The following is a 53419-nucleotide window of genomic DNA, read 5'->3' on the forward strand; positions in this document are numbered from 1 at the left end:
CTGGATGGCTGGCCGCTGGCTTGGCGGGCGCCGGGGCGCTGTCCTTGGCGTTGTCCGCCGGCGCCCACGAGAACTGGCGGAAAGTACGCGATGCGCAGCCCGCCGTCGAAGCGGACATGTGGTCGCTGGGCATGCAACAGGATGGCGGCGGCGGGGCGGGCGTCGATGACCCCACCGCGTCGTTTGACAGCCACAACGTGACGCTGCTCTCGTGGATTCCGTTGAGCGCCTTTCCGGGCAGTCATGGCTCGGGCAACGACTGCTGGGGTTACACCAGCCCGAGCGGCCGCGAATACGCCATCATGGGCCTGCAGCGGGGTTACGGCTTCGTCGAGGTGACCGACCCGACCAACCCAGTCATCATCGACTGGGTCGAGGGCCCCGACAGCGGCTGGCACGACGTGAAGGTCATGGGCCATTATGCCTACGGCGTGAGCGAGGGCGGCTCGGGCATCCAAGTCATGGACCTGAGCGAGATCGACGACGGACGCGTGGCGCTGATTCGCAACAAGACCCAGCTGGGCCACCAGTCGACGCACAACATCATCTCGAACCCCGATTCGGGGTACATCTACCTCTGCGGGGCGAACATTGCCAACGGCGGGCTCATCGCCGTCAGCCTGACCGACCCGGAGAACCCGACCATCGTCGGCCAGTGGAGCACGCACTACGTGCACGACGCCCAGGTCGTCAGCTACACGTCGGGTCCGTACGCCGGCCGCGAGATCGCCTTCTGCCTCAATGGCTTCGACGGCCTGGAGATCGTCGATGTCACCGACAAGAGCAACATGTTCCTGGTCGGCCGGAGCGATTACGCCCAGCTGCGATACACGCACCAGGCCTGGTTGAGCGAAGACCGCCAGTACCTGTACCTGAACGATGAGCTGGACGAAGGCGACAGCGTCTCGGTGACGACCACCCGCGTGTTCGATGTCTCGGACATCTCGAACCCCCAGCTTGCGAGCACTTTCACCACTGGCCTGCCCGCCATCGACCACAACAACTACGTCAAGGGCGACATGCTCTACCAGGCCAACTACCGCAGCGGCCTGCGCGTGTGGGACCTGTCGGCCGATCCGCTCAACCCAACGGAAGTCGCCTGGTTCGACACCTTCCCGGGCAGCGACCAGGCGAACTTCAACGGCGCCTGGAGCACCTACCCCTACTTCGACAGCGGCATCGTGCTGATCAGCGATATCGAGCGCGGCCTGTTCATCGTCGACGTCACCGCCGACGGCGCGGGCAAGCTCGAGCTCTCGGTGCCCGGCGGCGCACCCACCGAAGTGGCGCCCTTTGGTCAGACCATCCAGCTTCAGATCAACGAACTCGAGGGCACGGTCGATAGCGCCCAGGTCAAGGTGCGGCTGGCGAGCGGCGAGGTGCTCGAAGCGCCACTGGCCTCCATCGGCAGCGGTCTATACGAGGGCACCATGCCCAACATGCCTTGCTTCGAGACGGTCGAGTACTGGTTCGAGGCCACCAGCAGCGACGGGCAATTCTTCCGCACGCCGCTCTCGGCTCCATTCATCAACTTCGAGGCCTTCGTCGTCACCGATGTCGAGCAACTCGTCGGCGACAGCTTCCAGACCGACACCGGCTGGTCCGTCGAGAACTTCTCGGTCGAGGATGGCCCCTGGGAACGTGGGGCGCCGCGCACCAGCGGCGGCCGCGGTGAGCCCGGCTCGGACTTCGACGGCACCGACTCCATGTACGCCACCGGCCTGGGTCGCGACGCCGACCTTGACGGTGGCCCAACCGTCCTGACCAGTCCGATCTACGACATTTCGGCGCTGGGCGACGACGCCCGAATCCGCTTTGCCGTGTGGTTCACCAACGACGACGGCGACGACGTGATGGAGATTGAGATGTCCTCCAACGGCGGCACGAGTTGGGTGCCGGTGGAGACCATCACCGCTCGCGCCCCCGTGTGGAGCATGCAGACCTACCGCATCGTCGACTACGTGCCGGCCACCGACCAGTTCCGCATCCGCTTCAGCACCGAGGACCAGCCCAACAACTCGGTGACCGAGGCCGCCATCGACGCGTTCGAGATCGTGCGGCTTACGTGCGACACGTGCCGCGCCGATCTGACCGGCGACGGTGAGCTCAACATCTTCGACTTCCTGGAGTTCCAGAACCTCTTTGCCGGCGGCGACCTGCGGGCCGACTTCGACGGCGACGGCGATCTCACCCTCTTCGACTTCCTCGCATTCCAGAACGAGTTCGATACCGGTTGCGGTTGATCGCAAGACCAATCGGGTGATCTCTCGAAATGCACGCGGCGATCGGATGGCATGCCACCCGATCGCCGCGTTCTTCTTCTCCGATGCTCGCTAGGGCGTCACGACGACGATCGAGCCGTTGCTGGTGTTCAGGAAGATCTCGCTGGCGCCCGAACCCAGCGCATAGTCGATGCTGCTGGATGCCGCCAGTTCGGTCTGCGCACCATTGAGATCCTTGCGGAACAGCCGGACCTTGCTGTTGGACGTCGAAGCGCGCACGCGGCCGGAGGGTGTCTCCAGGAGTTCGACGCGGATACTGCCGTTGCTGGTCGTCGCGCGCCAGTCGTAGGGCATGCCGTCCTGGCCCGGCCCAACGCCACGGATGGTGATTGAGCCGTTGGATGACGCCACGTCGAGCGGGCCCGAGCCATCCTTGATCTCGATCCTGCCGTTGCTGGTGCGGGCCGAGAGCAACCCCTCGCGTCCTTCCACGGTGATCGAACCGTTCGACGATCGGATGACCGCATCGCCGCTGCCGCCGGTCAGACGCACGGCGCCATTACTGGTGCGCGCGTCGACGTGCCGGATTCGCGGCGCGGTGATCTCGATGTTGCACGACTCGTTGTCCATGCGCTTCCCATCGGGCCAGAGCGGACGCACACGCAGCGTGTCGCCTTCCATGACCGCTTCCACACGGAACCGTTCGGCCCGTTCCTGGCTGGTTAGTCGGGCCTCGGCCGAAACCACCGCATCCCCGATGGCGGGATCCTGCACGATCACGATGCGCCCATTCGCGCTACTAACCTCAACGCCCACTGCCTCCACATCGGGCATCGAGATGGCCAGGGCCGTCGGAGCGATAGCGCGCGGCGAGGTGTAGGTGTTGCAGCCGGCGGCCAGCGAGGCCGAGAAGGCGGCCGCGACCAGGAGGCCGGTGGGGCGGGCATAGCGACGCACCGAGGGTCGACGATCAGTCATGAGAGTCCTCCACGATCGAACACGCAGCGAGGGCACCGCGTGCGTGTCCACGCAAGCACCCGTACACCGGGATGTTCCATGGTTGGGCATCCGGCGGTGATGATTTTGCCCGAAGGCCGAAGCTGCGTATTTCTGCTCAGAGAATCTCGAGGATCTCGAACCGTTTGGTGCCGCGCGGCGCATCGACGCGGACGGTTTCGCCCACGCGCGCCTTCATGAGCGAGGTGCCCATCGGGCTGTTAGCGGTCACCTCGTCGTAATCATCGGGCGGGTCTTCGCTGAATTCTCCCACGAGCTTGACCATCTCGGGCTCGCCCACGGGCCCGTTCTCGCCCACTTCGCGGATCTTGACCATCGAGCCCAGGAAGGCGACCTGGGCGTCCTTGGCCAGGTCATCGTTGACTACCTTGGCGTTCTCCAGGCGGTCCTCGAGGCGGCGGATCTCGGCCTCTTCCATGCCCTGCAATTCGCGCGCGCTGTGATACTCGGCGTTTTCCTTGAGGTCGCCCAGCGCCCGGGCCTCGGCGATGCGTTCGGTGATCTTGGGGCGGTTGGCGATCAGCTCGTTCAGCCGGGCCTTGATCTTCTCGCGCTCCTCGGCGGTCATGTAGTCCATCGGGCGCCCTTCCTGTGTGCGCACGTGCTTGTTGCTCGCCTGCTCGGGCACAGACACCGTGCCCGAATGACGATCCCCGCGGGCAGAGGGCGAAAAGCCCGGGCCACGCGGGGTACTGGGCGATGCTATGGGCCCGGCTCGTCCGGGGCCACTCATGTGCGTTCGGGACGTATTGGGGCCGGGCGGTACGAACGCGAGCACGAGCCACAGCACCGCGGCCGTGCCGGTCTGGGCCAGCAGCACCACCCATCGAGCGTGGTCCACGGAACTGGAACCGGGACCAACATCTCGGCTCTGGCTGAGATCGATCACCGCCGACACCGGGCTGAGCATCGTCGCCCAACCCGGCCCGGTGCGAAGCGCGATCAGCGGCAGCAGGGCAGTGAGCACGATCCCCGCCATTGCGAACGAACGCGCCACGCCTCCGGGGCCCAGCGCACCGACGAACACCGTGCCCGGGTCGTAGACCTGACCGGGGTATTGCCCGGGCCGGGGCCGGAGCAGCATCGCCATCCCGGCGCCGACGAGCATGGGCCACACGGCCAGGCTCAGGGCCATGGCGCCGATCAGGTCGACCGCCCAGCCGGCCCGGGCCGCGGCCTGGGCCCACACCACCGCCTGCGTGGGCGGCAGAAGTACGAGCAGGTCCTTGAAGATCGCCGAACCCGGCCGCTCTCGAAGCGACACGCTCTGGCTCAGGCGCACCATGGGCCAGAGGATCGCCAAGCCGATCGCAACGCAAAGCAGCATCGTGCGCGCGGCGTACTGGTAAACGCCCTTGTCAAGCAGCGCCCACGGCCCGCGAAACAGCAGCACGCCCACCGTCAGCAGGCCGGCGACGAGGATGTACATCGCCCACAGGAATGCGAGGGTTCGCGGCTCGGCCCTTCGGTGGGCCCAGCGGTCTTTTCGGGGCGTGCTGGATGGAGCATCGGCGGGCGCCTGCGGAGTTGGCTCCTGGTCGCTCACGGCCGATCTCCGGCGCCTCCCCGCGCCGCGTCTTCGCCGATGAGCACGGTACCGGGCCAGTGAATCTCGACGCGTTCCTGCCCGCCGTCGAGTTGGCCGGTGGCCTGGATGAGACTGCGGAGGTTGGCAAGCTTGCTCTCGTCGGGCACTTCGCCCCTGTATACGCCCTCTCCGCCGGGTGGCGCCCCCCACACGACTCGACCACCGGTGGTGGTCACGATCAGCAATCGACGGCCGTTGGTGTGTTCGGACAGGTCGACGCCGGTGATCTGCGGCGCGAAGTCTTCCTGCTGGAGCAGCGCCAGAAGCGAGATGGCGTCGCGGATGTCCTGGCCAGGCCAGCTTGGGTTCACGTCGCTGGCGTCCGTCGGTCGGGGGATGCGCGAGGGATTCAGGATGACCTTGAGCCCCGGGAAGCTCTCGGGCGGGCCGCTCAGCGGCAGCACCGTGGCGTCGGCGTCGACGGCCGTGTCGCGCAGGCCCGACGGGGTTCCGATCTGAAAAGCCGCCGAGCGGACCACCGCGACGGGCCGGCGCCAATCCATCTCGATCACGATGTCGTATCGACCGGGCCCGTCGCCTTCTTCGTCGACGCGCGTCGGCCTCCGGCGGGTGACGATCGGCGTGCTCGCGGCCCACCCGGTGCTTGCCATGGCTTCCTGAACGGCTTGCAGGGGCTCGGGCCGCAGCGCGGCCTCGGCGCCCAAGGCGCCGGCCGAGGCGCGATATGCGGCTTCGGCCCGATCCATGATGCCGTCGTAGGTCTGCTGGGGCATCCATCCCGGCGGGGTCAGTTGGATGAAAATCGAATCGGAGCGCTCGTTGATTCGCATAGAGGCCTGGCGGCCCAACGCTGGAATACCCAGGCCCGCGCCGATCACCACGCCTGCCGCCAGGGCCAGGCCGATGCCCGCCAGCACCAGCTTGCGCGTCGAGCCCTCGGGCAAGCGCGGGCCGGCGTTGCTCCGGGTCCGGGGCTTTGCCTTGCCCTTGCGAGCGGTCTTCTTCGGTGCGGCTTTTCGTGGCATGGTCTTACGAGCGTACGGCGGTTTGCGAGGCTGGTTCGGGCGTGCGGCGGGAAAGGGCGTCGTCGACGAGTCGCGCGCACAAGGCCGGCATGGCGAGCCCCGTGCGGGCGGCGGCCATCGGCAGCAGCGAATGGCTGGTGAACCCCGGCATGGTGTTGGCCTCCAGCAGCACCGGACCGTGGCGCTCGTCGAGCATGAAGTCGACCCGGGCCAGCATGGCGCAGCCGAGGGCCTGGACAAGCCTGAGCGCATCGCGCTGCATGCGGTGGGCCACGCCCTCGGGGAGCGGCGGGTCGACGACGTACCGGGTGTCGTTGCGCGCGTACTTGGCGGCGTAGTCGTACACGCCATCGGCCGGGGCGATCTCCACGATCGGGAGCGCTTCGCCTGCCACCAGGCCCACCGTCAGCTCTCGCCCGCGCGTCATGGGTTCGACCATGAACGCCGTCGTTTGACCCGAGGCGATCGCCGCGCGAGCCGCCTGCACGCCGGCGAGCCACTGGTCGGGCGTCGTGCAGATCGCCAGGCCGACGCTCGAGCCTTCGTGCACCGGCTTGAGCACCAGCGGCAGGTCGATTGGTGGCGCGTCATCGAGCGGGTGCAGGATCGATGCCGGACCGGTCCGTATGTCCAGGGCCAGCGCGACCTGCTTGGTGTGCATCTTGTCGATCGCCGCGCGCGCCGCCGTCGCGCCGCACCCGACGAATGGGCGACCGTCGGCCTCGAGCAGCCGCTGCATGGGTCCGCCCTCGCCCCACGGGCCGTGCAACACCGGAAACACGACGTCGCCCGGCAGCGCCCGAAGCTCGTCGAGCGAGAGCGTGTCGAAAACGCGCAGCTCGGCGGCGTAAAGCCCGCTCTCGTTCAGTGCGCGCGCCACGGCGGCGCTGCTCTCCAGGCTCACGGCATGCTCTGCATCGGGTCCTCCGCCAAGGACGAGAACCACCGCGCTGCTCATCGCTCGCTCCACACGACCACCTCGGTCGCAAGTTCCACCCCGAACGCGCCATGCACACGCTGGCGCACCGCCTCAATCAGTTCGATGACGTCCGCGGCGCGGGCCGTGGCCTTGTCGACCACGACAAAATTCGCATGCCGCTCGCTCACGCGGGCGCCGCCCGCGGCCAGGCCCTTGCAGCCGGCGCGGTCGATCAGCATGCCCGCGCTCACGCGCTGGCCGGCCTTGCCCACGCCTTCGATGTCTTCTGCCAGCGAGGGATTCTTGAAGACGCAACCGGCGCTATCGGCGGCCATGGGCTGGCTGGCCTTCTTCTGGGCCATGATGTCCTTCACGCGCTCACGCAGCACCATCGGCTCTTCGGGCTCGAGCTCGAAGACGGCCTCGATCACGATCCGCCCGCCAAGGCCGCCGTCACGATACGTCGCCTCGAAGGCCGATGCCGGTTCGGTCCGCACGACGCCCGCGCGATCCATGGTGGTGATCTCGCGGAGATGGTCGAACGTGTTGCCAAAAGCGCCGCCCGCGTTCATCGCGATGGCGCCGCCGATGCTGGCCGGCACGCCCGTCAGCGTGTGCAGCCCCGCGAGACCGGCGCGGACCGTGCCGTTGATGAGCCGCATGAGGTCGGCGCCGGCCTGCGCCCGCACGAAGCCGTCCGCACCGATGGAGACGGCATTCATCTTCGCCAGGCTCACGACCAGCGCTCGTACGCCACCATCGGCGACGAGCAGGTTGGCGCCCTCGCCGAATACCTTCAGGTTCGCATCGAGCGCGATGCACTGGCCAAGCTCTTCGATACTCGATGGCCGCGCGAGCCGGTCGGCCCGTCCGCCGATGCCGAACCATGTGTCGATCGGCGCATCGTGCTCGATGTCCAGTGCAACGGTCTCAGGCATGGGCCACCGCCCGATCGCCGAAGGCAAATCCGTGCGCCACCTGCCACACCGGGCCCGCCCCCATGACGACCACCACGTCTCCCGGCCTGCAATCCTGCTCGAGTTGCTCGACGATGGTCGTAAATGGATGCACGTGGTCGGACCGCACGCCACGATCGCGCAGCCGCTGCACCAGGTCGCCCGCGCTCACGCGCTGCTTCTCGGCTTCGCTGTCGCGTACGAAGTAGATCTCCGGCACGATAACCTGGTCGGCGCTCGAGAACGCCGTGGCGAATTCGTCCAGCAGGAAACGCGTCCGCGAATGCTGGTGCGGCTGGAACACCACGATCAACCGACCCCCGTTGGCCTGGGGGCGCTCGGCGTGCCGGATGGCCCGCAGCGTCGCGTCGACCTCCGTCGGGTGGTGGCCGTAGTCGTCGTACACGCGCACCGTCCCGCCCTGGATAGGACGATCGGCCAGCACCTGGCAGCGCCGTTCCAGGCCTCCGAAGGCGCCGAGCGAACGCGCGACCACCGTTGGATCTCCACCGGACGCACACGCCAGCGCGAAGGCCATACCCGCGTTTGCGGCGTTGTGCGCGCCGGGCATCCGCTGCTGCCAGCGTCCCCATGCGCCGTCGCGATGGGCCACCTCGGTCTGGTGGGCGTCCTGCTGGTAGCGGATGACCCAGTCGGCCTCGGGGCTGAAGCCGATCGTCTGCACCCGTGCCGAGACGCCTGCGGCGACCTCGCGCCGGTGTGCGCCGTCGTGGCCGATGATCAGCACGCCGCCCTCTTCGGCGGACGGCAGCGACCGCGCGAAGTGCCCGAACGCCTCCACGACCGCGTCCAGGCTGCCATAGATGTCCAGGTGGTCGGCCTCGACGTTCCCGATGCCAGCGATCGTCGGGTGCAGGTTGTGGAACGAGCGATTGAACTCGCACGCCTCGGCCACCAGCAACCCGGGCCGGCCGAATCTCGGCCCGCTGGGAATGGTCGAAGCGCCCAGGCGCGATCCGGCCCAGGGCCCGCTCGGTCCCAACGCGCCATGCGACAGCTGCGCGCACGCGGCGCCGGCGATGACCGAAGGATCGAGCCCGGCGTCGACCATCGCCACGCCCAGCATGGCCACCGTCGTGCTCTTGCCGTGCGTGCCCGCGACGGCCACGCCGGTGCGACCTTCCATTACCAGTCCCAGTGCTTCGGGATACCGCAAGACCGGAACGCCGAGCGTCCGGGCGCGTGCAAGGGCCGGGTGGCTTTCGGGCACGGCGGCGGTCGCCACCAGCACCTCGGCCGCGTCGGCCGCGTCGTGCCCGTTGCCGATACTGACGCTAAGCCCCTCGGCGATCAATCGGTCGGTGATGGGGGAGGCCACCGCGTCGAAGCCGCGGACCGCCGCGCCCATGGAGGCCAGCAGGCGGGCCAGCGCGCTCATGCCCGCGCCGCCCACGCCCAGCATGGCGATGGACCGTGCCGCGAGATCGCTGGCCTGCTTGAGTCGTATGGTGCGTTGCTCGCCGGGCACGAACAAGCGTATCGGAAGGATGGCCGCCCAATCGTGAGCGTATTGGCCGCCGCGAGATTTCCCGCTTGGCCAGGGCGAAAGGGCGGTTAGGATACGGGCAGTGCTGCGTTTTCCCTCCGAGCTTATCGCCAGCGTGCGCCCCGCCTACGAGCACCGCCGAGTGGTGGTGACCGGTGGCGCCGGATTCATCGGCAGCCACCTGGTCGACGCCCTGGTCTCACTGGGCGCACACGTCCGGGTCATCGACGACCTTTCCAACTCCACGGCCAGCTACGTCGCCGATCTGGTCGAACTCGAGCCCGATCGGGTCGCGTTCGTGCATGGCTCGATCCTCGACCGCACGGCCATGACGGACGCCTTCAGCCTCCAGCACAGGGCCGGCAAGCAGTCCGACCGCGGTCCGGTGGTCTTTCACCTTGCGGCCGTTGGCTCGGTGCCCCTGTCCATCGAGCAACCGGGCCGAGCCTGGGACGTCAACGCCACCGGCACGCTCCGCGTCCTCGAGGCGCTGCGGGCCGCTGGTGGCGGTCGCGTGGTGCATTCCAGCTCCAGCTCGATCTACGGCGATCGCGGCGCGAGTTCGGGCGAGCCCTGCCAGGAAGACATGCCTCCCTGCCCGCTCTCGCCATACGCTGCCAGCAAGCTGGCGGGCGAGCACCTGCTGGCCACCTGGAGCCGCTGCTACGGCTTGGAGAGCATCGCGCTGCGGTACTTCAACGTCTTTGGCCCCCGGCAACGGGCCGATTCGGCCTATGCCGCGGTCATTCCCGCCTTCGCCTCGCGCATGCTCGCGGGCAAGCCGCCGATCATCTACGGCGACGGCCAGCAGACCCGGGACTTCACGTTCGTCGCCAACGTGGTGCTGGCCAACCTGCTGGCGGGGGCGACCGGGACGTTGCCCGATAACGCCGTTGCCAACGTCGGCCTGGGCCGAGCCACCAGCCTGAACCGCCTTGCCGAGCAGATGGCCGAGATCGTGAGCCAGGAGTCCGGCCTCGAAGGCGACCTGAGGCCGCACCACAAGCCGACGCGGCAGGGCGAGGTGCGCCACTCGCTGGCAAGCATCGAGCGTGCCCGCGGGCTGCTGGGCTACGAGCCCTTCGCCAGCCTGCGCGAGGGCCTGGCCGAGACCATCCACTGGCACAAGGCCCAGAGCGAGGCGGGCGCCTCCAGCGGCGGTCACTAGATGTCGGCCTCGAACCTGCTCCGAGACCTGCCCCTGGCCGCCTACGAGCTGCCACGCATGGCCATCGTGGCCCGGTTTCGCCTGCGCGGCCCCTACTACGCCTGGCGGTGGCAGACGGCCTTCGGCCGGGGCACGCCGCCTCGTGGCGAGCTCATTCGCGGGCTGATCGAGTATGGCGCCTGGGCAAACCGCATCCGGAGGGGGCGATGACGATGGATCCGGCAACCGTCCGACGCGTCGTGGCCCAGGATGCCCGTGCGTGGGGCCAGCTCGGCGTCGCGTGGGGCGTCAAGAGCCCTCCCGGGGCCGTCAGCGCCGCCGTGGAGGTCGTGGCTCCCGAGCCCGCCCGGCCGCGCAGCGAGCCCCCGCCTCAATCGCACGTCCGCTCGAAGCCCATGGAAGACCAGCCCATGCCAAAGCCCAGCACCCAGGCAGAGGCCAAGCCCGCCCGTCGAGGCTCCAAGTCGAGCGGCCGCCCGTCTGGCAGCCCGCGTGAAGTCGCTGAGCAACTGCTCGCCGAGATCCTGGAGGACTACACCCAGGCGGCCCCGCACGCGGCGACCGGGACGCCCCACTCCACCATCGTGTTCGGTGAGGGGGATCCGTGCGCGAGGATCATGTTCGTGGGCGAAGCGCCCGGGGCCGACGAAGACCGCCTGGGCCGGCCGTTCGTGGGCCGCGCGGGCCAGAAGCTCGATCAGATGATCACGGCGATGGGGCTGCGCCGCGAGGACGTGTACATCGCCAACGTGCTGAAGGTGCGGCCGCCCAACAACGCGACGCCCACGATCGAAGAGGCCCAGGCCAGCGCACCGTTCCTGATGCGCCAGATCGAGGCCATCAAGCCGGAGGCCATCGTGGCCCTGGGTCTGCCGTCGGCCCGGCTGCTGACCGGCCAGGTGCTCTCGATGCGGGAGCTTCGCGGTCGGTGGTGGCCCATGTCCACGCCGGCGGGGGGGAGCTTCGACGTTCTGCCCACGTACCACCCGGCCTACCTGCTGCGTAACTACACGCCAGAAACCCGCCGGAAGGTGTGGGAAGATCTCAAGCAGGTGCTCGAACGGCTCGATCTACCCGTACCAACGCGGTGAACCCGCCGAGTCGTACGGGTCATCCTGATTGGCTGATCACGTCGGCTGGAAAAATTGATCGGGTTGCGAAATACTTGCTCGGAATTTTTGCTTCGCCCTGCAACAGGCCGACGCAACCCAGCGAATAGGCCAGCGTCCGAGGCAACTCGGGCACAACCAAGACCCCCACGAGACCCGGTGATTGAGCACTCGATGTTCGTCACCGGGTTTTTTTGCGCGAGTCCGGGATCGTGCTGCCCAGGGGCTTAACCGCCGGAACTATCGGGCGTTACGGCCGGATCGGCCTCTGCCGGGTCGGCCTCGAATGCGAACGTCGTGCCCTCGGGCAGGCGTTCGAGTTCGGTGATGACCCACGTGGGCACGCCCGTGTCGCTCCAGGTCACCTCGAAAGTGAATCGCACCGGTTCGCCCACGCTGAGCGATGCGGTGTCGATGCCCTCGGCCACCCGCGGGAAGGGCATGGGATGGCTCCCCATGCCCACCACCTCGCCCTTGCCGTTGACGAAGTTGGGGATGGCTTCATGGTGGATCTTGAACTCGCTGGCGGGGCTCTCGGGCGAGGGCACCATCGCGACGCGGCCCTGCGTGGTGTACCGGGCGTCCGGCGACGCGGCGGCATCGTCCTGCTCGGCCTCGCACGCGAACATGCCCAGGCCAACAACAACAAGGCCCGCTGCAAGGAGCGGGCCGATTCGGAGGAAGTTCTTCATGCCCTGATGCTAGGGGCGCAGGCCGTTCAGCCCTTGGCGGTCTCGAGCTTCAGGTACTTCTCGACCGACTTGATGTCGTCGGCGACCTGCGGGGCATAGGGGATGGTGAAGGACTCACCGACGCGGACCTGGCCGCCCTTGCCGCACTTCTCGCGGGCGTACCAGTCGCGGCCGCCACGGACGTAGACCTTCATGTTCTGGCGGCGGCGGGTCTGCGCCTTGCGCAGGCCGCGCTGAATCTGCGGATCGAGCTTCATCAGCCGACCGATGGTCTTCTTGCCGGCCTCGCTACGGGGCAGACCCGTGATGGTGCAGGAGACCTTTTCGCCTGGGTTGAAAGAGTCGGACATGTCGCGGCTTCCCAACGTAAGAGACTTTGAGACCAACGGGCAGGGCATACCACTGCCAGCGACCGGCCGGCAGGGCCACGATGATAGCGGCATTCTTGCGGCTGTTCAATGGTCGCCGCTCGGCTCACCGCCGGGCGAGCGGTACGATGGAGCATGAGCGATCCCGCAGCGCCGACTCCGCCCGCATTCGATCCCAACCTGCCTCACCAGGCCAAGCCCAAGCTTCGGCAGATTAAGGGCTTTCCCTCTCAGGTGCAAGGCAAGCCGGCCCTTGGCGTGGCCGATGCCCGCCAGATCAGCCGCAAGGTGGTGTTCACCTCGCCCGCGGCCCAGCACATCCTGCCCCTGATGGACGGCTCGCGCACGATCGACGAGATCGTCGACCAGGTGGGCCAGGGGCTCGAGCGGCGCAGCGTGGAGATGCTGGTGGCCCAACTCGACGACGCCGCCCTGCTGCACGGCCCGAAGTTCGACGAAGTCTGGAACGAATTCACGCAGACCTTCGACAGCACGGACGTGCTGCCGCCCTCGAACTCGGCCGATTATGCCGAGGCGCTGGTCAAGAAGAAGCACGAGGGCGAGGAACTCAGCGAGGAGCAGCTCAGCAAGGAAGCCCCCGACGCCCTTCGCGAGCACCTGGATCAGCTCATCGATGAGGCCCTGAAGGACGACGACAACCCCAGCTTCGATGCCCTGCCCCCCGGCGTGATCGTGCCGGCGATCGACTACGCCCGCGGCGGGCTGGTCTTCGCCAAGGCCTACGGCCGCATGCGGGTGGTCGATCGGCCCGACCGCGTGATCATCCTGGGGCCCAACCACTATGGCCGTTCATCGGGCGTTGCTGGCTGCGACAAGGGCTTCCAGAGCCCGCTGGGCGAGTGCCCGCTGGACACGGAGCTGGCCGACAAGCTGCGTAACTCGTTGGGTGACAAGCTCTTCGAGCATCGATACGACCACGAACGCGAGCACAGCGTCGAGCTCCAGATGCCCTGGATCCAGCACGTCTTCGGTACGGACGATGCGGGGAAGTACCCAAAGGTCTTTGCCGCTTTGGTGCACGACGCGGCCGCGAACAATGGCGAGAGCTACGACGGCAACGGCGTGGCCATTCAGCCGTTCGTCGAGGCCGTCCGCAATGCCCTGGGCGAACTGGGTGGCACGACCCTGGTCGTGACCACGTTTGATCTGAGCCACGTAGGCCCGATGTTCGGCGATCAGGTGCAGTTGCTTGGGGATTCCCAGGAGTCTCAGCAGGCGCGAAACCGCGTCGTCCAGCACGATCGCGACATGCTCGACCTGCTGGCCCAGGGCAAGCCCGAGGAAATGGTGGCCTCGATGGCCTGGCAGCAGAATCCCACGCGGTGGTCTTCGACCGGGCCGATCGTGGCGGGCATGGGCATCACCGCACCCAGCAAGGCCCGCGTGCTGCACTACCAGGGCGCCATCGATCAGAACGGGCACATGCTGGTGTCGATGATCGCCGGCGTGATCGAATCGGCGGGCGAGTAAGGACACTCCCCGATCAACCTGCTCATGGAGCGTTGGTCACCGGGCTGTAACGGCCCGGAAGTTCTGAGCAACTGCCGACGGGCGTCGTCGTATGGACGGGGCGACGGGCGAGGCCATTCGGCCTGCTGGCCCCGTCGGTGGTGTACGATCGGCCCCCTCTGCCCGGCCTGCGCGGGCGGCGTCGGGTGCGGGCAGTCCGGTGGCGGTCTGCCTTGGTCTTAAGTAAGGAAGGCTTCAAACATGGCGACATCGAACGCGTGCTGGGGCATCGAGGTTGGCGCTGGCGGAATCAAGGCCGTCAAGCTGGTGCTGGACGGCGAGGGCGTACGGGTGGCCGAATTCGCGGTCATGCCCCACAAGCGGGTGCTGTCGACGCCTGAGCTGAATCAGGACGACGCAATCCGACTGGCGCTGGGCGCCTTCGTGAACCAGTATGACCTGAGCAAGGCGCGTGTGGCCGTCAGCGTGCCCGGGCACGCCGCGTTTGCGCGGTTCGCCAAGCTGCCGCCGGTCGAGCCCAAGCAGATTCCCAAGATCGTGCGGTTCGAGGCCGAGCAGCAGATCCCCTTCTCGCTCGACGAGGTGGAGTGGGACTTCCAGACCTTCCGCTCGCCCGATTCGCCCGACGTGGAAGTCGGCATCTTCGCGGCCACGAAGGAACGCATCCGCCAGCAGTTGCAGTTGTACGACGACTACGGCATCGTTCCCGACATCGTGACGCTCAGCCCCATCGCCGTGTACAACGCCATGGCGTATGACCTGGTGTTCGACGAGCGGACCCCCGGCACGGTGATTGTCGACGTGGGCACGACGTCCACCGACCTGATCATCGCCGAGGCCGGTCGCGTCTGGGTGCGCACGTTCCCGCTGGGCGGGCACAACTTCACGCAGGAGATCGTCGACAAGTTCAGCGTGAGCTACCCCAAGGCCGAAAAGATCAAGCGCGAGGTGCACAAGAGCAAGAGCGCTCGCCACGTGCTCCAGGCTTTGCGGCCCATCTTCAGCGACCTGGGTCAGGAGATCCAGCGCTCGATCGGATACTACCAGTCGCTCCACAGCGATTCGGACCTGCAGCGCGTCATCGGCGTGGGCGCCACGTTCGAGTTGCAGGGCATCCGCAAGGCGCTCCAGCAGCAGGTGCAGCTGACCGTCTACACCGTCGAGGAGTTCAAGCGGGCCAAGTTCGACGGTGCCGACGAGGCAACGCTCGGCCAGAGCGCGGGCCAGTTGATGACCGCCTATGGCCTGGCACTCCAGGGGCTCGAGTACGCCACGCTGGAAGCCAACCTCATGCCGGCGGCGGTCGTGCGCGAGGCCGTGTGGCGCCGCAAGACGCCGTGGTTCGCCGCGGCCGCGGGCCTGGGTCTGGTGGCCGGGGCGGCGATGTTCATCCGCCCGTTCATGGATCAGGCCGCCGTCGACGCGTATCCGCAGCCGCCGGTGATCCAGCAGGTCCTCTCGCGCGGCGAGAGCCTCAAGAGCGAGGCCTCGGGCGTCGTGGGCAGCCAGGCGGTCGATCGCACGCTGTCGAACCTGGTCGCCCTGGCCGATGGGCGCGAGGTCTACGCGTCGCTGGTCAACGACGTCGCCCTCATGCTCGAGCGAGCCAATACGGTGGCGGCGGGCGATGCGAGCGTAACCCTCGATGGTCCGGCCGTGCACGTGCAGAGCCTCGAGACGCAATACACCGGGACGGCCGATCCGAATGTTGATCCGTACTCGGGCCGTTCCTCGCAGGACACCGCGCCCGAGAATCCGCAGATCTCGGTAAAGCTCGTGGGCTACACCGACCACCCACGCGCCAGCGACTTCATCGTCGACTCGATCGATCGATGGCTGCGCACCAACCAGGAGCGTCAGGGCGCGCCGTACAAGCTGGTGCTGCCCACCACGACGTGGCGCATCACCCAGCAGGTCGGCGCAACGGGCGAGGGCCCCGAGCAGTCCGGCGGCGTGATGACGCCTCCGGGCGAACGCGAGCGCGAGGCCACGCGGCCCACGCGTGGCGGGCGTCCCGGTCAGGCGCGTCCTCCGCGCGGAAGAGAGTCCGGTGGGGGGGTCATCCAGACCGGCCAGAGCGAGCCCACGCCGCTGCCCACGGACACCGATCCGGGCATGAGCGGCGCACCGGGTGGCCTGGGTGACCTGTCGAACCTGTACCCCATTCCCCGGCCCGACCAGAGCGTGCCGGCGGGGAAGACGCGATCGTTCTTCGAAGTGAACTGGGTGATCGAGCTCGTGGACGAGCAGGAGGGCGAGTCGCGATGAAGAACGCGATGGGATTCATCAAGAAGCGCTGGCCGATGATCGTGGCCATTCTGGTCATCCTCGTCGCCCTCCCGGTGGCGTGGGTGGTCAGCGGCAACCTGAACGCGGGCATCAAGCAGCGCCAGGAGAACGCGGCCAACAACCTGCTCACCAGGCTCGACGGGCTGAAGGTGACCTACGAACTGCCCGCGCCCTTCGAGGGCATGGAGCCGGTGACGGTCAGCGGCATGCCGCACCGTGACTACACCGAGTTCTTCGGCCAGCAGCAAGAGCTCCAGAACGAGCGCCTCCAGGAAGCCACGCGGGAACTCATCGAGTTCAACAGCAAGAACCGCGGCGTGCTGGTCGAGGGGCTGTTTCCCAAGCAGCCCGAAGACGACTCCGAGGCCCAGCTCCTGCGACTGCGCATGCAGGACAGGCTGATTCCCGGCGACGGTGACTCGGCCTACGAGCGACTGTTGCAGGAACTCAACGCCACGATGCCGCCCGACCCCACCAGCGTGCTTGATCAACTCAACGACACGCGGGCGCGTCTGTTCGAGCGTGAATCGGCCCAGAGCGGGACCACCGACATGGAGCCCGAGGAACGCGAAGCCATGCAGCAGGAGCTGTCGGCCCAGCGCGTCAGCCTGTATGCCCGCCCCGCGCAGGAGCACTCGATCTACATGTCGCTCGACGCCCTGCCCGAGGGCTCGCCCTTCCAGGTCGCTCCCGGCTTCCCGCGACGGGCACTGTCGAACACGCCCAACCACGGCACGACGTTCCTCTGGCAGATGGACTTCTGGCTCGCCCAGGACCTGTTTGGCTTCCTTGGTCAGGCCAACTCGCGCAACGGTGAGCTGCTGCCGATCGTCGAGGCGCCCATCAAGCGGGTGCTGAAGATCGAAGGCCGGCCGCTGAAGCTCGATCGCCTTTCGAGTCAGGGCGAGTATCCCGAGCCGGTCGACAAGGGTCCGGACCCATCGATGCAGTTGTTCGAGCCGCGGTTCCACGCCGCGCCCTCGGGTCGCGAGCCCAACTGGCTGAACCAGCTCTACGACATCCGCCGCGTGCAGATGTCGCTGGTGGTCGACTCGGCCCGCATCCCCGAGATCATCGACGCGGCGGCGCAGTACAACCTGATCACCGTGGTCGATCTGGACATCCAGCCGGTGAACGTGTGGAGCGACCTGGAGCGTGGCTACTACTACGGCCAGGACCACGTCGTGCGTCTGGACCTTGAACTGGAATTGATCTACCTGCGTGCGTGGACGGCGCCGCTGATGCCCAACGTCATCCGCCAGGAGCTGGGGCTCGAGCCCCATCCCGAGCCGGAAGAGGACATGGGTTTCGAAGATCCGGGGCTTGGCTAAGGGCCGTCGAAAGGGAGCATGCGATGAAGCTCAAGGGTGTTGGCTTCTTTGAAGCCCATATCGAGAAGTTGTTGCTGGGGCTCATGGTGGCCGTGGCGGCGGGCGTGGTGGTGCTGCAGTTCGCCGGCACCCCCAACTCCGTGAACATTCGAAACCAGGAACTGCCGCCGGCCCGGGCGTACGACCCGGTCGAGCGGCGCGCGCAGGAAGTCGATGCGCAGATGAGCTCGACGTCGATCGAGCTGCCCGATGTCGAGGGCCGCACGTCGATGCTTGCCGAGGTCGACGACCGCGTGATGGGCGCCGTTTCGCCGCGGCCGCGCATCGTCGCGTTCGGCGCGCCGGCCGAGATCGACGAAGAGCTGTTCAAGGGCCAGGCCGAAGACGTGGAGTATGCGGTCGTGACGCCGCCCGCACCAAGCCAGCCCGTGGTCGCGTCGTATGCCGGCACGCTCGACCCGGCCCTGGTGTCGGGCAACGAAGACCTGGCCGCGATCGTCGGTTCGGCCCAGCCGTTCGACATTGCCACCGTCAGCGTCGAGGTAACCTACGACGGCACCGAGCTCGAACAGATGTTCCGCAGTGGCGGCGACGGCGACAAGCGCCCGCTGCCCATCAACTGGCGCCGCAACATCGAGGCATTGGGTCTTCAGCTCGAGCGGCAAGAACAAATGTCCGACGGGTCGTGGGGCCAGACGACCATCATCAACGGCCTGCCGGGCCAGCAATCCCTGTACGAGTTGCTCCAGGAAGACGCGGCGGCCGATGCGCTGAGCCGCGACCAGCTCGCCTCCGATGCGCGGCTGGCGTATGAGGAAGCGCCCGCGTACCGTCGGCCGTTGCCGCTGCGCACCATCGCTGGCACGGAGTGGAAGCCGCCGACCGTCTTCAAGCAGGAACTGGCCGCCCAGGGTGGCGCCGATAAGCAGGACCAGGCTCGACGGTTGCTGAGCCAGCGGGCGAATGAGGAACGTTCCCTGGAGCGCAATGAACAGCAGCGCGATGACGCCGGCCAGGACGAGAGTGGTGGCCGAGGAACCGGGCGCGATCCCCGAAACCCGGGCCAGGAACCCGACGAGCAGACCATCGATCGGCGCACCCAGCAGTTGCTCCGGCAGAAGGAGCAGATCGAGGCCCGCATCGCCGCGTTGGATGAGCAGATCCGGGCTCTGGGGTACGATCCGGTGACTGGTCAACCGATCGAAGTTGCCGGCTTTGCCGACGAGACCGTCGACGAGCGCCTGCTCGAGGACGACAACGCCCGGTTCTGGGCCCACGACGCGACGGCCGAGCCGGGCAAGACCTATCGCTACCGCACGCGCCTGGCCGTGAACAACCCGATGTTCGGGCGCGAGCCCGTGCTGATCGAGTCGCAGCGGCCGCTGGCGGCTTCGCCAGTGTTATTCAGCGAGGCTTCGCCCTGGAGCGATCCGGTCGTGGTCGCGCCGAAGACCGCGTTCTTCCTGGCCAGCGCCAACGATGGCCGCGGCGGCGCCCTGGGCCCAAGCGAGCCGACCGCCAGCGTTGAGGTCTTCACCTTCTATTACGGCTACTACCGTCGCAGCACGCTGACGCTCCGTCCGGGGGAGATGGTGGCCAGCGAGGCTGATCTGCCCGACGATCTGCGATTGCCCGTGCTGGCCCTGGCGCAGGAAGATCCCGATGCGGCGCCCCCGCCCCAGGGCGGTCGCCGAGGTGGAGCCGAGATCATCGGCGCGCCGGGCACGCCCGATGCCGGCGGCCAGGATGCCGGTGAGCAGGGCGAGCTCGTGCCCGACAAGGTGCCCGCGTCGATCGACGTGTATCTGGTCGACGTGACATTCGAGCCCACGCAAGCCGAGGCGCTGGGAGATCGCACGACCCAGGCGGTGGCCTACTTCTCCAAGGTGGGAGACGCCGGGCTGATGCGGAAGGTCGCCAGCACCGACCGCCAGGGCACGCTCTATCAGATGCTGAGCAGATCTGCCCAGGCGGGCCAGAACCAGGGACAGCCCAGGGCGACGCTTGAGATCCCCGAGATCCGCGATCCGCGCGATCGCCGCGAGCCTTCCTCCGACCCCGGGGGGCCGATTGGCGGCGGCAAGGGTGGTGGTGGCGGCTGAGCTTGGCCGCAGCCTCCTGAGCGACCCGACTCCGACCCGACCGGCCAAAAACTTGGCCGGTTTTTTGATGCCAAAGATTGACGACAGCTTGTGGGTGGTTATCATCTCTACCGCTCTGCACGGCCCAGCCATGCAGACCAAAGCGGACCGGTCACCAGGGGCGGATGCCTCGAAATGACCAACGCTCTTTGACAACCGGCACGGATCAAACGTCGTCCCGCACGCACGGGCACGGTCGAGCGAGGCGCCTTCGGGCAACTCACGAGGTTGTGCGTTGTGGAGTGTGGGGCTGGCGGGTAGCAAGAAGAATCGAGCGAGCGCCGCCGGGTGCACGGACGCAAGTCCAAAACCCGGCCTGTGGACAGCTTGTCGGAAGCGAAGTTCCTGAGGGTGAAAGCCTGAGGGTTCGAAGTGGATGATGGGTTGTGCACTGTGAAGGTGCGCTTGAGCCAGTCTGGCGTCGTTCGCGGCGACAGGTTGGTGTGATCAAGCGACTAAGGGCGCACGGTGGATGTCTTGGCGTCGAGAGGCGATGAAGGACGTTGGAACCTGCGATAAGCCATAGGGAGCTGGTAACCGAGCTGTGATCTATGGATGTCCGAATGGGGAAACCCACTCTGTTTACAGAGTACCGCAGTCTGAATGCATAGGGCTGCGGAGCGAACCCAGGGAACTGAAACATCTCAGTACCTGGAGGAAAGGAAATCAACCGAGACTCCGTAAGTAGCGGCGAGCGAAAGCGGATAAGGCGAAGTGAATACGTTGGAATGCGTGGCCGAAGAAGGTGAAAGCCCTGTAGGTAGCCGTTTAGCCATAGAGTAGCGTCGGGCTCGTGAAACCCGGCGTGAACATGGGGGGTCCACCCTCCAAGGCTAAGTACTCCTCGACGACCGATAGTGGACCAGTAAGGTGACTGAACGATGACAAGCACCCCTATGAGGGGAGTGAAATAGCACCTGAAACCGTGCGCTTACAAGCGGTGGGAGCCCTTCGGGGTGACCGCGTGCTTTTTGCATAATGAGCTCGGGAGTTAGCCTCTGTGGCGAGCCTAAGGCCTATCGGGCCGGAGGCGGAGCGAAAGCGAGTCTGAATAGGGCGTGCAGTCGCAGGGGCTAGACGCGAAACCCGTGTGATCTACCCATGGCCAGGGTGAAGGAGGGGTAAGACCCTCTGGAGGCCCGAACCCATATTCGTTGAAAAGAATTGGGATGAGCTGTGGGGAGGAGTTAAAGTCTAATCAAACCGGGAAATAGCTCGTTCTCTCCGAAATAACTTTAGGGTTAGCCTCGAGATGCAAGCATTGGGGGTAGAGCTACTGGATGGGTGGTGGGCCCTCACGGGTACCCCACCCAACCAAACTCCGAATACCAATGCCCAAGCCTCGGGAGATAGACGGCGAGTGACAATATCCGTCGTCAAGAGGAGAACAATCCAGACCGCCGGCTAAGGTCCCAAATCGACGCTCAGTTAGGAAGGAAGTCGGATTGCCATGACAGCCAGGATGTTGGCTTAGAAGCAGCCACCATTTAAAGAGTGCGTAATAGCTCACTGGTCGAGGAGTCCGGCGCCGAGAATGATTGGGGATAAGCGTCGAGCCGAAGCCGCGGACACGCAAGTGTGGTAGGAGAGCGTTCCTGTCGGCGTTGAAGCGTGCCCGAAAGGGCCCGTGGAGCGTCAGGAAGTGAATATCCGAGCTTGAGTAACGATAAAGCAGGTGAGAATCCTGCTCGCCGAAAACCTAAGGTTTCCTGGGGAAGGTAAATCCTCCCAGGGTCAGTCGGGACCTAAGGCGAGGCCGAAAGGCGTAGTCGATGGACAGCTGGTTAATATTCCAGCACCCCGGATATGGTGCGGATCGAGAAAGTCCCCTGCCTTACCAGATTGGTAGGCCTTCGGGCCGTTGGGGGCGGAATCGGTTCCTAGAAAAGCCATGTCATTAACGGGCCCGTACCAAAACCGACACAGGTAGGTGGGGTGAAGAACCTCAGGCGCTCGAGAGAACGGTTGTGAAGGAACTCGGCAAAATGACCCCGTACGTTCGCAAGAAGGGGGCCCTACCCGTAAGGGAGGGCGCAGAGAAAAGGCCCTAGCGACTGTTTACCAAAAACACAGCTCTGTGCAAACTCGCAAGAGGAAGTATACAGAGTGACACTTGCCCAATGCCGGAATGTCACGGAAGTGGGTTAGCTTCGGCGAAGCTCGCGACCCAAGCACCGGTCAATGGCGGCCGTAACTATGACGGTCCTAAGGTAGCGAAGTTCCTTGTCGGGTAAGTTCCGACGCGCATGAATAGTGTAACGACTTGGGCACTGTCTCCACAACCGACTCGGTGAAATAGTAGTGGCGGTGAAGATGCCGCCTACCCGCGGCAAGACGGAAAGACCCCGTGGACCTTTACTGTAGGCTTTTATTGGTCACGAGCGATCGCTGCGTAGGATAGGTGGGAGGCTTTGAAGCCGGTGTTTAGGCACTGGTGGAGCCATTGGTGAAATACCACCCTTCGTTTGTTTGTGGCCTAACCCCGATTCCCATGAACCTGGGCGGGGGACAGTGAGTGCTTGTCAGTTTGACTGGGGCGGTCTCCTCCTAAAGAGTAACGGAGGAGCGCATAAGGTTGGCTCAGCGCGGATGGAAACCGCGCATCGAGTGTAAAGGCACAAGCCAGCTTTACTGCGAGGCCGACGGGCCGAGCAGTTACGAAAGTAGGCCTTAGTGATCCTGCGGTCCCGTGTGGAAGGGCCGTAGCTCATCGGATAAAAGGTACCCCGGGGATAACAGGCTGATCGCTCCCGAGCGTCCATAGCGGCGGAGCGGTTTGGCACCTCGATGTCGGCTCATCGCATCCTGGGGCTGAAGGCGGTCCCAAGGGTTAGGCTGTTCGCCTATTAAAGCGGTACGCGAGCTGGGTTCAGACCGGCGTGAGCCAGGTCGGTCCCTATCTGTCGTGGGCGTTCCAAGTTTGAGAGGAGTCATCCTTAGTACGAGAGGATTAGGATGGACACACCCCTGGTGATCCAGTTGGCCCGCTCGGGCCATCGCTGGGTAGCTACGTGTGGCAGGGATAACCGCTGAAAGCATCTAAGCGGGAAGCCCCCCTCAAGATGAGACTTGGTCGCTTTAGCGTGAGACCCCTCGTAGACGACGAGGTTGATAGGCCACAGGTGTAAGGACCGAAATGTCCTCAGCTGAGTGGTACTAACGGTCGAAAGCTTGATCGCACCAACCCATTGCCGCGATTCTCAGATTCGTCTCAGAATCGCAGTAATATCAGCACTCGCTCGAGTGCTTCGAGGAACCCTCGAAACAAGAAATATCGTCGTTCGCCAAGAACGCGGTCTTTCGTCTGCCATCCTCGTGATGGCGCCAGTAGACGTCTTGATCCGGCCGGAACTTGCTTCGGCAAGTCCTTGTGCCGGGCGGCCGAAAGGCTGCTCGCGCATTTTCGGCGACCATAGGTCAGGGGAGACACCTGTTCCCATCCCGAACACAGCAGTTAAGCCCTGGCCGCCGATGATACTGCACTGCGGGAAAGTAGGTCATCGCCGTACTTGAGCCCCCGATGGTAACACATCGGGGGCTCTTTTTTTTGTCTGTCAACAATCCTCTTGCCCGCTCGCTCTGCCCCTCCGACCGCTCGTGCGATCGCGAGCCACGACCAGATACGATTCACTCATGGCCGCCCTCGAGCGCATGTTCGACGCCAACGTGAACCGCGCCTGCGAGGGCCTGCGGACGCTCGAGGATCTGGCCCGCTTCGTCCTCGACGACGGCGACCTCGCGCGGTGCGCCAAGGAGGCCCGTCATTCCGTGCGCACCGCCGCCTCGTCCTTCGGCCCCCGCCGTCTGGTCGCCTGGCGGAACACGCCCGAAGACGTCGGCACCACGATCTCCACCCCGCAAGAGGCCACTCGATCGAACGCCGGAGCCTTGGCCGCGGCCGCGGGAAACCGTGTTGCCGAAGCGCTGCGTGCCTGCGAAGAAGTCGCCAAAACGCTTGGCGTACAGCCGCTTGTCTTCGAAGCCACGCGGTACGAGGTCTACGAGATCCAGCGCCGGCTCGTCACGGCACTGGGCGGCGCGGCGGCCTCGCAATGGCCGGTCTGCGTACTCATCACCGAAGACCTGTGCCGTCAACCCTGGCAAGTCGTGGCCGAAGCGGCCTGCCGGGGCGGTGCGGCGTGCCTGCAACTTCGAGAGAAGAGCCTGCCCGATGCCGAGCTGCTGGCTCGGGGTCGCGCTCTCGTCGCGATCGCCCGGCCCTTTGGCGTAGCGGTCGTGGTGAATGATCGACCCGACATCGCAGTGCTGGCGGGGGCGTCGGGCGTCCACGTGGGCCAGGGGGACCTGAGTGTCGCCGACGTGCGGAAGATCGGTGGCGATGGCTTGCTGGTGGGTGTGTCGTGCTCGACGCTCGAGCAAGCCAGGCAGGCCGTTCGGGATGGTGCAGACTACCTCGGCCTGGGGCCGATGTTCCGGTCGGGTACGAAGCCCAAGGACACGCTCAGCGGTCCTGCCCTCGTACAGGCCGTGGCGGGCGATGAAGGAGCGTCGCGGCTGCCCCACCTGGCCATCAGCGGTATTGATGCGGGCAACGTGGGTGAGTTGGTGGCTCGTGGATGCCGGGGCATCGCCGTGTGCGGCGCGGTGATTGGGTCGGACGATCCGCTGGCGGCCACCCGAGCACTCGTCGAAGTGATGGCGGGGGCAACCACGACCGCTGCGTCCTGAGCGTTTCGGCTAGACTGGCGCATGGCGATCTCATTCCAGGAACGCGTGCTGAGCAACGGCATCCGGCTGATCGGCGAGGTTGACCCCGACGCCCACAGCGCGGCAGCGGGCTTTTTCGTGCGTACGGGCGCCCGCGACGAGCCGGCCGAGGCAATGGGCGTGAGCCACTTTCTTGAGCACATGATGTTCAAGGGCACGAAGGACCTGACGGCCGAGGCGCTCAATACCGCAATGGACGATCTTGGCGCCAGCAACAATGCATATACCTCGGCCGAGCTCACCTGCTTCTATGCGCACACGCTGCCCGAGGCTTTGCCCGAAGCGGCCAAGCTGCTGGGGCGCATGATGCGGCCCGCCCTGCGAGAAGACGACTTCGAGACCGAGCGCGGCGTAATCCTGGAAGAGATTGCGATGTACGACGACAACCCGTTCTGGGTGTTGCTCGAGAACGCCAGCGAGCGGCACTACAAGGGCCACCCGCTGGGCCACCGCGTGCTTGGTACCAAGGAGATCATCGCCGGCATCCCCGTCGCGACGATGCGCGAGTACTTCGAGTCGCGGTACACCGCCGAGGCGACCGTCGTCGCGCTGGCCGGGGCGCTCGACATGGACGAGGTCGCCGCCGAGTTGGAGGGACTCGACGGCAAATGGACGCACGGAGATCCGCCGCCGCGAGGCCCGGCGCCCGAGAGCGGCGGGGGGCGGTTCGAGCTCAGGCGTGAGAGCGTTTCGCGCGGCTACATCATCGCATTGTGGCCTGCGCCGGCGATCCAGGACGAGTTGCGCCACGCGGCGCGGTTGCTCGCCCAGGTGCTGGGTTCGCCGGGCAATAGCCGCCTGCATTGGGCGCTGGTCGAGCCCGGCTTCGCCGACGAGGCGGCCGCCTCGTATATGGGGCAGGACGGCGCCGGTGAATTCATCGTGTACGCCAGCGGCGACCCAGACAACCTCGGCCAGATCGAGGAGATCATCGGACGCGAGCTTGCAAGCGTCGTGGACGAGTTGACCGAGCGGGATCTCGAGCGGCTTCGCGCCAAGGCGGCCACGGCGGTCACCGTCGGCGGCGAACGCCCGTCGGATCGCATGCAGCGCCTGGGCGCGCGGTGGACCCTGCTTGGCGAGTATTTGCCGCTCGAAGAAGAGCTCGAGCAGATTCGCTCGGTGACGCTCGACGACCTGCGCGCCGTTGCCAGCGCGTATCCGTTGAAGCCCACGACGACCGGGACACTCCGGCCCGCGTGATTACGCGGCTTGCTTGTCGTTGCCGGGCTGGAAGGTGCGCATGCCGTCGCCGCCGGCGTTGCTCGCGGCTTCCATGGCGCGGTATGCAATCGCCAGGATCTGCTTCGACTTGGTGAACACGTCGTAGCCGTCGCCTTCGCAACTCGTAAGGCCGGCGCTGGTCGTGGGGCGTTTGGGACTCTTGAATGATTGCCGCCACTTGGTCAGTGCCTTGGTCAGCGTGGCCAGCGGCGAGGTGGTCAGGAGCACCGAAGTCGCGTCGTCGAAGCTGCCTACGCGGGCGTGTTCGAGCGTGGCGGCCAGTTCGTTGAGCGAGTCGGTGATCTCCATCGCTTGGACGTCGCCCGCCTCGAGGCCCTCGTTCTGAACGAGTTCGGCAAAGCCGTCCAGCCGGATGATGGCAAGACTGACCGGACTGCGATCCTTCTTGCCCGCTTCGAACGCGGCTTCGAGCTGACGCTCGATGGCCAGACGCGTCATGGCACCGGTGATCGGATCGACCAGGTCGCCGTCGCGGATGACAGCCGAGACCGAGCCGTGACTCAGCCGGTCCTGATCAGTGGCCGGCTTTGATTGAAGCTCGGCGGCCTTCTCCAGGAGCTTTGCCGGATCGACCGACTCGCCGGTGTCCAGCTCGAAGAGGCGAGAGACTTCCTTGGCCGCCGTGGCGGTCTGACTGAGCAACTCGTCGCAGGTGGCCTGATCCATCCCGAATGACCGCTGGGCCTGGTCATAGAGGCGCTGGAAGCACGCGGCCTTGTCGTCATAGGTGAGGCACTGGTGGATGGCGTTGCCCAGCGACACGCAGCCGACCACCTCGCGGAGATCGCTGGGTGCCGCCGTCGGGCGCTCGTGGAAGCGGATGGGCACGCTGAGCTCATCGGGAAGCTGCCACTTGCGTGCCAGCAGGGCGCCGACCTCGGGATGCTGCATGTCGAAGGCGCGTAACTCGGCGGCGGCGAGGCGGCGATGGTCCGTGGCCGAGGTCTTCAATACGTCCTCGTAGGGCTTGCCCAGCGCCTGGAGCATGGCCATCACGCCGATGTCCTGGAGCAGCCCGCCGAGAAAAGCCTCGTCCGCGACGTCGCGTGCGACCCGCTGAGCGATGAACTTGGCCGCCACGGCCGAGTAGATTCCCCGCCGCCAGTAGTCCACGGGGTCGAACCCGTCGGTGTAGGCCGCCTCCATGGCGGGCACCAGCGAAAAGCCCAGGGCGAGGTTGCGCAGCTCGCGCAAACCCAGCACGACCAGCGCCTTGTCGATCGTGCCGCACTTGGTGCGCAGGCCGAAGAAGCTGGAGTTGACGGTCTTGAGGATCTTGGCGGCAAGGCCCTGGTCGAAGCGAATGGTCTCGGCCAGTTCGTTCACGGTGCAGTCGGGGTCCTGGCTCAATTCCAGTACCCTCACCGCCGTTGCCGGCAGCGAGGGGAGCGAGTCGCACGAGAGGATTTCCTCGATCGCGAACGAGTCCATGGTGGCCTTCCTGTCACCGGCAGCCCATGCCGGATGGCCTGGAGCGGCGAGCTTCCTTACTCGCCGCGGTCGATGCGGCTGCCGAACACGGCCCGCGCAGAAGGTATCGGCCTCCCAAGCAGCCACATCCAGTCAACGCACAGAAACGCCGCCGAACGCGTCCAGGTCTGCTCGTCCGGCTCGATTTGCGGACGTTGCGCGTTGGTTATCGAACGCAGGGCTTCCAGCGTCTGGCCCCGCATGGGCCATGCCTCGCCCTTGGCCGCGGGCCGGTCTGGCTCGACGCGTCCGGCCTCGGGCACGAAGTACACCACGGCCGGGACGGTCTCCTGGTCAAACTCACCCAGGTCGGGCTTGTGGCCCGCCTCGTCGAGCAAGGCCCACTGGAACCGGGCCAACGCCTCCATGTCGATGGTCTGGGCGGCCAGCAGTTCGGCAAGCTGGTCGAAGCTGCGGGGGTGCGGCTCCCGCACCGGCAGCGCCCGCTGCATGAGGTCGATTGCGTACATCGCCCGCCACAGGCTCGGCAGATCGCGGCGCAGGTGGCCGTGGGTGGCCGTCAGGTCCCAGGCGGTGACGTTGGCAAGCTCTCTGGTGGGCTTTTCGTAGAACACCACGTGCCCGCGGGCGAGGAGCTCGAAGCCTCCCGAGAAAGCGGAGCGTTCGCGTCGCGATCCGCGGGCCAGCCCTCGCACGAGCCCGTGCTCGCGACAGAGCAGCGTCACGTGCTGGCTCGTCTCGCTCCACTCGCTGTGGCGCAGGCAGATGGCATCGTCGTGGATGGGGGGCATGGCTGGGAGCGTCGGCGTCGGACTCGGTGCGAACAAAACACTACGCTTGTCCGTGGACTGGTACGCCCTCATCGACGACATCCTGGTTCGAGAGCCCCAGCGTTTGGTCACCCGGCACTGGCTCGACGCTGCCGACCCGTTCTTCCGAGACCACTTCCCGGGTCGGCCGGTGCTGCCCGGCGTGCTGGCCATCGAGGCGCTCGTGCAGGCCGGCCGGGTTCTTCTCGAAAGCCAGGTCGACCAGGCCGACCGCTGGGTGCTCGGTTCGGCCCGGGCCGTGCGGTTCAGCAGCTTCCTGCGGCCGGGCCAATGGCTGGTGTGCGAAGTGGGCCTGGCGAACCTCGCTGGCGAAGAGGCGACGATCTCGGCCACCGGTCGCGCGTGCGACGATGGTGATATGGATCTGGATGACCTGAAGGCCCTGCCGGCGGCCGTCACCGGGCGTCTGGTGTTGCGTCGTGCCCGCACTTAACGCGGCGTGGCACCGCCAGGCCCCATAGCATCGAACACCCTCCGGGCCTGTTGCCAGGGGGCGATCGGCGGGCCATGACGGAGGCGCTATGACGCGAGACGAGATCCACGGAAGGGTGCAGGAAGTGCTGGCCGAGGTGCTGGGCATCGACGAGGAAGAGGTCACCCCGCGGGCGACCCTGACCGGCGACCTGGGCGCCGAGTCCATCGACTTCCTGGACATCGTCTTCCGCCTGGAACAGGCCTTCGACATCAAGATCGAGCAGGGCGAGCTGTTCCCCGAGAACCTGCAGCAGGACCCCACCTTCGTGCAGGACGGCGTATTGACCGAAGCCGGCCTCAACGGGTTGCGCGAGAAGCTGCCCCATGCCGAGGTCGACGCCATCGAGGCCGACCCGCGCCTGAGCCGCGTGGGCGAGATCTTCACGGTCGACGCCATCACCAACTTCGTCGAGCGCAAGCTCGGCGCCGCGGCCTGAGGACCGGCCCCGTGCGCTGGCTCTGGATCGATCGCATCCTCGAACTCGATCCGGGCCGCCGGCTGCTCGCGTGCAAGGCGGTCAGCCTCAGCGAGCCCCACCTGCACCAGCACTTTCCCGCCAGTGGCGATCGTCCGGCCATGCCCATCGCGCCCGCGCCCTTGATCATCGAGGGCATGGCCCAGGCCGGTGGCCTGCTGGCCGGCCACGCAAGGAACTTCAAGGACGACGTCGTGCTGGCCAAGCTGCGCAAGGCTGAACTCCACTTCGAAGTCCTTCCCGGTTCGACCATCGAGTTCGAAGCCAACCTCGTGGCCATCGACGACAGCGGGGCCTCGGTGGACGGCGTCGTGCGCGTGATCGATCCGATGTGGGATGGGCCGCGGGATCTCGGCACCATCGACCTTATGTTCGCCCACGTGCCGGCCGAGCGGGATTCGCTCCTGATCGCCGAGGCGTTCCGCACGCTGATCGCCGGCAGCGTGCAGGCAGGCGGCGACGGCGTGGAGCAGATGGCCCTCTAATCGCCCGTGTGCGCGGCTTGGCGGAATAGCTCCATCGGTGCGTCATGACCGGTGAACGCCTTGAACTGGGCCGCCGCCTGCGTGACCAGCACGTCCAGCCCATCGATGACGCGCAGCCCGCGCGCGGTGGCGGCCTTCACCAGTGGCGTTTCGCGCGGGTGGTACACGGTCTCGATAATTGCGGCTTCAGCAAGGGCGTCGGCGGAAATGGGTGTCTCGCCCGGCGCGGGCCCGCCGGCCATGCCGATCGGCGTGCATTGCACGACGGCGTGCATGGGCGGCAGGTGATCGAGCGACTCAAGATGCACGGTTCGGTCGATCTTGTCGACCAACGCACGGGCGCGCTCGGCCGTTCGGTTGTACACGTGGACGTGCGCGCCGGCATGACCGAGGGCGTGCGCGCAACTCGCGGCCATCCCTCCGGCGCCCAGGACGAGCACCGGCGCGCCGGCCACGTCGACGCCTGCGCGTTGCAGGCACGCCACGACGGCCGGCCCATCGGTATTCATGACGCGAATGCCCTCGCCCTCACGCACGAGCGTGTTGGCCGCCCCGCAATGCTCGACGAGGCCGTCCATCGCCCAGCCCTGCTCGCGCGCAAGCCGCACGAGGTCTTCCTTGTGCGGCATGGTCACGCTCAGGCCCGTCAGGTCGAGCGAATTGCACGCAAGCAATTCGGTCAGCGTGGCCTTGAGTGACTCGTACCCCGGCGCGACGGGCATGGGCAGGTACACGCCGTCGAATGCCACGCGCTCAAAGCCCGCGTTGTGCATGGCCGGGGAACGCGAGTGCTCGACGGGATCGCCCAGGATGCCAAACACTTTCGTCGTGCGCGTGATGCCCTTGAAGCGATAGAGGCCAAGGAGCTCGGCGATGGTCGGCTGGCCCGGCGCGGTGGTCTTCTCCGATCGCAGGCTGGCGAAGGTGAGGAATCCGCCGAACTTCGGCGCCAGCACGCGGCTCATCAGGCCATAGGCGCCCATGCCCAGCGCGATGGTGGGGCGGTCGCGATGATCGAGGATCTCGAACAGTTCGAGGTTGTCACGGAGCGATCGGGCGCGAAAGGCGACCTTGTGCACCGCTGCGTCGGCATCGTCGCGCAGCTCGAGCAATTGCCGCGTCAGCTTCGCCGGTCGGCCATGGAAGTCGTGCAGGCTCAGGATCAATCCGGGCGCGTCGTCGCCAGCAAGCACCGGCTTCGTTCGTGCTGCCAGTTCGACGTCGATATAGCGTGGCCGGTGCTCGGCGCCGGCCAATCGCTCGAACAGCGCGAGCCTTGTTGGCTCATCGCCGCGATACTCCCCGCCCTCCCACGTCGGTCGGCAGGTTGCAATACACGGCAGCGGCGAGTCGGCGACGAGCTTGATGCACGCATCGATCTGGCTGGCCTCTTCGAAGAACGCGTCCAGCCGAAACTCGGCCATGTCGGCCCCGGCGAGCCTGGCGTGCTCGGCGTCGGCCAGTGCCTGCTCGGGCGTATCGACGGCGATGGGTACGCACACCAGCGTCGACATGGCCGGTCAGTTGATCCGGCCGCGGAAGAGTGCGGCGCACGCGGTATGACCATGCACGAACGTGCGCCCCTGGATGGGCCCGATCTCGCCGGCGGCGAAGAAGCCCGCGATGGGCATGGGCTGACCCGTGCCGCGTGGCGCGGCGCCGATGGCCGGCGTGCCCTTGCGGACCGCCTCGAACGCCCGGTGCACCGTCTGTGCGTCGTGGTTGGGTTGCTCGAACAGCCGGGTGCCGCGACCGTTGCAGGTAATCAGCAGGCAACCGGCGGGGTGTTCATAGAGCTTCTGGGCGTCCAGCAGCAGTTCGAGGTCTTCGTGGGCCGTGCTGGCGTCGCGCGCGTGCAGGCGGACGGTCTGGCCAAGGCGCACGTAATCGCCCAATGCGATCGAACCATCGGCCTCGTTGGCGCTCATGATGCTGCGCACCACGTAGTCGCCCCGGCCGAAGTGACGGCGGTGTTCATCGGCCACTACGCCCAGGAACACGCCCTTGCTCAAGAGCTGCCGCTCATCCTCGTCCAGGTCCGCGATGACTTCCCGCACGGCCTCGAACGCCGGACGCCCGCCCAGGCGGTGCACGATGTTGCCCTGGCCCTGGGTCACCACCATGTTGGGGCCGATGGGCCGGCAGCCCTGGCTGACGACCGTATCGACGGTAATGGGTCCATTCAGCGAGAGCCCCACGCCGCCATCGCGGATGGTCTTTCCGTCCAGTAGGAACGCGTTGCCCCCGGTGCGATTGTCCGACGAAGCCATGCCGCCAAGGACGACGGGGCGCTCCTGATCGCTCAGCCCCAGGCGGGCCGCCTTGTCGACGACGGCAATGGCGCGGCCGGCGGGAAGGCCGTATGGGTCGGGCAGCAGGATCGTGGCGCGGTGTTCATGCGTCATGCCCGCCGATTCGCGCACGCGCTCGACCTGGCTCGGGTTGGCCGGGTCGACGCTGGCCATTCGGCTGAGCGGAAAGGCGCGCACGTCCACGCCGGGCATGCTGCACGCCAGCACGCTGATGCCCGGTCGGTCCTCGAGTTCCACCGTGCCGCCAAGGACCGACTCGGCCGAGCACCCGACGATCGTCGCGTTGGGCAGTTCCGCCCTGGCGGCCGCCGCGACGAGGCCGGCCTGGCCCACGTGCGCGCTCGAGAAGAACACCAGCGCCAGGTCAGCCGACTCGGCGCCCTCGGGCAATTGCGTGGCCGCGTGCTCGAAGGCCTGTCGGGCCGCAAATTCGGTGCGGTCCAGAGACGAGAGGCCTGCGGCCATCATGGTCGCCGGGCCGGCGGATGTGGCATGCATACTCACGCAGACAGTGTACGGGGTCGTTGAACCAGCGGGTGCGGATTGTGTGGGTTTGCCCGTGAAATGACGCACCGGGGGTGGCGATCACGCGAAAAAGCCCGGGTGGTTGCCCGGGCCTTGCGTGGTTCGGGGGTGTGGTCGGGAAGGGTTAGTTGCCCGGCTCGGTGGCGTATTGCACCTTTTCGGACTCTTCGGACCGCAGAACGACGACGTTGGTCGCGTCAATCGTGCTCAGTCGCAGATCGGCCCGCTTGCTGCCGCCGCCGCTGACGCCAACCAGCACGCCGAGCTTGCGCTCAAGATCGAGGCCTTCCTTGGGTTCGATGTACCCCAGCGTGCGGGGTGCGCCCTCGCCAACGGAAACCAGGCGATACATGAGCGGCAGGCGGTTGCCGTTGTACACGGCGCTCTTCTCCAGCTTGCCGACGTAGTCGTAGATGGCCGAGTCCCGCAGGCGGGCCATGGCCTGGTTGCTCTCCTGGTTGCCTTCCTTCAAGCGGGCCTGAGCCTCGGCCACGTCCTGGAGCGTCTGCTGGAGCTGCTTGCGGATCTCGAGCAGGCTCAGCCGCTGCTGGAGCCATGCGCGGACCGAGGCGTTGTCCTCGTTGTCGGGCGTGTTGGCGAGCACGCGCTGGAAGGCGGCTTCGAGCTCATCGACCTCCGCCTCGAGCGTGCCCTGGCGGCGCACGGCGTCGAACGCGGCCGAGAGTGCATCGAGGCTCGGCAGCGGATCGAGGGCGTCGCCGGGCTGGGCCGGCTCGGTGCGCATCTCGATCTCCACCGGCTGGCCGGCGGGCGTTTCGGTGGCCGGGTTGGTGGGCCGCGTGGTGGGTTGGGCCTGCGTGGGGTCACTGGGCGGAGGCGTGCCGGCACCCTCGATCCGCATCGGCTCCATCACGGTTGGGGTCGTCTCTTCGCTCGTCGGCTCGCTGCCCTGGCGATCGCCCGTCGTCGGTTGGGTCGGCTGGGCATCGGCGGGCTTGTTGGGCTGGTCCTGGGTCTGGTCTGGGGCGGGAGCCTGACCCTGGGGTTGAGCGGGCGTCTGGTCGCCCGATTGCTCGTCGCCGGACTCGAGGCTCGCGCGATAGGCCTGGATCTCGCTGGGTACGGCGCGGCGGGCGTGGGCACTCTCGATGAAACCGGCGGCGCCCTTCGGGGCGTCGACCACGTAGAACACCACGCCGCGACTGCTGGTTTCGGTCCGGTGGTGCTTCAGGCGGGTCGTGGCAGGCGTCTCGGGCCCCTGCACGTCGCGGAAGGAACCATCGACCCCGTAGCGGGTGTCGCTCAGGGCCTTCAGCGCGCCCGATCGGCTGAGCGTCACCATGCCCTCGGCCTGGTTCAGCGTGGCATGATCGGCCCGGACCAGGGCGTGTAGGCCCTTGGGATACTCGACCCGAAGCCAGCGATCGGTCTCGCCCGTGACTCGAAGCACCGTGCCGGGCTTGAGCGTGGCGATGGGGTAATAGCTTCGCAGATCGCCCGACCGCAGGAACGCCTGATCGGCGGTCACGGTGACGAAGTACGGCTCGACGTCGCGGGGCTGGGCGTTGGCGGCGGGGGCGAACCACCCGGCCAGAGCCAGCGCGGCCAGGGCGATCGTGGTGAGCGTGTGCAAGCGTGCGGTGAGCATCGTTCCCTCCGTTGAACGGGCCCCAGGGGCATTCGGACGCGTCTGCGTGATCCGGTCGCCTCGATGCGCCGGAAGGTGGCCTCATGCAGAGACCTCGGACAATAGAAAGGTAGACCGCTTGGGGCGGCGGTCCCAGCCTCCTAGCATCGGCTCCCCATGGGCGGAGGGCTTGAGTGCCTCCCAGGCCCGCCGGAAGCCGGCCGGCCGGGCCCTCCCGCCGGCCTCCCCTGAACCGGCTGACGCCCGTCGCCATGACCCGGGCCATATCGAGAAAGCAGAATCAAGATGACCGATCGTGTTTGCCGAGCCAGTTCGCGATTCCACCGCGGTTGGTGGGGTCTGATGCCCGCGGCGGGTGGGGCTGCCGCGTTGCTCCTTGCCAGCGGGTGTGCCACGCCGCTGGACGAGCCCAGCGCCGCGTCGCAGCGGGCGCTGGTCGACAACCTGATGAACGAACTCCGCCAGGCCCGCGATTCGGGCGAGGGCATCCGCGCCTTCGAGCGCCCGCCGGTGGAGATCGACATCGACGACCGCTTCATGGCCGACGTCGTATCCATCGCGGGCCTGCGAAGCTACGAGGACGAGGCAGAAGGTTTTGGCGATGACCTGCTGGGCAATGAGCAGGCCACGGCGCCGATCGATCTGGAGACGGCCATTCGTTCGGCGGTCGAGCATAACTACGCGTTGCAGTTCGCGCGGCTCGACCCGGTCGTGGCCGAAGCGGGCGTGGTGCGCGCCGAGGCGGCGTTCGACTGGCTGTTCGTCGCATCGACCCAGTACAACAGCTCGGAGACCGAGCAGATCTCCTCGAGCCAGTTCGTCCCGGCGCGCGACGAGCGCGACATCGTGACGGCCTCGCTGGGCCTGCGCCGACAAATGGCCACCGGCGGCACGCTCTCGATCGTCCAGGAATTCGAGTATACCGACGTCCTCACGGACAACCCGAACCTGACCTTCACGCCCGACCCCGCGTGGGAAAGCACGCTGACGCTGCGGGCCGACCAGCCGTTGCTGCGCGGCTTTGGCACCGACGTGGCGCGCGAGGGGTTGCTGCTGGCGCGCAATGCCGAGCGAGACTCGCTTGCCAACCTCAAGGCCCAGGCCATCAACACGGTGCTCGAGGTCGAAACGGCCTACTGGGAGCTCTTCCGGACTCGGCAGAACCTGCGGATCGTGCAGCGTCTGCTCGAGCGTGGCGAAGAGACTCGGCGCGAGATCCGCATCCGCGCCGATGTCGACGCGAATCCTGCCGAGGTGTCCGACGCCGACGCGCGCGTGCAGGAGCGCCGCCAGACGGTCATCCAGAGCCAGACCAACGTGCGCGAGGCCAGCGATCGACTCAAGATCGCCATGAGCGATCCACGCTTCCCCATCGCGGGCGAGACCCTGCTGCTACCCGCCGATGAGCCGGTCGACCAGGCGATCGAATATGGCCTGTTCGACGCGTACCAGTCGGCGTTGCGGCGACGCCCGGAGATCTACCAGGCGCTGCTGAGCCTCGATAACACGGCCATTCGCCGGCGCGTGGCCGAGAATGGCCTGTTGCCCCAACTCGACCTGCGGGCGCAGATCGCCGTGAGCGATCTGGACAGCGATTGGGGAACGTCGGTTGCCGATGCCTATGGCCTGAGCCGGCAGAGCTGGCTCGTGGGCCTGAACTTCGAGCTGCCGATCGGCAACCGCGCGGCCGAGGCGACGCGAAACGAGCGCCGGGTGCAGCAGTATCAGGCCGTCATCGCATACCAGAACACGGTCCAGGGCGTGATCTCCGAGGTGCGTTCTGCCTTGCGTCGCACGAAGGAGGCCTACGAGCGCATCGGCCAGGCGGTGAGCAACCGGCTCGCGGCGGCCAACAACGTGCGCGTGCTCGACATCCAGCGCGAGACCATCGCCGTCAACACGCCCGAGCGTCTGAACCTCGAGTTCCAGGCCCAGGAACGCCTCGCCGCCGCCGAGCAGGCCGAAGTCGGCGCGCTGGTGGACTACATGGTCGGCATCGCCAACCTGCACGCGGCCATGGGCACCGCGCTGGAACGCAACGGCGTGCGCTTCGTCGTGCCCGATGCCGGTCAACTCGAAGAGCTTTATGGTGACGGCGTGCGAGGCGATGATCCCTACGTCTACCAGCCTGCACGCGACGATTCGGACGGCTGAGCGTGGACGCCATCGCCCACGCGGCAGCGCACCTTCGCGCAGGCGGGTTGGTGGCCATGCCTACCGAGACGGTGTACGGCCTGGCGGCGATCGCACGCGATCCGAAAGCCGTAGCCCGCGTGTTCGAGGCCAAGGGCCGACCAGCGACCAACCCGCTCATCGTGCACGCGTGCACGCTTGACATGGCAAGGCAGTGCTGCGCCGCGTGGCCCGCCGCGGCCGATGCACTGGCGCGTAAGTTCTGGCCCGGCCCGCTCACGCTCGTGCTGCCGCGAGCAGCCTGGGTGCCGGACATCGTGACGGCCGGGGGCCCGACCGTGGCGGTGCGCGTGCCCAGGCACCCCGTGGCGCTCGCGCTCATCGAGGCCGTTGGTGAGCCGCTGGTGGCGCCCAGCGCGAATCCGTCGGGCTACGTTTCGCCCACGACGCCCGAGCACGTGCGCGGCGTGTTCGATGCCTCGCTGGTGGTCGTGCTCGATGGTGGGCCGTGCGAGGTGGGGCTCGAATCGACGGTCGTGCAGGTGGATGACGACACGGTGCGGGTGTTGCGGCCGGGCGTCATCGGCGTGGCAGAGTTGCGTGCCGCCACGGACGTACCGATCCACGCGCAAAGCGGGGGCGCGACCAGTGTGGCGAGCCCTGGTCTGATCGGGCCGCACTACCAGCCGCGGGCCCGCGTCTTGTTGGCCGCGACGATGGCGGAGATCGAGCATGCGATTGGGGATCGCCCTGCAATCGTGATCTCGCCACCGGGAGTGCCGATAGCCGTCGATGCGCCGAATGCATCGATCGCGATGCCAGCCGAACCAGGCGACTACGCCCGCGAGCTCTACGCCGCCCTGCGAGAGGCCGATGCGTCTGGCGCCAGCGTCATCGTGGTGTGCGTTCCGTCCGGGGGCGGATCGATCTATGAGGCGGTGCGAGAGCGCCTGGCGCGGGCTGCCGGTGTTGAGCCAACCGGCGATGGACCGCGTGCCCTACCCTGAAAGCCCCCGGGGCGGTGGCGCTCCCAGGGCACGTGCATCGTAATTTGTCCCACGGTTTTGCTCGGGAAGGGTGGCCGCTGCTATGTCCGAATCGTCGCAGAAGTTGAAGATCGCGCTGGCCGAGGGCGATGGCATAGGGCCGGAGATCATGGGCGCCTGCCTGTCGATCTTCGAGGCGGCCGGCGTGATGGAGCACCTGGACTTCGTGCCCGCCGAGATGGGCGAGCGGGTGTTCAAGGCCGGCAACACCATGGGCATCAGCGACGAGGCCATCCAGACCGTCGAGAAAACGGGCCTGGTGTATAAGGGCCCGATGGGCACGCCCGTGGGCGGCGGCGGCAAGAGCATCAACGTCACGCTGCGCAAGATGTACGGGGCCTTCGCCAACGTGCGGCACTTCCAGAGCCTGCCGGGCGTCGAGACCGTGTACAGCAAGGCCAACATTCCCGTGGATTTCTACGTCGTCCGCGAGAACATCGAGGACACGTACGGTGGCATCGAGCACCGGCTGACCAACGACGTCATCGAGTGCAAGCGGCTGATCTCGGCCCCCGGATGCGATCAGGTGCACCGCGAGGCGTTCGAGACCGCCAAGCGCCTGGGCATCCAGAGCGTGCACTGCGGACACAAGGCCAACATCATGAAGATGACCGATGGCCTGTTCCTGGAGCGTTTCTACGCGATGGGCAACGACTATCCGGACATCGAGACCGGCGATGTCATCATCGATGCGCTGTGCATGAACCTGGTGCTCAAGCCGCAGAACTTCAAGATGGTGGTCCTGCCCAATCTCCAGGGCGACATCGTGAGCGATCTGGCGGCCGGCCTGGTCGGTGGGCTCGGCTTTGCGCCCAGCGCCAATATCGGCAAGAACGTGAGCATCTTCGAGGCGGTGCACGGTACGGCTCCGGACATCGCCGGCAAGGGCTTGGCCAACCCCACCAGCCTGCTGCTGAGCGGTCTGATGATGTTGCGGCACATCGGGCTGATGAAGCACGCCAACACCATCGAGAACGCGCTGATCCACACGTTGGAGAAGGGCGTGCATACCGGCGACTTCGGCCAGAGCACGGGCACGCCCGCCGTGGGCACGCGCGAGTTTGGCGATGCCATCAAGGGCAACCTGGGCAAGGCGCCCGATTCTCGCGAGGCGCTGCCCACCGACAACGTGCCCGCGGCGACCTGCTTCGAGCGACCCGAACGGCCGCGACACAACACTCTCATGCGCACGTTCGAGACGCTCAAAAGCGTGTACGTGGGTTGCGACATCTACCTCGACACGCTGCTCAGCCCGGGCGAACTGGCCGACCGCCTGAGCGCCATCTGCCTGCCGACGCCTTTCGAGGTTAAGATGATGAGCAACCGCGGCACCCAGGTGTGGCCCAGCGGCAGCGTCTTCACCGACATCGTCGACTATTACCGCGTGCGGTTCGAACTGCGGGACATGTCTCGAGCCCCCAGCATGGGCCAGGGCCCGCTGATCCACCTGCTCAGCCGCATTGCCGAAAAGTTCGAGGTCACCGACTTCCAGCCGCTCAAGCACTACGACGGCAAGCCGGGATACTCGCTGGCCCAGGGCCAGTAGCGCCTTTCGCGCCGATTCGCAAACGCCTGCGACGCGTCGAGCGTACCTGCCTTCGTGGAGGTGCGTCATGCTCGTGCGTTGGCTGTTGGTCGTGTGCTGTTTCGTCCTGTTCCTCGGAGTGTGCGTCCCTTCGCTCGCACAGGAGGGCGAGGCCGGGTTGCTGTCGGGGCCAGCGGTTGATGCCCAACCGACGATCGTTCGTTATCGCATGGATGGATCGCTGGAGCCCATCGCCGGCCGGCCGGAGATCGCCGCGGCCCAAGTGCTGATCGCCACGCGAAGCCTTCCTGCCGATGCCGCCCAGCGTATTCGTGACATCACGGCAGCGCGGGGCGAGGCGGTCCGCATGCTGCTCGTCGATGAACTCGACACGGTGCGTGAGGTCACCGATCTCATCCAGGCCGGCGAAACCGACGCCGCGCGCGACGCGATGCGTGCGTTGTGGCAGCGCTTCGAGCCCGGCGCGCCCTCCGCACCACTGATGGCCGAACTGGCCGAGGCCGTCGGCGACGAGCACGCCGCGGAACTGGAACGAATCAACGAGGCATACTGGGAAGCGTTGCTCCGTGAACGAGCGAGCGGCATGATGGACGACCGTCGACAGGCCGCCATCGCCGCGGCGCGAGAGCGACTGGCATTCCAGATCTTCCAGCAGGAGCTGCGCGAGGCCTACGACCTGACGCTCCGACGATACCGCGAATTGCTCGAGAGCATCGACGCGGGCGTCGACCCGACCGACGCGCAGCGTGAGGCGATTCGGGAAATCGTGCTGGATCACATCAAGCGCACCCGCCTGGCGGCCACGCCCGGCCAGCGACGCGAGACCATGCTGGCGATCTACCGAGTACTGGATCCTTCCCGCCGTGAGAAGCTGTACGGCCTCATGCTGAGGCAAGTCATTCCGGATTGATGGCCGGCGGTCCAGCACCGCTCCCTATGCTCAAGCCATGACCTTCCTCCAGGAAGAGCTCGATGCGGGGGCCGAAGTCGCCAGCCCGCTCCCGGAGGCCACCCTGGAGGATCCGTCGGCGACGGTAATGCAGACGCTGCGTTCGATCGCCGAGGACTTCCTGGCGCACCTGCCCCTGCTGATAGCCGGCGTGCTGGTCCTGCTGGCGACGATGGTGGTGGGGTATGTCGCGCGGTGGATCGCCCGCCGGCTGCTTGCGGGCGTCAGGCTGCGCGAGTCGCTGAAGGAACTCATCGTTCGTTTCGTCGTGATCGCCGTGTGGGCGATCGGTCTCATGATCGCGGCGATGGTCACGTTCCCCGGGCTCACGCCCACCAAGGCGCTCACGGCGCTGGGCGTCGGATCGATCGCCATCGGCCTGGCTTTCAAGGACATCTTCGAGAACTTCTTCGCAGGGGTGCTCATCCTCTGGCGGTTCCCCTTCGAGAACGGCGACTGGATCTCGTGCAACGGCATCACCGGCCGCGTGGTGAACGTGACCGTTCGTAACACCGTGCTCCGCACCGTGCGCGGCGAGTTGGTCGTCGTACCAAACGTCGATATCTACAAGAACCCCGTCGATGTCCTGACCAACAAGCCCCACCGACGGATCGAGATCGTCGTGGGCGTGGCCTACGGCGAAGACGTCGACGCGTCGCGCTCGGTCATCAAGGACGCCGTCGATGGCTGCCAGACCGTGGCCGACGAGCACCCGGTCCAGGTGTTCGCCCAGGAGTTTGCCAGCAGCAGCATCAACTTCGAGGTCGCCTGGTGGACGGGCGCCACGCCGCTGGAGCAGCGCGAGAGCCGAGACGAGGTGGTCGCGGCCATCAAGCGCGCCCTCGACGAGGCGGGCATCGAGATTCCCTTCCCCTACCGCACGCTCACGTTCAAGCACCCGCTCGAGGTCGAGCAGCGTGAAGCGAAGGGCGACAAGGGCAACGAGGCTTAGCCGCCCATCGCGTGCTCGAACCAGTCCCGCATCGCCCGCCACGAGCGCTCGTCGGCCAGTTCGTTGTACGCGGCGGCCTTGCCCTCGGCCATGGGGCCGGCAGCCTTGCTGGTGAAGCTGTGCACGGCGTTGGCGTAGTCGATGAACACGAAGTCGGCGCCGGCGTTGGCCATCTCGCGCTTGAACTCGTTGCGGTCCTCGATGCTGACGAGCGGGTCGTCGTAGCCGTTGCACACCAGGACGGAAGCCGTGACCTGTCCGCGGCGCGGGGCGCTCTGGAACTGGAGCCCGCCATGGAAGCTGACCACGGCGTCAAAGTCGAAGCCGTGGCGGGCACACTCGAGAACCACGGTGCCGCCGAAGCAGTAGCCGATCGCCGCGAGGTTGTCGGTGAGCTTGCCCTCGTCCTTGAGCGCATCGATGGCGGCCTGCACGCGGCCGCGCATGAGCTGGCGATCGGCGTAGTACGTGCCGGCGAGTTCGGCGGCTTCTTCGTTGTCCTTCGCCCGCACGCCGTCGCCGTACATGTCGATGGCAAACGCTCGGTAGCCCAGCTTCGCAAGCATGCGGGCGCGTTCCTTCTCTTCGTCGCCCAGGCCCTTCCATGCGTGCACGATGAGCACGGTGCCCTTGGACTGCTGTAAGGGCTCGGCCAGATAGCCGCGAAGGGGATGGCCGTCGTGCTGGTAGCTGAGGTCGCGCTGGCGGCCCATGTCCTCCCAGCGGCGAGGCTCGCTGGGCTGATCGGGATGGGTGGGAGGAATCTGCTGGGCGAAGCCCGGGGCGCTAAGCAGTGCGACGAGCAGCACGGCGAGAACGAGGATCTTGGCTGAGACCATGGATGCTTCTCCTGCGATGGGATGGCTTTCGTCACGGTATGGGTCCGCGAACGTGCGGGCGGGACCGTTGGGGTTCAACCGACAAGCCCTGCAAGCCGATGCATACGGCGGGCGTTTGGGATGGAGGGATGGGCCATGGAGAACGTGGATATCGCGCTCTTGCTCTTTGGCGTGGCGATGGTCGCCTCGCCGCTGGAGACGGTGCGTCAGCTTCGCCAGCGGCAGTCCAGGACCCGTCGCACCGAAGGCACGGTCGTGGGGCATGATGACCAGATCTCGATGATGCACCCGGGCGACGCGACACGGCACGGCCCCGGCACGCGTCACGCCCGCATCGCGTACGAGGTCGATGGCCGGCGATTCGAGTGCGTTTCGTCGGTGGGGGTATCGTGGACGATGCACGCGGTGGGGCAGGTTGTGGACGTGGCGTACGACCCCGATGACCTATCGCAGGGCGACATCGTGACGGGCCGAGCGATCAACGCGCTGGAGTTGGCGGTAATGTGGGGCCTGCCGATCGCGGGCGTGGCGTGCCTGGCGATCGCGGCCGTACGGCTGGCCGGGTAGGCGACAAGCGTCAGGCCGCCTGCTCGGCGGGGATGAATGCGTCGATCAGGGAGCGAACGGTTGGCAGAGCGACCTTCGCCGCATCATTGCGATCGTGGACGTGCCGAAGCAGGAAGGTGCCTTCCATCAGGATCGTGAATTGGTCCGCAAAGACCTCGGGATCGGTGGCGCCGGCTCGGGCAGCGAGATCGCGCACGGCGTTGCGCGTCTTCTTCTTGTGGGCGACGGCCGCCTGGTGCACGGGGTGGCGTGGATCGGTGAACTCAGCGGCGACGTTCACGAAGATGCAGCCGCGGTACTCCGGATCGTTGAACCAACGATCCATGACATAGAAGAAGGCGACGAGTTGCTCTCGCGGGTCGTCGGGGGCAATGGTCTCAACGGCGTTCATCCAGGCCTGGCTCTCCCACTCGTCTCGTTGCTTGACGCAGGCGACGAAGAAGTCGTCGCGGCTCTCGAAATGGTTGTAGAAGGTGGTCTTGGTGACGCCGGCGAGATCGATGACCTGATCGATGCCCACCGCCTGAAAGCCGTAGCGATAAAAGAGTTCGAGTCCGGCGGAGATGAGCCGGGCGCGGCCCGTGGTGGGTTGGGGCGGCAGTCCAAGTAGTTCAGTGATGGTCTTGCCTTCAACTTGCACCTTGGTTCCTCCACGTTGGTGTCAGAGCCGGCCAATGGGTGTACGTGAAGTCCACCCCTAAGTGGACCTCGAGTGCACTGTTCGTCTTCGAGCCCCCGGCCATCATTCCTTCGGCGGGCGCGAGCCAAAGTGGCGTGTGGCCCCCGGAGAGATACTCAATTCTAGGAGGTCCACCGATGACCATGATGCAATCCCGTACGTCAACCGACCCTCAAGCGAGGGCGAAGGCCCTGGAGGCCCACCAGCGCGAGAGCCGGGCGCGATGCCTCAACGGCATCGATCTCGAGCAGCTTCGCGGGGCAATCTCGGCGATCGAGGCCGATGCGGCCGCCGGGCAGACGCGGTGGAACGTCCGCAGCCAGTGGATGGGCGGCACGCGGAGCGATCACCAAGTGGAGGGGTTCGAGATCGGAGGGCAGTTCGTGCGTCGGCCGTTCACGATCAAGATCGACGAGCCACACGAGCTGACGGGCTCGAACGAGTACGCCAACCCGCAGGAGCACCTGCTGGCGGCGATGAACGCATGCATGATGGTGGGTTACGCGGCGGTGGCGGGATTGATGGGCATGTCGCTGAGCAAGCTGGAGGTGGTGACCGAGGGCGAGATCGACCTTCGGGGCTTCCTGGGCATCGACAGCGCGACGCCCGCAGGCTACCCGAAGCTGCGGCAGACGGTGCACATCGCCGGCGATGGCACGCCCGAGCAGTTCGCGCAGCTACACGAGACGGTGAAGGCGACGAGCCCGAACTTCTACAACATCACACGCGCCGTCGAGGCCGACTCGCGGCTGATCGTGCAATAGGGCGCGACTGCTGACCTCCCCAGCTCCGAGGCGTGCCCCGGAGCAAACGCAACGCGCACAGACCGCACCCCTCGTCAGGCGAGGGGTTTTTCGTGGCTCGATTGTGGAGCGTGGTTCAGCGACCGCGGAAGGTGATGCGGCCCTTGGTCAGGTCGTAGGGCGACATCTCGACGGTGACCGTGTCGCCCGGGGTGATGCGGATGTAGTGCTTGCGCATCTTGCCCGAGACGTAGGCGAGGATTTCGGTCTGCTGCTCGTTAGGCAGGCGCACCTTGAACATGGCGTTGGGCAGCGCCTCGACGACGATGGCTTCCATGGTGAATTTGTCGTCCTGTTTGGCCATACGAGCGTTCGACTCTCCTTCCAGACGCCGGCACCATCGCCGGGGCCCCAATCATACCGCAAAAACCCATCGACGCCACGGCGGCGATCGATGTCACTCTATCAAACAACGAACAAGGCCAAAATACTATTTCCTGAGCAGCAGCAGCCGGGCCGCCGGTTGCCCGAACCTGTCCGGGGCCACGTGCAACACGTCGCGGAGCGTACTGGCCATGAGAACCCTGACGGCCAACCCCGCCACGCCGCCGTACACCGCCAGCAGCGTCGCCATGCGAGACGCCTGCACGTGCAGCGGCATGGTGGTCCAGCCGTCCAGGTGGTTGCCCAGCAGCGTGTCGGCCAGGATGACCAAAAGGGCAAGGACGGTCAGCAGCCCCCAGGGCCTGAGCACCGTAATCAGGAAGCCCACCACCGGCACGCCAGCCGACCGCAGGCTCCACGCCGCCACGCCGGTGACCCCAATCACGAAGTAGAGCCCCACGCCCGCGGCGATGAGCCCGGGGTCCCGCGGGAAGAGCAGCCCGCCCACGGCGGCGATGCCGGCCATGCCCAGGCCCTGGAGCAACAGCGCCCAGAACTGCGTGCGGAACCGCCCGGTGCTGGAGAGCGCCGATTCCTGCACCGTCACCAGCAGCCGAAGCGAGAAGCACAACGCCAGCGCCTGGACGGCGGGCACGGCTCCGTCCCACTTGCCCTGCCAGACGAACTGTTGCAGCGGGTCGATCGCCACGGCGATGGCGCCGGCAAAGCCCGAGGCCACCAGCGTGAGCGCCCCGCTGACACGCAGCACCGACGCGACGTGGCGCTTCACGTCGTGCTGGAAGGCGCTCATCGTGGGCATGAGCACCTGCTGGAGGTTGCTGGCCAGCAACGACATGACCTGATCGCCGATCATGTACGCGAAGACGTACACGCCCATGACGCTGTCTGTCAGGAGGAAGCCCAGCACGAGATAGTCGCCCTGGCGCAGCAGGGCCAGGGCGATCGCGCCCAGCAGCAACCACTTGGTCCGCGCCCAGATCGCAGGCCACAAGCGGAGCCTGGGCTCGAAGCGGATCAAGGGATCGCGCGTTATCCATAGCCCGAACGCCCACTCGTACGCAGCCATAATCACGAGCGACCACGTAAACGTGAGCGGTCCCGCTCCGCTCAGGGCCAGGGCGACCATCGCGATGTAGCGCACGATGGCGCTGCTGGCGTTCATCGCCGCGACGGCCTTGTAGCGGTACTGCATCGCCAGTCTGCTGCGGTAGATCATGCTCGGGCCGTAGATGCCCGCGGCAATGCCCAGCGTGACCATCACCATGACGTATTCGTCGTTGCCGTGCACTCGCGCGAGCACCGGGCCCAGGGCGCACAGGATGGCCGCGGCCAGCAGGTTGAGCATGAGCGTCCAGGCGTACACCGGGCCGACCAGCCCGGCGTAGCGGTGCATGCCCTTCTGGATGAGGATGCGGCGAACGCCACCATCGCGCAGGACGTTCACCAGCGCCGCCACGCCGATGGCCGTGCCGAAGATGCCGAAGTCGTCCTTACCGAGCAGCACGCCCAGGATGGCGATGTTGGCCAGGCTGGCGACCTTGACCACGGCCGTGGCGACCATGAGCCAACTCAGCCCCCCGCCCACGCGCCGGCCCATGGCCTGGGCCTGCTTTCTTGGACCCGGGCCTGGGCCGGGTGTCTGGGGCGAAGGGCTCTGGGACATCGTGGGCAATAGGCCTCGCGTCGGTAATGGGTTCGCGCGGGTTGGTCGCCCGCGTCGCAAACGGGCCTCGGCCGGCCCAGCCTACCATCGGCCCCGCGGCGAGGATGGCACGAGCCGAAACCGACCCGGTCCTGGGCGCATCCCCGGGGCCGCCAGCCGCTGTATCGATGATCGCCAGAAGGATGGGAATCACACTATGAAGGCCAACGAGATCCGCCAGGGCAACGCCATCCAGATCGATGGCAAGGTCTACATCGCCGTCAAGGTCGACCACACCAAGCCCGGCAAGGGCCCGGCCTACTACCAGGTGAAGCTCAAGGACGTTGCCACGGGGCTGCACATCGACAAGCGTTACACCGGCGGCGACGCCGTCGAGAGCGCGCCGCTGGACCGCCGCGAGATGGAGTACCTCTACAGCGATCAGACCGGCGCGACCTTCATGGATACCGAGAACTACGACCAGGTCATCCTGTCGGCCGAGCTCTTGGGCGATGCCCTGCTCTACCTGGCGCCCAACACCACCTGCACGGTGCTGGTGTACGAAGAGAACCCCCTGAGCATCGAGCTGCCCGCCAGCGTCGAGCTCGAGGTCACCGACACCACCCCGGGCATCAAGGGCGCCACCGCCACCAACCAGCTCAAGGAAGCCGAGTGCGAGACCGGGCTCAAGACCCGCGTGCCGCCCTTCATCACCATCGGCGAGAAGATCAAGGTCGCCACCGACGACGGCCGCTACCTCGCCCGCGCCAAGGAATAGCGCCGTGGCCGACCTTGCCGGCCGCTACTTGGTCGTCATCGGTCTCCGCGCCAGCGGCAAGACCTCGGCCGGCCAGCTCGCCGCCGATCGCCTGGGCATCGCCTTCACCGATCTGGACGACGTGACGATCCAGCGCGTGGATGGCCGTTCGTTCATGACCGTGCGCGAGGCGTGGGCCGCCGCGGGCGAGCCAGCGTTCAGGCAGGCCGAGGCCGAAGCGCTGGGCAGGGCGTTCTCGATGAGAACCGACCGCGTCCTCGCGCTCGGCGGGGGCACCACCGCGTTCGCCGACGCCCGCCGCGTGCTGACCGAAGCCATGGATGGCGGTTTCGTGCTGGGCCCGGTCTACCTCCACGCCCCGCCGGAGGCACTCGCCAGCCGGCTCCGGCAGGAACTGGGCGATCGCCCCTCGATCACCGGTGAGCATCCGGCCGACGAGATCGCCGGCCTCTACGACAAGCGCGACGCCATCTACCGCGCCCTCGCCGATCAGATCGTGGAGGTCGAGCACCTGAGCATCGATCAGACCGCTGATCGGCTGGTCGAGCTCTGGCACCAGCTTGCGGGCGATTGACCACCGCTATTTGTTTATATATTGTTTGGTATGGAGGACTTCGAGCCCTCATACCGCGATGCGTTGCTCAAGGGGCCCGCCCACCGCCGCGGGGCGGGGCTCAACCCCGGCAACCGCTTCGAGGACGTTCGCCTGCACGTGCTGGGCGAGGAACTCGACCGACAGTGGGTGGAGCGCGAGGCCGAGGGCGACGGCAAGCCGGTGAAGGTGCAGCGGCAGGTCTTTCACGATCGCACGAAGACCATCATCAACCGCGTGGTGCCCACCAGTGACGTGCCCTTCGACTGGACGGTCAACCCCTATCGCGGCTGCGAACACGGGTGCATCTACTGCTTTGCGCGGCCTTACCACGAGTTCCTGGGCTTCAGTTGCGGGCTCGACTTCGAGACCAAGCTCATCGCCAAGCCCGAGGCGCCCCAGATGCTCGAAAAGGAGCTTGGCAAGCGGAACTGGACGGGCGAGCCCATCGTCATGTCGGCCATCACCGACGTGTACCAGCCCATCGAGCATTCGATGCGCCTGGCGCGGCAGTGCCTGGAGATCATGGCCGCCTGCAACCAGCCCGTCACGACCATGACCAAGAGCGCCATGGTGCTGCGCGACGTGGACCTGTGGCAGAAGCTGGCCTCCCACAACGCCGGCCGCGTCACGGTGACGCTGGTCACACTCGACAGCGCCCTGGCGCACACGCTCGAACCACGCGCGACCGACCCGGCCGGCCGACTGCGAACGATTCGTGAACTGACGGCCGCGGGCGTGCCGGTGACCGTGAACATCGCGCCGATCATCCCCGGCCTGACCGATGCCGAGGTGCCGCGGATCCTCGAGGCCGTGGCCGACGCCGGCGCCCGAAGGGTCTCCTGGGTGCTGCTGCGCCTGCCGTACCAGGTGAAGGACCTCTTCCTTGAGTGGCTGCAACGCAACGTGCACCCCGACAAGGCCCGCAAGGTCGAATCGCTCATCCGGCAAAGCCGCGGCGGCAAGCTCTACGTGGCCGATAAGAACCGCAGTCGCGGCGACGGCCCCATCGCCCGCCAGATCGCCCAGAACTTCGACGTGTTTACCCGCCGCTACGGCCTCAATCGCGACGTGCGCCCGCTCTCGAGCGCGGCGTTCGTCAAGCCCGACACCAGCGGGCAAATGGGCCTCTTCGGCGGTTGACCGCTAGTGATCCAGCCACTGGCAATCGGACACGATGCACACGCCGCCGTACTTGCGCAGGGCCAGGCGAGCGGCCTCGATGACCTGCGGTGCGCTCTCCATCGGAACGGCCAGCATGACGCACGCGTTGGTCGAGACGCCGCTGGGGTCGTCGGCCCGCTGGTCGCCACGATCGCCAAAGCCCGAGGCGTTGGGCAAGACGGTGTAGCCGGTCGCGCCCGCCTGACGCAACTTGGTGAGCAGGCGGTTGAGGTGCAGGGTGTCGACGACGATGTCCAGCCGCTTCATGGGCGTCATGCCGCCTTCGTTCTGGGTCGCATGCGTTGCCATCACGTCCACCACCATTGAATGATCGTGGCGTAGAGCGGAATGCCCACGATGATGTTGAATGGAAAAGTCAGGCCCAGGCTCATGGGCACGTACAGGCTGGGATTGGCGTTGGGCAGCGCCAAACGCAACGCGGCCGGCGCGGCGATGTAGCTCGCGCTGCCAAACAGCACCGCCAGCAGCAGCGCATCGCCCTGAGACAGCCCCAGCGCCGCGGCCGCCAGGATGCCAAGCGACGCCTGCACCGGGGGCGCGATGAGCGCGAAACTCACCAGGAACACGCCCGACCGCCGCAGGTCGCCCAGCCGGCGGGCCGCCACAAGGCCCATGTCCAGCAGGAACAGGCACAACACCGCCTGGAATGGGTCCTTGACGAGCGGCTTCATGGTGGCCCAGCCCGAATCACCGCATACGTAGCCGATGACCAGGCTGCCCAGCAGCAGCACGATGGCGCTGTTGGCCAGCGCTTCGTGGGCCATGGCGCGCCACTCGGGGCGCTGGTTGTCGTCGCTCGTATCGGCCGTGCGCACGAGCGTGGCCAGGACGATGCCCGTCACGATGGCCGGCGACTCCATGAGCGCCATGGCGGCGATCAGGTGCCCGCTGTACTCGGTCTGCCCGCGCTCCAGGAAGCTGATGGCCGTGATGAACGTCACCGCGCTCACCGAGCCGTAGCAGGCTGCGATACCCGCGGCATCCTGGCCCTTCAAACGCGTGCGCAGCACGAAGAAGCCGAGCACCGGTAGCACCGCGCTGGACAGCGCCGCCACGCCAAGCGTGCCGACGACGCCAAGGTCCAGCCCGCTGCGATGGAGCTCGTACCCGCCGTGGAAGCCGATGGACACCAGCAGGTAAATCGACAGGCCCTTGGCGACCGCCGGGGGTACCGACAGGTCCGACCGCACGACGGTCGCGAGCATGCCCAGCCCGAAGAACAGGATCGGCGGCGACAGCAGGTTTTGCGTCAGAGCGGTGGGATCCACGAGCGCTCCTGGAGGGGACCCAGGGCCAGCCCTGGAGGGATACGCGGCGGAAAGCGGGCGACGCGACTCGAACGCGCAACATTCAGCTTGGAAGGCTGACGCTCTACCATTGAGCTACGCCCGCGGCAGGGGCAGTATACGGCCGCTGCCCGCCCGCGATCAGTCCAGCACCTCGCCCAGGGCGATCATGGCATACGAGGTGATCAGCACCGGGTCGTTCTCCATCCAACGGTCGTTCACCGAGCGGAACGAGCCGTCGGCGTTCTGCAACTCGCCCAGCCGGTCGATGAGGTCGTCGGCCCAGTTCACCGGCCGCGTGGAGCCGTCCTCGGCAACCACCTCGAGCGTCGGCTCGCCGAACGCATCCAGTGCCCGGCTGAACGTGAGCAGGAAGTAGTACGTGCCCTCGGCCCCAAGGCCCGGGTTCTCTTCGAGCGTGTAGTGGCGGGCGATCCAGTCCCGGGCGGCCGTCACGCGCAGGTCGTCGGCCGGCAACTCGGCATACACGTAGCTCTTGAACCCCGCATACGTCATCGAGCCATACGCCCGCAGCCGGCTGACACGCGTGCCGTCGTCCAGGGTTTCCTCGATCATGCCGGCCTTGCTCTCGCCGACGCCAATCTCTTCGCCGCTGGGGCTGGTGGCATACACGAATCCGCCCTGCCGCGAGCCCTCGGCGTAGTCCATGTCGTTGATGCGGTCGTCCATCTGCGTGCGGCCGAGGAAGACCAGGGCCCGCTGCACGGCCGGGTCGTCGGCGGGCACGCCCGCCTCTTCGAGCGCCATCATGAACATGTGCATGTTGCTGTTGTCCGGCCTGCCGCTGCCGCCGTAGCCGATGCCGCCATAGAACGGGTGCGATCGACTGACCTGCAACTCTGGGTTGGGGTTGTCTTGGCTGTACTGCAAGTTGCGCAGGAAGGCCAGCGCCTCCCTCGCGGCGTCACGCGAACGCTGCGTGTCCAGCCGCGACAGCGCCGCAAGCGAAATGGCGGTGTTGTACTGCGGGAGGATCTGGTCGTAGATGCCCCCGTCGCCCTGTTGCATCGAGTAGAGGTACGCATACCCCTGCTCGATCGCGCGCTCGGTCTGGGCATCGCGCCGCATGAACGCCTCGTCGGCCGTCATCCCCAGCAGCACGAGCCCGGTGATCGCTGGCAGATTTGGTCCGCCGGGCCGGACGTTCCAGCCGCCGGTGTCTTCGTCCTGCTGGGCCAGCAGATACGTGGCGGCCTTGTCGCGCATGTCCTGGGCGCGGGCCAGGTGTTCAGCGCTGGGCCGGCCCCCGGTCTGCGCCATGGCAACCGAAGCCACCAGTGTTCCCGCGACGCATACAAGCTTCTTCCATGGGCTCATGCCCGCACCTCCCGTTCGCTCCACGGTTCAGATCAATCGGATCAGCCGCCGGCCCACCCACTCCATCGTGAGCAGCACCAGCAGGACGACGAGCGCGATGGGCCGGTCCCACAACGGCTCAATCTGCGGCTGGCCCGCGACGACCACCTCCCGCCGCGGCAGCAGTTCGGGCAGCTCGCCCAGCGTGTCCATCCCCAGCACGCGCCCGCCCGTTCGCTCGGCCAGCGAAGCCAGCAGGTCGTGGTCGGCCATCGGATCGCGCAGCTCGTCGCTGTCGGCCAGCACTTCCACCTCGATGCGCAGCCCCAGCGGAGCCAGCAGCGGCTCGTCCACGATGATCTCGTACGTTCCCGGCTCGGTCGGCAGCCACGATGCGGCGTATCCCTGCGAGAGCGCACGCCGGGCGCCGGTGTCCTCGATCCCCAGCGTCAGCGACTGCGGCGCCGCGCCCTGCGAGCGATCGCCCAGGGGCCGAACCTGCGCGCGCACCGCCGGCAGCCTGCGATCGACCAGCGACTGATCCAGCAGCCGCACCTCCACGCGGGCCGGCCGTTCCACGAGCGCGGGCCGGGGCGAGACGCTCAGCGCCGCCTCGGCGCCCGTCCGCGCCAGGCGGCCGCGCGCCTGCATGCGCACCAGCGGCAGGTAGAAACGTTCGAACAGCGGCTCGCCCCGACCGTAGCGATACCGCCAGATCTCGTCGGTGGCGACGTACACCACGCGGCCCGAGCCATAGGGCATCGTCAGCACCGCCGGCGTGGCCGACCCGCCCTGGGCTGGCTCGAAGCGGGCCAGCACCTCGGCCGTGGGCTTGAGGGCGCCCTCGTCGATGCGCTGGCTCCACCACAGCCGGTTCCAGCCCGTCGCCGGGTCGCTCAGGTATGCCGGCCAGGTCGCCAGGCTCTCGTCCAGCCGCAGCACGCCCAAGCGCTCGCCCGAGGTGGTGCGGTCGAGCACCACCGGTTCGCTGACGTCCGACACGCCCGCGCCCTGATCCATGCGGAACGGCAGCAGGTCCTCCAGCGGCGTGCCGCGCCAGCTCGAGGGCGTGCTCGAGACCCCGCCGATCCACAGGAGCCCCGCGCCGCGGCTGGCCACGTGCTCGCGGAGCTGGTCGAGCTGCTCGTTGCTGAACAGCCCCGAGCGCACGTCGCCGATTACCACCACGTCGTACTCGGCCCACGCCTCGTCGGTCGTGGGCGGGAAGCCGATGGTGACGTTGCCTTCCTCGATAAAGCTCCGCCGCGCGGCGAGCAGCAGCGAGCTGCTCCTGACGCTGGGCTCGCGCAGCAGCATGCTGGTCAGGTAGCGCCGCTCCCACCGCGGGCTGCCGTCGATGTACAGCACGCGCAGCGGTCGATCGACCACGCGCACGCTCAGGTCGGCCGAGTCGTTCTCGGCCAGCAGGTCGGGCTCGTCGGGCACGAAGCGCACCTGCCAGCTTGCCTCGCCCGCTTCGAGCTCGCCGGCCACCAGCGTGGCCTCGGCGGCGTCGTCCCGCCAGCGTTCGTCGTCGGCCTCGATGCGAACCCGATCGATGACGTCGCCGCTCGTGCGATCGATGAGCTCCAGCACGCCCGCCGAGCCGGCGGCCGGGCCGCGGCGATCCAGCCGAACGCGGACGGGCGCCTGGTCTCGCGCGAAGGCGGCCTCGGGCGCGACGGCCTGCGCGATGGCCACGTCGGTGGCCGCGCGTGGGCTGCCCAGCGGCACCACGTGCACCGGCACGCGCTCGCCCACCAATCGGCGCACGACGGCGGCGCTGGGCTCGTCGATCGACCGGCCGTCGCTGAGCACCACGACCGCCGACAGCGGGCGCGCCGCGGCGCGCGTCAGGGCGCTGCTGACGGCCGATCCCAGCGCCGTCCGCCGGCCGTCGGCCTCGGGCAGCGGCGGCGGGCCGGGCGAGGCCGCCCGGTCATCGGTTCGCGCGCGAAGATCGAACGCCGCGGCATCGAAGCCCAGCCACACCACCTCGCGCTGGGCGGCGATGTCGGCGAACATGGGCTCGTGCCGCTCGAGCAACGCCCGCAGCTGCTGGTCGCGCGTGGGGCGGGCCGTGCCGGCGATGGCAAGGGGCGCATCGGCCACGCGCATCGAGACCGAGCGGTCCACCAGCACCAGCACCCAGTCGGGCTCCAGCCGCTCGTTCGTGCGCTCCAGCCGCGGCCCGCAGGCCAGCACCACCAGCACCAGCAGCAGCAGGCCGCGCACGCCGGCCAGCCCCAGCCGCGCCGCGCGGGGCCCCTCCAGCCGGCGGTAGCCCCACCAGCCCAGCACGCAGCAGCCCATGACCACCAGCGCCCAGCCCCAGGTGGGCAGCGGCCGCTCGAAGCCAAGGGCCACCCCGTCGTCGCCAAAGCCCAGCTCGCGCAGCGAGAACAGCCTGCTGAACAGGCCCTGGGGCGCCGCGACCAGCCGTTCGAGCACGCCCAGCATCTACGCCGCCTCCCGCCGCGTGCCCGCGCCGCCGGCCGTCGCGCCGGCGACCTGGGCGTGGCTGAACAGCCGGGCCAGCACGGCCTCGAGCGCCGCTAGCGCCAGGGCCGCGCCCAGCAGGATGGCGCCCATCGCCAGGCTGGGCTCGGTGCGGGCCATGGCCTCCGCGGGCGACGCGGCGCCCTCGATCTGGCCGCCCGGTCGGTCCAGCCAGCCCAGCGATTGGCCATCCGAGAGCGGCACGCCCAGGCCCGCGGCTAGCACGTCGGCGATGCGCTCGCGCGTCACCGGCTCGCGCGCGGCGCCCCGGTGCGCGGGCGCCACGGCCACCAGGCCCGCCGGGCGGCCGCCGCCGTCCAGGGCCAGCCACGGGCCGGCCCGGCGCAGCGGCCGGGCCGCCG

45 protein-coding genes, 1 tRNA gene and 2 rRNA genes (1 of these 48 running past the window's edge) are annotated in these 53419 nt (G+C 67.2%); 25 read left to right on the plus strand and 23 right to left on the minus strand.

Features of this window, described 5'->3' with window-relative positions; all coding sequences use genetic code 11:
• A protein-coding gene (locus RIE32_09110; GenBank protein ID MEQ9096409.1) for a choice-of-anchor B family protein crosses the window boundary here: on the plus strand, window positions 1–2243 show its 3' portion. 52 nt of this gene lie to the left of the window's left edge; 2243 of the gene's 2295 nt are visible here — the last part of the coding sequence; its start codon lies off the left edge, out of view; it ends in the stop codon at window positions 2241–2243.
• Window positions 2244–2333: 90 nt separating this feature from the next.
• Here the strand turns inward: RIE32_09110 and RIE32_09115 are convergent, their stop codons facing one another.
• From RIE32_09115 to RIE32_09140, 6 genes are all read right to left on the minus strand, one after another.
• Window positions 2334–3200, minus strand: coding sequence for a hypothetical protein (locus RIE32_09115; GenBank protein MEQ9096410.1), 867 nt, complete (start codon window positions 3198–3200; stop codon window positions 2334–2336).
• A 136-nt stretch (window positions 3201–3336) separates the two neighbouring features.
• Window positions 3337–4785 carry a transcription elongation factor GreA gene (gene greA, locus RIE32_09120; GenBank protein MEQ9096411.1) on the minus strand — a complete coding sequence of 483 codons (1449 nt, stop codon included), beginning with the start codon at window positions 4783–4785 and terminating at the stop codon, window positions 3337–3339.
• Window positions 4782–5813, minus strand: coding sequence for a hypothetical protein (locus RIE32_09125; GenBank protein MEQ9096412.1), 1032 nt, complete (start codon window positions 5811–5813; stop codon window positions 4782–4784). The genes greA and RIE32_09125 overlap by 4 nt, the downstream gene beginning before the upstream one ends.
• Window positions 5814–5817: 4 nt before the next feature.
• On the minus strand, window positions 5818–6771 hold the full coding sequence (locus RIE32_09130; GenBank protein ID MEQ9096413.1) for a D-alanine--D-alanine ligase: 954 nt from the start codon (window positions 6769–6771) through the stop codon (window positions 5818–5820).
• Window positions 6768–7670 (minus strand): UDP-N-acetylmuramate dehydrogenase, encoded by a 903-nt coding sequence (murB, locus tag RIE32_09135; GenBank protein ID MEQ9096414.1) that lies wholly within the window; start codon window positions 7668–7670, stop codon window positions 6768–6770. The genes RIE32_09130 and murB overlap by 4 nt, the downstream gene beginning before the upstream one ends.
• A complete protein-coding gene (locus RIE32_09140) occupies window positions 7663–9177 on the minus strand; it encodes a Mur ligase domain-containing protein (protein MEQ9096415.1) in 1515 nt (504 codons plus the stop codon). The genes murB and RIE32_09140 overlap by 8 nt, the downstream gene beginning before the upstream one ends.
• A 100-nt stretch (window positions 9178–9277) precedes the next feature.
• Between RIE32_09140 and RIE32_09145 the strand changes: the two genes are divergently transcribed.
• The 3 genes from RIE32_09145 to RIE32_09155 are packed head-to-tail and all read left to right on the plus strand — an operon-like array spanning window position 9278 to window position 11454.
• Window positions 9278–10363, plus strand: coding sequence for an SDR family NAD(P)-dependent oxidoreductase (locus tag RIE32_09145; GenBank protein ID MEQ9096416.1), 1086 nt, complete (start codon window positions 9278–9280; stop codon window positions 10361–10363).
• Window positions 10364–10573, plus strand: coding sequence for a hypothetical protein (locus RIE32_09150; GenBank protein ID MEQ9096417.1), 210 nt, complete (start codon window positions 10364–10366; stop codon window positions 10571–10573).
• A complete protein-coding gene (locus RIE32_09155) occupies window positions 10570–11454 on the plus strand; it encodes a uracil-DNA glycosylase (GenBank protein MEQ9096418.1) in 885 nt (294 codons plus the stop codon). Before RIE32_09150 ends, RIE32_09155 begins: the two co-directional genes overlap by 4 nt.
• A gap of 245 nt (window positions 11455–11699) precedes the next feature.
• Here the strand turns inward: RIE32_09155 and RIE32_09160 are convergent, their stop codons facing one another.
• Entirely contained in the window at window positions 11700–12164 is a 465-nt protein-coding gene (locus RIE32_09160; GenBank protein MEQ9096419.1) for a hypothetical protein, read from the minus strand.
• Between the two features lie 26 nt (window positions 12165–12190).
• A complete protein-coding gene (locus RIE32_09165; protein MEQ9096420.1) occupies window positions 12191–12514 on the minus strand; it encodes a hypothetical protein in 324 nt (107 codons plus the stop codon).
• 153 nt (window positions 12515–12667) lie between these two features.
• Between RIE32_09165 and amrB the strand changes: the two genes are divergently transcribed.
• From amrB to RIE32_09205, 8 genes are all read left to right on the plus strand, one after another.
• Complete coding sequence (amrB, locus tag RIE32_09170) at window positions 12668–14023, plus strand: AmmeMemoRadiSam system protein B (protein MEQ9096421.1); 1356 nt, start codon at window positions 12668–12670, stop codon at window positions 14021–14023.
• Between the two features lie 240 nt (window positions 14024–14263).
• Window positions 14264–16291: a type IV pilus assembly protein PilM gene (pilM, locus tag RIE32_09175; protein MEQ9096422.1), complete on the plus strand. Its 2028-nt coding sequence runs from the start codon at window positions 14264–14266 to the stop codon at window positions 16289–16291.
• Entirely contained in the window at window positions 16288–17643 is a 1356-nt protein-coding gene (locus RIE32_09180; GenBank protein ID MEQ9096423.1) for a hypothetical protein, read from the plus strand. The genes pilM and RIE32_09180 overlap by 4 nt, the downstream gene beginning before the upstream one ends.
• 23 nt (window positions 17644–17666) lie before the next feature.
• Window positions 17667–19745: a hypothetical protein gene (locus RIE32_09185; GenBank protein ID MEQ9096424.1), complete on the plus strand. Its 2079-nt coding sequence runs from the start codon at window positions 17667–17669 to the stop codon at window positions 19743–19745.
• 484 nt (window positions 19746–20229) lie between these two features.
• A 23S ribosomal RNA gene (locus tag RIE32_09190) occupies window positions 20230–22963 on the plus strand.
• A gap of 223 nt (window positions 22964–23186) precedes the next feature.
• A 5S ribosomal RNA gene (gene rrf, locus RIE32_09195) occupies window positions 23187–23293 on the plus strand.
• Window positions 23294–23417: 124 nt separating this feature from the next.
• Complete coding sequence (gene thiE / locus RIE32_09200; protein MEQ9096425.1) at window positions 23418–24473, plus strand: thiamine phosphate synthase; 1056 nt, start codon at window positions 23418–23420, stop codon at window positions 24471–24473.
• 21 nt (window positions 24474–24494) lie between these two features.
• Complete coding sequence (locus tag RIE32_09205; protein MEQ9096426.1) at window positions 24495–25715, plus strand: pitrilysin family protein; 1221 nt, start codon at window positions 24495–24497, stop codon at window positions 25713–25715.
• Here RIE32_09205 and RIE32_09210 read toward each other — a convergent pair whose 3' ends face one another.
• On the minus strand, window positions 25716–27188 hold the full coding sequence (locus tag RIE32_09210) for an HDOD domain-containing protein (protein ID MEQ9096427.1): 1473 nt from the start codon (window positions 27186–27188) through the stop codon (window positions 25716–25718).
• A gap of 56 nt (window positions 27189–27244) precedes the next feature.
• Window positions 27245–27979: a DNA repair protein RecO gene (gene recO, locus RIE32_09215; GenBank protein MEQ9096428.1), complete on the minus strand. Its 735-nt coding sequence runs from the start codon at window positions 27977–27979 to the stop codon at window positions 27245–27247.
• Window positions 27980–28031: 52 nt separating this feature from the next.
• On the opposite strand from recO, the gene RIE32_09220 reads away from it, so the two are divergent.
• The 3 genes from RIE32_09220 (at window position 28032) to RIE32_09230 (ending at window position 29453) form a co-directional block, all read left to right on the plus strand.
• Entirely contained in the window at window positions 28032–28451 is a 420-nt protein-coding gene (locus RIE32_09220; GenBank protein MEQ9096429.1) for a hypothetical protein, read from the plus strand.
• A gap of 88 nt (window positions 28452–28539) precedes the next feature.
• Window positions 28540–28929 (plus strand): acyl carrier protein, encoded by a 390-nt coding sequence (locus RIE32_09225; GenBank protein ID MEQ9096430.1) that lies wholly within the window; start codon window positions 28540–28542, stop codon window positions 28927–28929.
• An 11-nt stretch (window positions 28930–28940) separates the two neighbouring features.
• Window positions 28941–29453, plus strand: a complete 513-nt coding sequence (locus tag RIE32_09230; protein ID MEQ9096431.1) for a hypothetical protein — start codon at window positions 28941–28943, stop codon at window positions 29451–29453.
• Here RIE32_09230 and aroD read toward each other — a convergent pair.
• The 3 genes from aroD to RIE32_09245 form a co-directional block, all read right to left on the minus strand.
• Window positions 29450–30967, minus strand: coding sequence for a type I 3-dehydroquinate dehydratase (aroD, locus tag RIE32_09235; GenBank protein ID MEQ9096432.1), 1518 nt, complete (start codon window positions 30965–30967; stop codon window positions 29450–29452). The genes RIE32_09230 and aroD overlap by 4 nt on opposite strands.
• A 6-nt stretch (window positions 30968–30973) precedes the next feature.
• Window positions 30974–32263, minus strand: coding sequence for an FIST N-terminal domain-containing protein (locus RIE32_09240; protein MEQ9096433.1), 1290 nt, complete (start codon window positions 32261–32263; stop codon window positions 30974–30976).
• Between the two features lie 151 nt (window positions 32264–32414).
• On the minus strand, window positions 32415–33899 hold the full coding sequence (locus RIE32_09245; protein MEQ9096434.1) for a hypothetical protein: 1485 nt from the start codon (window positions 33897–33899) through the stop codon (window positions 32415–32417).
• A 342-nt stretch (window positions 33900–34241) separates the two neighbouring features.
• Here RIE32_09245 and RIE32_09250 point away from each other — a divergent pair, with 342 nt between their 5' ends.
• From RIE32_09250 to RIE32_09270, 5 genes are all read left to right on the plus strand, one after another.
• The gene (locus RIE32_09250) at window positions 34242–36053 is read left to right on the plus strand and encodes a TolC family protein (protein MEQ9096435.1); all 1812 of its coding nucleotides are present in this window, start codon (window positions 34242–34244) and stop codon (window positions 36051–36053) included.
• 2 nt (window positions 36054–36055) lie between these two features.
• Window positions 36056–37039: an L-threonylcarbamoyladenylate synthase gene (locus RIE32_09255; protein MEQ9096436.1), complete on the plus strand. Its 984-nt coding sequence runs from the start codon at window positions 36056–36058 to the stop codon at window positions 37037–37039.
• 82 nt (window positions 37040–37121) lie between these two features.
• Window positions 37122–38624: an isocitrate/isopropylmalate family dehydrogenase gene (locus RIE32_09260; GenBank protein ID MEQ9096437.1), complete on the plus strand. Its 1503-nt coding sequence runs from the start codon at window positions 37122–37124 to the stop codon at window positions 38622–38624.
• Between the two features lie 67 nt (window positions 38625–38691).
• On the plus strand, window positions 38692–39534 hold the full coding sequence (locus RIE32_09265) for a hypothetical protein (protein ID MEQ9096438.1): 843 nt from the start codon (window positions 38692–38694) through the stop codon (window positions 39532–39534).
• A gap of 37 nt (window positions 39535–39571) precedes the next feature.
• Entirely contained in the window at window positions 39572–40525 is a 954-nt protein-coding gene (locus tag RIE32_09270) for a mechanosensitive ion channel family protein (GenBank protein ID MEQ9096439.1), read from the plus strand.
• Here the strand turns inward: RIE32_09270 and RIE32_09275 are convergent.
• A complete protein-coding gene (locus RIE32_09275; protein ID MEQ9096440.1) occupies window positions 40522–41364 on the minus strand; it encodes a dienelactone hydrolase family protein in 843 nt (280 codons plus the stop codon). The genes RIE32_09270 and RIE32_09275 overlap by 4 nt on opposite strands.
• A 135-nt stretch (window positions 41365–41499) precedes the next feature.
• Here RIE32_09275 and RIE32_09280 point away from each other — a divergent pair, with 135 nt between their 5' ends.
• Window positions 41500–41931, plus strand: coding sequence for a DUF3592 domain-containing protein (locus RIE32_09280; GenBank protein ID MEQ9096441.1), 432 nt, complete (start codon window positions 41500–41502; stop codon window positions 41929–41931).
• Between the two features lie 10 nt (window positions 41932–41941).
• Here RIE32_09280 and RIE32_09285 read toward each other — a convergent pair whose 3' ends face one another.
• Complete coding sequence (locus RIE32_09285; protein ID MEQ9096442.1) at window positions 41942–42571, minus strand: TetR/AcrR family transcriptional regulator; 630 nt, start codon at window positions 42569–42571, stop codon at window positions 41942–41944.
• A 176-nt stretch (window positions 42572–42747) separates the two neighbouring features.
• Between RIE32_09285 and RIE32_09290 the strand changes: the two genes are divergently transcribed.
• The gene (locus RIE32_09290) at window positions 42748–43374 is read left to right on the plus strand and encodes an OsmC family protein (GenBank protein MEQ9096443.1); all 627 of its coding nucleotides are present in this window, start codon (window positions 42748–42750) and stop codon (window positions 43372–43374) included.
• Between the two features lie 115 nt (window positions 43375–43489).
• Here RIE32_09290 and infA read toward each other — a convergent pair whose 3' ends face one another.
• Both infA and RIE32_09300 read right to left on the minus strand, forming a co-directional pair.
• Window positions 43490–43717, minus strand: coding sequence for a translation initiation factor IF-1 (gene infA / locus RIE32_09295; GenBank protein MEQ9096444.1), 228 nt, complete (start codon window positions 43715–43717; stop codon window positions 43490–43492).
• A 126-nt stretch (window positions 43718–43843) separates the two neighbouring features.
• The gene (locus tag RIE32_09300) at window positions 43844–45355 is read right to left on the minus strand and encodes an oligosaccharide flippase family protein (protein ID MEQ9096445.1); all 1512 of its coding nucleotides are present in this window, start codon (window positions 45353–45355) and stop codon (window positions 43844–43846) included.
• 262 nt (window positions 45356–45617) lie between these two features.
• Here RIE32_09300 and efp point away from each other — a divergent pair, with 262 nt between their 5' ends.
• From efp to RIE32_09315, 3 genes are read left to right on the plus strand one after another with little or no spacing between them, the layout of a single operon-like run.
• Complete coding sequence (gene efp, locus RIE32_09305) at window positions 45618–46178, plus strand: elongation factor P (protein ID MEQ9096446.1); 561 nt, start codon at window positions 45618–45620, stop codon at window positions 46176–46178.
• A gap of 4 nt (window positions 46179–46182) precedes the next feature.
• A complete protein-coding gene (locus RIE32_09310) occupies window positions 46183–46752 on the plus strand; it encodes a shikimate kinase (GenBank protein MEQ9096447.1) in 570 nt (189 codons plus the stop codon).
• 30 nt (window positions 46753–46782) lie between these two features.
• The gene (locus RIE32_09315) at window positions 46783–47913 is read left to right on the plus strand and encodes a PA0069 family radical SAM protein (GenBank protein MEQ9096448.1); all 1131 of its coding nucleotides are present in this window, start codon (window positions 46783–46785) and stop codon (window positions 47911–47913) included.
• Window positions 47914–47916: 3 nt separating this feature from the next.
• On the opposite strand, the gene RIE32_09320 is transcribed toward RIE32_09315, so the two are convergent.
• The 6 genes from RIE32_09320 to RIE32_09345 form a co-directional block, all read right to left on the minus strand.
• A complete protein-coding gene (locus RIE32_09320; protein MEQ9096449.1) occupies window positions 47917–48243 on the minus strand; it encodes a hypothetical protein in 327 nt (108 codons plus the stop codon).
• Window positions 48243–49223 (minus strand): sodium-dependent bicarbonate transport family permease, encoded by a 981-nt coding sequence (locus RIE32_09325; protein ID MEQ9096450.1) that lies wholly within the window; start codon window positions 49221–49223, stop codon window positions 48243–48245. The genes RIE32_09320 and RIE32_09325 overlap by 1 nt, the downstream gene beginning before the upstream one ends.
• Window positions 49224–49275: 52 nt before the next feature.
• Window positions 49276–49347: transfer RNA gene (locus tag RIE32_09330), tRNA-Gly, on the minus strand.
• A gap of 35 nt (window positions 49348–49382) precedes the next feature.
• The gene (locus RIE32_09335; GenBank protein ID MEQ9096451.1) at window positions 49383–50579 is read right to left on the minus strand and encodes a terpene cyclase/mutase family protein; all 1197 of its coding nucleotides are present in this window, start codon (window positions 50577–50579) and stop codon (window positions 49383–49385) included.
• Between the two features lie 27 nt (window positions 50580–50606).
• The gene (locus RIE32_09340; GenBank protein ID MEQ9096452.1) at window positions 50607–53018 is read right to left on the minus strand and encodes a hypothetical protein; all 2412 of its coding nucleotides are present in this window, start codon (window positions 53016–53018) and stop codon (window positions 50607–50609) included.
• Window positions 53019–53419 (minus strand): hypothetical protein (locus tag RIE32_09345; GenBank protein MEQ9096453.1); only part of this gene is annotated, 401 nt, incomplete at its 5' end.

It is taken from the genome of Phycisphaerales bacterium (assembly GCA_040221175.1).
Classification (GTDB): Bacteria; Planctomycetota; Phycisphaerae; order Phycisphaerales; family UBA1924; genus JAHCJI01.

What these genes read in the sequence shown, in the direction of transcription:
- RIE32_09115 (MEQ9096410.1), bottom strand. Translation starts at nt 3,200, where the DNA reads ATGACTGATCGTCGACCCTCGGTGCGTCGCTATGCCCGCCCCACCGGC.
- RIE32_09125 (MEQ9096412.1), bottom strand. Translation starts at nt 5,813, where the DNA reads ATGCCACGAAAAGCCGCACCGAAGAAGACCGCTCGCAAGGGCAAGGCA.
- RIE32_09130 (MEQ9096413.1), bottom strand. Translation starts at nt 6,771, where the DNA reads ATGAGCAGCGCGGTGGTTCTCGTCCTTGGCGGAGGACCCGATGCAGAG.
- murB (MEQ9096414.1), bottom strand. Translation starts at nt 7,670, where the DNA reads ATGCCTGAGACCGTTGCACTGGACATCGAGCACGATGCGCCGATCGAC.
- RIE32_09150 (MEQ9096417.1), top strand. Translation starts at nt 10,364, where the DNA reads ATGTCGGCCTCGAACCTGCTCCGAGACCTGCCCCTGGCCGCCTACGAG.
- RIE32_09155 (MEQ9096418.1), top strand. Translation starts at nt 10,570, where the DNA reads ATGACGATGGATCCGGCAACCGTCCGACGCGTCGTGGCCCAGGATGCC.
- RIE32_09160 (MEQ9096419.1), bottom strand. Translation starts at nt 12,164, where the DNA reads ATGAAGAACTTCCTCCGAATCGGCCCGCTCCTTGCAGCGGGCCTTGTT.
- RIE32_09165 (MEQ9096420.1), bottom strand. Translation starts at nt 12,514, where the DNA reads ATGTCCGACTCTTTCAACCCAGGCGAAAAGGTCTCCTGCACCATCACG.
- amrB (MEQ9096421.1), top strand. Translation starts at nt 12,668, where the DNA reads ATGAGCGATCCCGCAGCGCCGACTCCGCCCGCATTCGATCCCAACCTG.
- pilM (MEQ9096422.1), top strand. Translation starts at nt 14,264, where the DNA reads ATGGCGACATCGAACGCGTGCTGGGGCATCGAGGTTGGCGCTGGCGGA.
- RIE32_09180 (MEQ9096423.1), top strand. Translation starts at nt 16,288, where the DNA reads ATGAAGAACGCGATGGGATTCATCAAGAAGCGCTGGCCGATGATCGTG.
- RIE32_09185 (MEQ9096424.1), top strand. Translation starts at nt 17,667, where the DNA reads ATGAAGCTCAAGGGTGTTGGCTTCTTTGAAGCCCATATCGAGAAGTTG.
- thiE (MEQ9096425.1), top strand. Translation starts at nt 23,418, where the DNA reads ATGGCCGCCCTCGAGCGCATGTTCGACGCCAACGTGAACCGCGCCTGC.
- RIE32_09205 (MEQ9096426.1), top strand. Translation starts at nt 24,495, where the DNA reads ATGGCGATCTCATTCCAGGAACGCGTGCTGAGCAACGGCATCCGGCTG.
- RIE32_09210 (MEQ9096427.1), bottom strand. Translation starts at nt 27,188, where the DNA reads ATGGACTCGTTCGCGATCGAGGAAATCCTCTCGTGCGACTCGCTCCCC.
- recO (MEQ9096428.1), bottom strand. Translation starts at nt 27,979, where the DNA reads ATGCCCCCCATCCACGACGATGCCATCTGCCTGCGCCACAGCGAGTGG.
- RIE32_09225 (MEQ9096430.1), top strand. Translation starts at nt 28,540, where the DNA reads ATGACGCGAGACGAGATCCACGGAAGGGTGCAGGAAGTGCTGGCCGAG.
- aroD (MEQ9096432.1), bottom strand. Translation starts at nt 30,967, where the DNA reads ATGTCGACGCTGGTGTGCGTACCCATCGCCGTCGATACGCCCGAGCAG.
- RIE32_09240 (MEQ9096433.1), bottom strand. Translation starts at nt 32,263, where the DNA reads ATGCATGCCACATCCGCCGGCCCGGCGACCATGATGGCCGCAGGCCTC.
- RIE32_09245 (MEQ9096434.1), bottom strand. Translation starts at nt 33,899, where the DNA reads ATGCTCACCGCACGCTTGCACACGCTCACCACGATCGCCCTGGCCGCG.
- RIE32_09250 (MEQ9096435.1), top strand. Translation starts at nt 34,242, where the DNA reads ATGCCCGCGGCGGGTGGGGCTGCCGCGTTGCTCCTTGCCAGCGGGTGT.
- RIE32_09260 (MEQ9096437.1), top strand. Translation starts at nt 37,122, where the DNA reads ATGTCCGAATCGTCGCAGAAGTTGAAGATCGCGCTGGCCGAGGGCGAT.
- RIE32_09265 (MEQ9096438.1), top strand. Translation starts at nt 38,692, where the DNA reads ATGCTCGTGCGTTGGCTGTTGGTCGTGTGCTGTTTCGTCCTGTTCCTC.
- RIE32_09270 (MEQ9096439.1), top strand. Translation starts at nt 39,572, where the DNA reads ATGACCTTCCTCCAGGAAGAGCTCGATGCGGGGGCCGAAGTCGCCAGC.
- RIE32_09275 (MEQ9096440.1), bottom strand. Translation starts at nt 41,364, where the DNA reads ATGGTCTCAGCCAAGATCCTCGTTCTCGCCGTGCTGCTCGTCGCACTG.
- RIE32_09280 (MEQ9096441.1), top strand. Translation starts at nt 41,500, where the DNA reads ATGGAGAACGTGGATATCGCGCTCTTGCTCTTTGGCGTGGCGATGGTC.
- RIE32_09290 (MEQ9096443.1), top strand. Translation starts at nt 42,748, where the DNA reads ATGACCATGATGCAATCCCGTACGTCAACCGACCCTCAAGCGAGGGCG.
- infA (MEQ9096444.1), bottom strand. Translation starts at nt 43,717, where the DNA reads ATGGCCAAACAGGACGACAAATTCACCATGGAAGCCATCGTCGTCGAG.
- RIE32_09300 (MEQ9096445.1), bottom strand. Translation starts at nt 45,355, where the DNA reads ATGGGCCGGCGCGTGGGCGGGGGGCTGAGTTGGCTCATGGTCGCCACG.
- efp (MEQ9096446.1), top strand. Translation starts at nt 45,618, where the DNA reads ATGAAGGCCAACGAGATCCGCCAGGGCAACGCCATCCAGATCGATGGC.
- RIE32_09315 (MEQ9096448.1), top strand. Translation starts at nt 46,783, where the DNA reads ATGGAGGACTTCGAGCCCTCATACCGCGATGCGTTGCTCAAGGGGCCC.
- RIE32_09320 (MEQ9096449.1), bottom strand. Translation starts at nt 48,243, where the DNA reads ATGGCAACGCATGCGACCCAGAACGAAGGCGGCATGACGCCCATGAAG.
- RIE32_09335 (MEQ9096451.1), bottom strand. Translation starts at nt 50,579, where the DNA reads ATGAGCCCATGGAAGAAGCTTGTATGCGTCGCGGGAACACTGGTGGCT.
- RIE32_09340 (MEQ9096452.1), bottom strand. Translation starts at nt 53,018, where the DNA reads ATGCTGGGCGTGCTCGAACGGCTGGTCGCGGCGCCCCAGGGCCTGTTC.